The 57,671-nt window shown below is 39.2% G+C and carries 49 protein-coding genes and 1 tRNA gene (2 of these 50 running past the window's edge); 31 read left to right on the top strand and 19 right to left on the bottom strand.

The window, feature by feature from the left end; all coding sequences use genetic code 11:
• The 6 genes from QZZ41_RS01585 to QZZ41_RS01560 all read left to right on the top strand — a co-directional run.
• Nucleotides 1-665: the 3' portion of a serine hydrolase gene (locus QZZ41_RS01585; protein ID WP_295067158.1), read on the top strand. The gene continues 325 nt to the left of window position 1, outside the view; the window shows 665 of its 990 coding nt (coding positions 326-990); the start codon falls outside the window, past its left edge; its stop codon occupies nt 663-665.
• An 11-nt stretch (nt 666-676) separates the two neighbouring features.
• On the top strand, nt 677-1,258 hold the full coding sequence (locus QZZ41_RS01580) for a DJ-1/PfpI family protein (protein WP_295067156.1): 582 nt from the start codon (nt 677-679) through the stop codon (nt 1,256-1,258).
• A 29-nt stretch (nt 1,259-1,287) separates the two neighbouring features.
• Nucleotides 1,288-1,833, top strand: a complete 546-nt coding sequence (locus QZZ41_RS01575) for a prolyl-tRNA synthetase associated domain-containing protein (protein WP_295067153.1) — start codon at nt 1,288-1,290, stop codon at nt 1,831-1,833.
• Nucleotides 1,834-2,323: 490 nt separating this feature from the next.
• On the top strand, nt 2,324-3,289 hold the full coding sequence (locus tag QZZ41_RS01570; protein ID WP_295067150.1) for a hypothetical protein: 966 nt from the start codon (nt 2,324-2,326) through the stop codon (nt 3,287-3,289).
• A gap of 256 nt (nt 3,290-3,545) precedes the next feature.
• Nucleotides 3,546-8,762 (top strand): leucine-rich repeat protein, encoded by a 5,217-nt coding sequence (locus tag QZZ41_RS01565; RefSeq protein WP_295067147.1) that lies wholly within the window; start codon nt 3,546-3,548, stop codon nt 8,760-8,762.
• Nucleotides 8,763-9,160: 398 nt separating this feature from the next.
• The gene (locus QZZ41_RS01560; protein WP_295067144.1) at nt 9,161-13,384 is read left to right on the top strand and encodes a lectin-like protein; all 4,224 of its coding nucleotides are present in this window, start codon (nt 9,161-9,163) and stop codon (nt 13,382-13,384) included.
• A 497-nt stretch (nt 13,385-13,881) separates the two neighbouring features.
• Here QZZ41_RS01560 and QZZ41_RS01555 read toward each other — a convergent pair whose 3' ends face one another.
• Nucleotides 13,882-17,535, bottom strand: coding sequence for an MMPL family transporter (locus QZZ41_RS01555; protein WP_295067142.1), 3,654 nt, complete (start codon nt 17,533-17,535; stop codon nt 13,882-13,884).
• Nucleotides 17,536-17,699: 164 nt separating this feature from the next.
• Here QZZ41_RS01555 and QZZ41_RS01550 point away from each other — a divergent pair, with 164 nt between their 5' ends.
• The 6 genes from QZZ41_RS01550 (at nt 17,700) to QZZ41_RS01525 (ending at nt 23,031) form a co-directional block, all read left to right on the top strand.
• Complete coding sequence (locus QZZ41_RS01550) at nt 17,700-18,224, top strand: TetR/AcrR family transcriptional regulator (protein WP_295067139.1); 525 nt, start codon at nt 17,700-17,702, stop codon at nt 18,222-18,224.
• A 509-nt stretch (nt 18,225-18,733) separates the two neighbouring features.
• A complete protein-coding gene (locus QZZ41_RS01545) occupies nt 18,734-19,090 on the top strand; it encodes a hypothetical protein (RefSeq protein WP_295067136.1) in 357 nt (118 codons plus the stop codon).
• A gap of 297 nt (nt 19,091-19,387) precedes the next feature.
• Nucleotides 19,388-20,704 (top strand): D-glycero-beta-D-manno-heptose 1,7-bisphosphate 7-phosphatase, encoded by a 1,317-nt coding sequence (gene gmhB, locus QZZ41_RS01540; RefSeq protein WP_295067133.1) that lies wholly within the window; start codon nt 19,388-19,390, stop codon nt 20,702-20,704.
• 14 nt (nt 20,705-20,718) lie between these two features.
• Nucleotides 20,719-21,381 (top strand): SIS domain-containing protein, encoded by a 663-nt coding sequence (locus QZZ41_RS01535; protein ID WP_295067130.1) that lies wholly within the window; start codon nt 20,719-20,721, stop codon nt 21,379-21,381.
• Nucleotides 21,382-21,401: 20 nt separating this feature from the next.
• Nucleotides 21,402-22,409 (top strand): kinase, encoded by a 1,008-nt coding sequence (locus tag QZZ41_RS01530; protein WP_295067126.1) that lies wholly within the window; start codon nt 21,402-21,404, stop codon nt 22,407-22,409.
• Nucleotides 22,410-22,704: 295 nt separating this feature from the next.
• Nucleotides 22,705-23,031 carry an IS66 family insertion sequence element accessory protein TnpB gene (locus QZZ41_RS01525; protein WP_295067122.1) on the top strand — a complete coding sequence of 109 codons (327 nt, stop codon included), beginning with the start codon at nt 22,705-22,707 and terminating at the stop codon, nt 23,029-23,031.
• Between the two features lie 104 nt (nt 23,032-23,135).
• Here the strand turns inward: QZZ41_RS01525 and QZZ41_RS01520 are convergent, their stop codons facing one another.
• The 3 genes from QZZ41_RS01520 to QZZ41_RS01510 form a co-directional block, all read right to left on the bottom strand.
• Nucleotides 23,136-23,327 (bottom strand): hypothetical protein, encoded by a 192-nt coding sequence (locus tag QZZ41_RS01520; RefSeq protein WP_295067118.1) that lies wholly within the window; start codon nt 23,325-23,327, stop codon nt 23,136-23,138.
• 15 nt (nt 23,328-23,342) lie between these two features.
• Nucleotides 23,343-24,107, bottom strand: a complete 765-nt coding sequence (locus tag QZZ41_RS01515; protein ID WP_295067116.1) for a hypothetical protein — start codon at nt 24,105-24,107, stop codon at nt 23,343-23,345.
• 198 nt (nt 24,108-24,305) lie between these two features.
• Nucleotides 24,306-24,494, bottom strand: coding sequence for a hypothetical protein (locus QZZ41_RS01510; RefSeq protein ID WP_295067113.1), 189 nt, complete (start codon nt 24,492-24,494; stop codon nt 24,306-24,308).
• Between the two features lie 335 nt (nt 24,495-24,829).
• Here QZZ41_RS01510 and QZZ41_RS01505 point away from each other — a divergent pair, with 335 nt between their 5' ends.
• Nucleotides 24,830-25,195: a hypothetical protein gene (locus tag QZZ41_RS01505; protein WP_295067110.1), complete on the top strand. Its 366-nt coding sequence runs from the start codon at nt 24,830-24,832 to the stop codon at nt 25,193-25,195.
• Nucleotides 25,192-25,884: a DUF6198 family protein gene (locus QZZ41_RS01500; RefSeq protein WP_295067107.1), complete on the top strand. Its 693-nt coding sequence runs from the start codon at nt 25,192-25,194 to the stop codon at nt 25,882-25,884. Before QZZ41_RS01505 ends, QZZ41_RS01500 begins: the two co-directional genes overlap by 4 nt.
• 41 nt (nt 25,885-25,925) lie before the next feature.
• Here the strand turns inward: QZZ41_RS01500 and QZZ41_RS01495 are convergent, their stop codons facing one another.
• From QZZ41_RS01495 to QZZ41_RS01475, 5 genes are all read right to left on the bottom strand, one after another.
• Nucleotides 25,926-26,837, bottom strand: coding sequence for a hypothetical protein (locus QZZ41_RS01495; RefSeq protein ID WP_295067104.1), 912 nt, complete (start codon nt 26,835-26,837; stop codon nt 25,926-25,928).
• Nucleotides 26,838-27,963: 1,126 nt separating this feature from the next.
• The gene (locus QZZ41_RS01490) at nt 27,964-29,142 is read right to left on the bottom strand and encodes a hypothetical protein (RefSeq protein ID WP_295067101.1); all 1,179 of its coding nucleotides are present in this window, start codon (nt 29,140-29,142) and stop codon (nt 27,964-27,966) included.
• 3 nt (nt 29,143-29,145) lie between these two features.
• On the bottom strand, nt 29,146-29,718 hold the full coding sequence (locus QZZ41_RS01485; protein ID WP_295067098.1) for a sigma-70 family RNA polymerase sigma factor: 573 nt from the start codon (nt 29,716-29,718) through the stop codon (nt 29,146-29,148).
• Between the two features lie 219 nt (nt 29,719-29,937).
• Entirely contained in the window at nt 29,938-32,232 is a 2,295-nt protein-coding gene (locus QZZ41_RS01480) for a DUF434 domain-containing protein (RefSeq protein WP_295067094.1), read from the bottom strand.
• An 8-nt stretch (nt 32,233-32,240) separates the two neighbouring features.
• Complete coding sequence (locus tag QZZ41_RS01475) at nt 32,241-33,257, bottom strand: SDR family oxidoreductase (RefSeq protein WP_295067090.1); 1,017 nt, start codon at nt 33,255-33,257, stop codon at nt 32,241-32,243.
• 112 nt (nt 33,258-33,369) lie between these two features.
• Between QZZ41_RS01475 and QZZ41_RS01470 the strand changes: the two genes are divergently transcribed.
• From QZZ41_RS01470 to QZZ41_RS01455, 4 genes are all read left to right on the top strand, one after another.
• Nucleotides 33,370-33,444: transfer RNA gene (locus QZZ41_RS01470), tRNA-Ser, on the top strand.
• A gap of 421 nt (nt 33,445-33,865) precedes the next feature.
• Nucleotides 33,866-35,782: a glycoside hydrolase family 11 protein gene (locus tag QZZ41_RS01465; protein ID WP_295067088.1), complete on the top strand. Its 1,917-nt coding sequence runs from the start codon at nt 33,866-33,868 to the stop codon at nt 35,780-35,782.
• A 247-nt stretch (nt 35,783-36,029) separates the two neighbouring features.
• Complete coding sequence (locus QZZ41_RS01460) at nt 36,030-36,698, top strand: response regulator transcription factor (RefSeq protein WP_295067085.1); 669 nt, start codon at nt 36,030-36,032, stop codon at nt 36,696-36,698.
• Nucleotides 36,699-36,711: 13 nt separating this feature from the next.
• Complete coding sequence (locus tag QZZ41_RS01455) at nt 36,712-38,427, top strand: cell wall metabolism sensor histidine kinase WalK (protein ID WP_295067082.1); 1,716 nt, start codon at nt 36,712-36,714, stop codon at nt 38,425-38,427.
• A gap of 134 nt (nt 38,428-38,561) precedes the next feature.
• On the opposite strand, the gene QZZ41_RS01450 is transcribed toward QZZ41_RS01455, so the two are convergent.
• The 8 genes from QZZ41_RS01450 to QZZ41_RS01415 all read right to left on the bottom strand — a co-directional run bounded on the left by QZZ41_RS01450 (nt 38,562) and on the right by QZZ41_RS01415 (nt 44,668).
• Nucleotides 38,562-39,737, bottom strand: coding sequence for a hypothetical protein (locus QZZ41_RS01450; protein ID WP_295067079.1), 1,176 nt, complete (start codon nt 39,735-39,737; stop codon nt 38,562-38,564).
• Between the two features lie 15 nt (nt 39,738-39,752).
• Nucleotides 39,753-40,304 (bottom strand): sigma-70 family RNA polymerase sigma factor, encoded by a 552-nt coding sequence (locus QZZ41_RS01445; RefSeq protein ID WP_295067076.1) that lies wholly within the window; start codon nt 40,302-40,304, stop codon nt 39,753-39,755.
• A gap of 420 nt (nt 40,305-40,724) precedes the next feature.
• Nucleotides 40,725-41,153: a hypothetical protein gene (locus QZZ41_RS01440; RefSeq protein ID WP_295067073.1), complete on the bottom strand. Its 429-nt coding sequence runs from the start codon at nt 41,151-41,153 to the stop codon at nt 40,725-40,727.
• Nucleotides 41,150-41,608 (bottom strand): LytTR family DNA-binding domain-containing protein, encoded by a 459-nt coding sequence (locus QZZ41_RS01435; RefSeq protein ID WP_295067070.1) that lies wholly within the window; start codon nt 41,606-41,608, stop codon nt 41,150-41,152. Before QZZ41_RS01435 ends, QZZ41_RS01440 begins: the two co-directional genes overlap by 4 nt.
• Before the next feature lie 13 nt (nt 41,609-41,621).
• A complete protein-coding gene (locus QZZ41_RS01430) occupies nt 41,622-42,320 on the bottom strand; it encodes a hypothetical protein (protein ID WP_295067067.1) in 699 nt (232 codons plus the stop codon).
• A 125-nt stretch (nt 42,321-42,445) separates the two neighbouring features.
• Nucleotides 42,446-43,174, bottom strand: coding sequence for a histidine phosphatase family protein (locus QZZ41_RS01425; protein WP_295067064.1), 729 nt, complete (start codon nt 43,172-43,174; stop codon nt 42,446-42,448).
• Nucleotides 43,175-43,193: 19 nt separating this feature from the next.
• Complete coding sequence (locus tag QZZ41_RS01420; RefSeq protein WP_295067061.1) at nt 43,194-44,036, bottom strand: DUF89 domain-containing protein; 843 nt, start codon at nt 44,034-44,036, stop codon at nt 43,194-43,196.
• A gap of 161 nt (nt 44,037-44,197) precedes the next feature.
• The gene (locus QZZ41_RS01415; protein ID WP_295067059.1) at nt 44,198-44,668 is read right to left on the bottom strand and encodes a hypothetical protein; all 471 of its coding nucleotides are present in this window, start codon (nt 44,666-44,668) and stop codon (nt 44,198-44,200) included.
• Between the two features lie 176 nt (nt 44,669-44,844).
• On the opposite strand from QZZ41_RS01415, the gene QZZ41_RS01410 reads away from it, so the two are divergent.
• The 5 genes from QZZ41_RS01410 (at nt 44,845) to QZZ41_RS01390 (ending at nt 49,691) form a co-directional block, all read left to right on the top strand.
• Nucleotides 44,845-45,804, top strand: coding sequence for a phosphatase PAP2 family protein (locus tag QZZ41_RS01410; RefSeq protein ID WP_295067056.1), 960 nt, complete (start codon nt 44,845-44,847; stop codon nt 45,802-45,804).
• A gap of 122 nt (nt 45,805-45,926) precedes the next feature.
• A complete protein-coding gene (locus tag QZZ41_RS01405) occupies nt 45,927-46,484 on the top strand; it encodes a hypothetical protein (RefSeq protein ID WP_295067053.1) in 558 nt (185 codons plus the stop codon).
• A gap of 169 nt (nt 46,485-46,653) precedes the next feature.
• Nucleotides 46,654-47,736 (top strand): DUF4178 domain-containing protein, encoded by a 1,083-nt coding sequence (locus QZZ41_RS01400; RefSeq protein WP_295067050.1) that lies wholly within the window; start codon nt 46,654-46,656, stop codon nt 47,734-47,736.
• 11 nt (nt 47,737-47,747) lie between these two features.
• Complete coding sequence (locus tag QZZ41_RS01395; RefSeq protein WP_074715494.1) at nt 47,748-48,179, top strand: DUF350 domain-containing protein; 432 nt, start codon at nt 47,748-47,750, stop codon at nt 48,177-48,179.
• A gap of 9 nt (nt 48,180-48,188) precedes the next feature.
• Nucleotides 48,189-49,691, top strand: coding sequence for a polyamine aminopropyltransferase (locus tag QZZ41_RS01390; protein ID WP_295067044.1), 1,503 nt, complete (start codon nt 48,189-48,191; stop codon nt 49,689-49,691).
• Here QZZ41_RS01390 and QZZ41_RS01385 read toward each other — a convergent pair.
• A complete protein-coding gene (locus tag QZZ41_RS01385; protein ID WP_295067041.1) occupies nt 49,636-50,334 on the bottom strand; it encodes a hypothetical protein in 699 nt (232 codons plus the stop codon). The two genes, QZZ41_RS01390 and QZZ41_RS01385, sit on opposite strands and share 56 nt — an antisense overlap.
• Nucleotides 50,335-50,708: 374 nt before the next feature.
• On the bottom strand, nt 50,709-50,900 hold the full coding sequence (locus tag QZZ41_RS15395; RefSeq protein ID WP_367267425.1) for a transposase: 192 nt from the start codon (nt 50,898-50,900) through the stop codon (nt 50,709-50,711).
• A gap of 274 nt (nt 50,901-51,174) precedes the next feature.
• Here QZZ41_RS15395 and pseB point away from each other — a divergent pair, with 274 nt between their 5' ends.
• The 8 genes in view from pseB to pseI are tightly spaced (at most 37 nt apart) and all read left to right on the top strand, a layout consistent with a single transcriptional unit that may run on beyond the window.
• On the top strand, nt 51,175-52,170 hold the full coding sequence (gene pseB / locus QZZ41_RS01380) for a UDP-N-acetylglucosamine 4,6-dehydratase (inverting) (RefSeq protein ID WP_295067038.1): 996 nt from the start codon (nt 51,175-51,177) through the stop codon (nt 52,168-52,170).
• 37 nt (nt 52,171-52,207) lie between these two features.
• Nucleotides 52,208-53,401: a UDP-4-amino-4,6-dideoxy-N-acetyl-beta-L-altrosamine transaminase gene (gene pseC / locus QZZ41_RS01375; RefSeq protein WP_295067035.1), complete on the top strand. Its 1,194-nt coding sequence runs from the start codon at nt 52,208-52,210 to the stop codon at nt 53,399-53,401.
• 9 nt (nt 53,402-53,410) lie between these two features.
• Nucleotides 53,411-54,103: a pseudaminic acid cytidylyltransferase gene (pseF, locus tag QZZ41_RS01370; protein WP_295067032.1), complete on the top strand. Its 693-nt coding sequence runs from the start codon at nt 53,411-53,413 to the stop codon at nt 54,101-54,103.
• Between the two features lie 10 nt (nt 54,104-54,113).
• Entirely contained in the window at nt 54,114-55,727 is a 1,614-nt protein-coding gene (locus QZZ41_RS01365) for an HAD family hydrolase (RefSeq protein WP_295067029.1), read from the top strand.
• Nucleotides 55,728-55,743: 16 nt separating this feature from the next.
• Nucleotides 55,744-55,965 (top strand): acyl carrier protein, encoded by a 222-nt coding sequence (locus tag QZZ41_RS01360; RefSeq protein ID WP_295067026.1) that lies wholly within the window; start codon nt 55,744-55,746, stop codon nt 55,963-55,965.
• 23 nt (nt 55,966-55,988) lie between these two features.
• Nucleotides 55,989-56,534: a UDP-4-amino-4,6-dideoxy-N-acetyl-beta-L-altrosamine N-acetyltransferase gene (pseH, locus tag QZZ41_RS01355; RefSeq protein WP_295067024.1), complete on the top strand. Its 546-nt coding sequence runs from the start codon at nt 55,989-55,991 to the stop codon at nt 56,532-56,534.
• Nucleotides 56,535-56,545: 11 nt separating this feature from the next.
• Nucleotides 56,546-56,962, top strand: a complete 417-nt coding sequence (locus QZZ41_RS01350) for a VOC family protein (protein ID WP_295067022.1) — start codon at nt 56,546-56,548, stop codon at nt 56,960-56,962.
• A gap of 4 nt (nt 56,963-56,966) precedes the next feature.
• Nucleotides 56,967-57,671 carry the 5' portion of a pseudaminic acid synthase gene (gene pseI / locus QZZ41_RS01345; RefSeq protein WP_295067019.1) on the top strand. The gene runs 333 nt beyond the window's last position, so 705 of the gene's 1,038 nt are visible here — the first part of the coding sequence; its start codon is at nt 56,967-56,969; the stop codon falls past the right edge of the window.

Below are 57,671 nucleotides of genomic sequence, written 5' to 3'. Positions count from 1 at the left end.
GCAAGGGTGATCCGTGGTCAAAGGTATGTTCAAGCGATAACTGGACTTACGCTTCTCTTGACTTCCTCGGCGGAAAGAACGGGCTGACAGACGAATTCAACTATAAGACGGTATGCCTGCATATCCTTACAGGGATACTCTATAAGGCAACAAAAATGAAAACTGTTGATTACGCAAACAAATATCTTTTCGGACCGCTGGATATCAGACCGTACTCTATCTACATAGCAAAATCAGCCGAAGAACACAAGCGGTTTACCATAGAGAAAACTCCTAAAGAGAATGTATGGTTCTGCGATAAAGAAGACTTGGGAACTCCTGGATACGGACTTTGTATGTCGGCGGAAGATATGGCAAAGATAGGTCTTTTATGCCTAAATAAAGGCGTTTATAACGGAAAGCGTATCGTTTCTTCAAGCTGGATAGAAGAAATGACAAGTCCCAGAAGTATTGAAAATCAGAACTGGCAGGGCATGGAATACGGCTATCTGTGGTGGATATTAGACCGCGAAAAGAATATATACGCAGCTCTCGGAAACAGCGGAAACGTCATTTATATCAATCCTGAAAAGAATATCGTTATTGCTGTAACAGCCTATTTCAAGCCCACTGTACTTGACAGAGCAGATTTCATAAGAAAGTATATCGAACCGATCATAATGTAAATGAGGTATTTATGAAAGTATTATTATTTCTTGCAAAAGGATTTGAAACAATAGAAGCAAGTGCGTTTATTGACATAGTGGGCTGGGCGAGAAATGACTATCACCATGAAGTTGATGTAGTCACCTGCGGCTTCAATAAAACGGTCGTCAGCACTTTCGGTGTACCTGTTTTAGTTGATAAGCTGGTAGGCGACATAGATACTGATGATTATGATGCTTTAGCAATTCCAGGTGGTTTTGAAGAATTCGGCTTCTATGAAGAAGCATTTTCTTCCGAGCTGTCAGATATCATAAAGCAATTCGATCAACAGAATAAGCCCATAGCCACTGTATGTGTAGCTGCTTTGGCTCTCGGATACAGCGGAATACTAAAAGACAAAGAGGCAACGACTTATCACCTGAATGGCGGAATAAGGCAAAAGCAGCTTGCACAGTACGGTGCATTGATCGTTAATAAGCCTGTTGTAAAGACAGGAAATATTATAACTTCCTATTGTCCGCAAACAGCACCTGATGTGGCATTTACTATGCTTGAAATGCTTATCGGAACTAAAAACACGGACGTTGTTAAGACTGCTATGGGGTATATGTAAGATAATCAGAAAACAAAAGGAGTAATATAATGAATATAGATAACAATCTTTACAGTGGACGTCCGACAGATGAACGATCAGAAGTGGAAATGACCATATATGACAAGCTCGACTCTCTTGGTATCGAGTACAAAAGAGCCGACCACGAACACGCTGATACAATGGAGGATTGCCTGCTGATAGAATCTGTCCTTGGAGCTAAGATATGCAAGAACCTGTTTCTATGCAATCGTCAGAAAACAAGCTTTTTTATGCTTCTAATGCCCGGAGATAAGCCTTTTAAGACAAAACATCTGACCTCACAGCTGAACTGTGCCCGACTTTCATTTGCAGAAGCCGATAAAATGCAGGAGTACCTACACACTGTTCCGGGCTCGGTTTCAGCCCTTGAACTGATATTTGATACAGATAACAATATAAGGCTCGTTATTGATAATGACCTTATGAAAGATGAATATATCTGCGGACATCCTGGTATCAATACATCAACAGTACGCCTGCTCCGCGATGATATGATCAAATATGTTCGTGCTGCAAAGCATGAACCGACATATATTGATCTGCCGACTGAATAATGAAAACAACTTTTATGGTTCCTTATTGATATGATATAAGTAAATAATTCCAATTACAAAGGCTTCTCCTTACAACGGAGGAGCCTTTTGCTGCAAATACCTATTTTTACAGCTTAATGAAAATAGGCATTGATTTTATGAGCAAATTCATCTATTCTGTAACTTACCATCTTTAAAACGCAACTTACCTTCATAATTTTACAGCTTACCAATAATCTGTTGACCTCTGATGTATAAAAAAATATAATATGGATATGGTATTGAATTGATAAGACATCATTGCAAATATGTATAGATCACTTCAGAAATATAAGCTCGTCAGCAGGAGTGCACACTGCTTTTCAGCTTATTTGAAAATGATACTTTGACAGAATAATAGTATCCCTTATTTTTGATTTGAATTATACATAAGCCTTATCCGACCGTTTATAACAGTTCCACACCTGAAACATTCTATTTGCAAACAAAAATTATTTTTGGAGGTATGAAAATGAAAAGATCTTTCCGCATATTTACAGCGACTACAGCAGCAGTTATCACTATGCTTTCTACAGTCAGCATTACTGCATCAGCTTATGATGTGACTCACCGCAATTATACCAAACTGACAAACAATTATAACGGAGCAGGTAAAGGTTACTGTTGGGGAACAGATGAACAGCAGAATGCGCTTCCGAGATTCACAAAAAATTTCCTGAATTCAGCAACGGCTGTTATAGCCGGTTTCAATAAAGGACAGTTCTGTGTCACACATATGCTTTGTACTCTCGATGAAAACATTATCTCAAGAGATTCATTGAAGAATCCTGAAAAGGCTCTGTATGCACGCAAACAGATCGACAAGTTATACGTTAAAAGACAAGACGGAGAACCATTTGGTCTCAAGCTGGAATATGAGCCGCACGGCAAAAATAACGGCCTCAGCAGTTTTGGTCTAAGACTTATGGACTCATACAACCTGGATTATTACTTATATGACAGGATGTACGTAGAAACTGATTATGATCATGCATTCAGAGATGAAAACACATTGTATTTAGATGATGTTACAGGTGAATACTCAGGCAGGCTGTATTTTGATGATATTTATATAGCAGGAATGCGTGTCAGCTGTTCTGATCCATTTACTAAATTCGGAGATCCAGTTATAACATGGGAGCGCGGCGGACCGAGAGTGTACGTTCCGTTCAGCGGAAGGATACCCACCCCTGATAATCCGATTTTTGAGGGAGTTTACGACAAGTTCATGACAAGAGAAGAGTTCGATCTCTATTTCAATTTCCTTCGTCCGCGCCATGAACCTTATTATGGATATGTAGGTGGTTCTGCTGAGATACTGACAGATCTGACAGTCACATACAACTACGGCAGCTACGTTGAAAGTAAAAAGAGGAGCTATACTACAAACGATCTTGTGAAGACATTGATAGCTCCTGAGATCGTTAGCTGTGATTGATATTGTATAGTTCATTCTGCATGATATAACTTATACTATATTCTGAACACATATATAAGAACCGTCCTGTATAAAAAGGTACAGGACGGTTTTTCTGATATATGCTTTAGCTTAAATAGAAAGGCCGTAAATAGGAGTTCAATTTGAATAATAAAATATTGCATAGGTGAAGTTGACAAGAGGCATTATTATATCATATAATATATACATATTTGACACGTAATGTCAAAAATTAATATTAAGGAGGAATATAAAAATGCTAAAACGACTCGTAGCAGGAGCATTGAGTGCGCTTATCTGCACCTCAGCGATCCTGTCAAGTGGCAACAAATTTATCACAAGTATCGCTCCTGACGGCAAAAATGATTCAATGATCGACCACGCAAGTAATCTGGACTTTGAATCCTCCAATTCACTGGGTAACTTTATTACCCATGCAGCTGAAGAAGATCAGACTGTGAAAAAACTCGCCAATTCAGATGTTGGCGAAGGCGAATACCTGATAACAGGTCTGGATTTTGATCCTGACACAGGTAAGCTTGCTGTTACTTCAACCCAAGCCAAGGACAGCAAATTTGTGATCACATTCGTTAATGATGAGGACGATCAGCTTTTCGCTTCCGTCGAGGGCAATGTCAGTGCAGGACGGCTGAAACGTACCGAAGCTTCTGTTGACACTTCAAAGTTGGGAGAGTACTTCATTATCAGAGTACAGCTCTTCGACCTTTTCAATCGTCCTGTAGGTGATACTTTCGTAATCAAGAAGTACACCAGAGAAGTTGCAGAGATACGTTCTAAAACAACTAAGGATTTCGCACAGGACAGGGTCGTAAACTTAGATGAGGACGAAACGAACAATTTCGTAGTTCTCAGCGATGACACAATTATCGCCGAAAGCGCAGACGGTAAGAACGATCTCGTTTCGTCTGACTTTGACAATAATGTTTTCGTTTTTGAAAATGCGGACGATACTGTAAAGAATCTTGAAAAGGGCGAATTCTTCTACATTCAGCCAAGTCCTGAATCTATCGTTTCTATCGCTGTTGAAGACGTAAAGGTAGACGGCGATACAGTATGCGTAGCAGGCAATGATAACATCGACGATATGCTCGCATTTGTCAAAATCGAGTCTCATTCTGACCCGAGAGATGCTGTTCTCGATATGGAAACAGCTGATGAGGGCATTGTTCGTACTGATACTGATTTTGAAGAGACAGGTGTCATGACATTTGAGATGCCACAGTATATGATCTTAGATACGGATAGCAGATCGCAGACTTTTGATGGGAAAATACCTCTTGGTGACTCAGGTATTATGCTCGGTGCAGGATTAACCCTTTCAACTACTCAGTCCTTTGATTTCTATAAAGAATGGGGGTATTTATACTCTTATTATGAATTAAAATCTGAGCTTTCAGTAAGTACATCATTAGATGTTGGTAGTGATGATTTTAATGATCTTCGCAATGATAAAGAAGGCGGCTTCAATTGCAATATTGGAACCATAATAATTCCTATTTGTTTTGGAGTAGATGCCAAAATATCTGCTGACTTTGTATTAGAGCTTGAAGCTTCACTAAAGATAGCCTATACTTCTTCTGTTACATATGGTTTCCAATATGACTCTGATGAGGGAATGGAACATATCGATAAGACCGTTGTTAAATCTGACGATGTAACTGTAATGCTTGAGGGAAGCGCTTTTATAGGTATTAAGATATCTGTATCAGTTGAAGTCTGGGGCATTTTAGAGGTTTCACTCTATTGCGAAGTAGGTCTTTCCGCAACGGGTTCACTTGGTTTATCTTACGCAAATTCAAACAACTCCAAATCCTTCTCAAACACAGCCTTTGTATGCTTTGATACGTCAGGTGATACAAAACACGCCTGCGATACCTGTCTGAAAGGCGATGTAAACTTTGTTATAAGAGGCGGTGTTGAACTTGATAGATTATTATCAAAAAAGAAGCTGGAGTGGACGTGGGATTTAGCAAATTTAAAACTTTTTGACTGGTATCTCAGCCTTGATAATCTTGGACTTTTAGCAGGTGTAGCCAGTCTTCCTGGTTCATGGATCAATAAAGCAGATAATTCAAGATTTGGAATAGGTACTTGTCCTAATGTTGCATATAAAACTACTTTTAATATAACTGCTGTAAAACCTGACGAAAAAACATATACTCCGAATGTGGAACTGATCGTTGACGACAAAGTATCAACAGGAGTTGTCAATGGAAAAGGAGTAGTTGTTTATTGCAGAAACGGCAGTCATAAAGTTGATGTTATTGTAAATGGTGAAGTAGTTAAGAGTGCAGAATTCCATATCAATAACAGAACAAAAACGTTAAATTATAGTTATAATGCCCCTGCTGATGAAGAAGATAATGATACAGAAGGCACAACAGCAGCAACCACACTGCTGGATGAAGATATAGACGGAGATGAAATTGTTACTACAACAGCCACAGTAAATGATGTAAAGTGTAACGTTACAACTGCAAAAGCTCCTAATCCTGATCATTACTGCCTCGAAGCAGGCTCACTTGGCGATCATATATCATATATGCTCTATCCATCAGGATATATGTATATTTTCGGTTACGGTGATATGTATGATTTTGATTCTTCACCTTTCAGAGATCCTTCTATTGTAAAAAATGTAGTTATTGAAAACTCAGGAAATGAAAAAGACGGTGAGATTATCACAAGCATCGGCAATAACGTTTTTGTCAACTGTGGAAATATGGAATCCATGAATCTGCCGCAGACAATAAAGCGGATAGGCAAGTATGCTTTTAAGAACTGTTCTTCATTCTCCAAAGTATCCTACGATGAATATGATTATGAAAAAAATAAGTTAATAGAAGTTAAGTTCCCTGAAGGACATCTCGAAATACCTAAGGCTGTCACAACAATTGAAACTGGAGCTTTCAGCGGTTGTGCTTCATTCACTGAGATCAATATTCCTGAAACAGTTATCGGAATTGGTTCATATGCATTTTCAGGTTGTACAGGCATAACATCTATTGAAGTTCCTGGCACAGTAAAGGAAATCGGTGAATTTGTATTTAGCAGTTGTACTTCACTTGAAAAGGCTATTATAAGGGGGGGAGAAGAAGGTATAGGCGGTCATATTTTTAATGAATGTGTTTCTCTTACAGAACTAACTCTTCCATTTGCAGGATTCAGTAAGGAATCAGTTGACGATCCCGAAGTATCCAGCGAACTCTCGTTTTACTTCAATAGTGGCTATTGCTACGATGACCGTTTTTACAAATTTTATAATAAATCCAATACAAAATATGACTATATGTCCGTTCCTAAAACACTTAAAAAGATAACGATTCTTGGCGGTACAAGAATTCCAAGCTATGCATTCTATCGCTTAAGCAGTGTTGAAACGATCATTATTCCAGATAATATTACTGAGATAGGTGACGCTGCATTTTATGAATGTTCTTCAATGATAAATGTACCTATTCCAAGTAAAGTAGTGAGCATCGGTAACAATGCATTTAGTAGTTGTACTAATGCCGAATTCAAAGATATGGTTCTTCCAAACACACTTAAATATATAGGCGATGGTGCTTTCTCAGGCTGTACAGGTTTAACATCTGTTGAAGTTCCTGATAGTGTAACAAAGATAGGTAAATCAGTATTTAGTAACTGCTCATTACTTGAAAAGGCTATTATAAAAGGTGGAGCAGACGGCATAGGCAGTTGTATTTTTTATGATTGTATTTCCCTTGAAGATATAACACTTCCTTTTGCAGGATTCAGCAAGGAATCAGCTGATGATCCTGAAGTAACCAGCGAACTCTCCTTTTACTTCGATTGCGGCTATCGCTATGATGAACATTTTTATCAGTTCAAGAACACATATAATGACTATATGTCGATTCCTAAAACACTTAAAAAGATAACTATTCTTGGCGGCAAAAGAATTTCAAATTATGCTTTTTATCGTCTCAGCAGCGTAGAAACGATAATTATTCCTGACAGTATTATTGAGATAGGCGACGCTGCATTTTATGAATGCTCGGCTATGAAGAATGTGCCTATTCCAAGCAAAGTAGTCAACATTGGCAACAATGCATACAGTAGTTGTACTAATGCCGGATTTAAAAGCACCATCCTTCCCAATACACTTAAGTCTATAGGCAATAGTGCTTTTTCGGGCTGCAACGAGCTCACAAGTATTACAGTTCCAGAAAACGTGAAAAAAATTGGCGAATATGCGTTCAGCTACTGTTACTCGCTTGAAAAAGCAGTTATAAAGGGTGGCGAAGAAGGCATAGGTGGTTGTATTTTTTATGATTGTATTTCCCTTGAAGATATAACACTTCCTTTTGCAGGATTCAGCAAGGAATCAGCCGACGATCCGGAAGCAACCAGCGAGCTCTCGTTTTACTTCGATTGTGGTTATCGCTACGATGATCGTTTTTATAAATTTTGGAATACATCCAATGACTATATGTCTGTGCCCAATACACTTAAAAGGATAACTATTCTTAACGGTACAAGAATTCCGAATTATGCATTCTTCAAATTGTCCAGTGTAAAAGATGTATATCTTCCTAAAACAGTAACAACTATTGCTGATAATGCCTTTAGCGGCTGCAGCGGTATAGAAAACGTTTACTATCCAAGCACAAAAGCTGATTGGGAGAAAAATGTTACCGTAGGTGCTAATAATTCTGAAATCGAAGGTAAAGTAAGATTTCTTAATGATGACGGAGTTTACGATACGACTACTACAACTTCAACATCTACTTCAACAACGTCGAAGGCAACCACTACAAGTAAGACTACTACATCAGCTGCTTCGACAACGTCGAAGGCAACCACTACAAGTAAGACTACTACATCAGCTGCTTCGACAACGTCGAAGATAACCACTACAAGCAGGACTACTACATCAGCTGCTTCAACAACGTCGAAGGCAACTACAACAAGCCAAACTACTACATCTACAACTTCAAGCACATCAAATAAAAGTACAAATACTGAAATAACTACCACATCGACTACTACTGAACTCACGGAGAATTCTAAGACAACTTCCACAACCTCTGAGGCAACAGAAACAGCTACTGCATCTACAACTTCAGAGACAACTACTACGACAACTTTCACATCATCAACTTCTACCACAACTACAACAAGCACGACTACAACTACGATTACAACAATCACTAACACCGATGACGAACCTGATATTGAATTAGGTGATGCTTCAGGTGATGGCAAGGTTGACGCAGTTGATGCAGGCATTATCCTTATGATATATGCAAAGAATTCAACTTCAAATCCGATTATATTGACTGTGAAACAAAAAGAAGCATATGACGTAAACGAGGACGGTAAGGTAAATTCACTTGACGCTTCTTACATTCTCTGTTTCTATGCTTATATTTCTGCTGCGAAAGATGAACCGATAACGTTGAAGATCTTTATGCTAGACAGAAAATAACCATAAATAATGTGATTCACTGGAAAGCTCCTCAATAAAGAGGAGCTTTCCGCTTATTCTGCCATACAGAGAACTATGAAGCGTACAAAGCCGATTTTTTGACAGAGACAAAATTAAGATGTATTGTTACATATTTAGATTTAGTCAGGTCTGAAAGCAGTCTGATAGGTATAAATCAACAAAATAATATTACAATAGTTCAATTTCATTGACTTCTAAACAGGGCATTGTTATAATAATTGTGTCTATAATACCCGTCATATGGCGGATATTGCCGTGAATGCAGTTCAAGGCACGCAAATTCTTTTCGATGTAAGAGAATTTGTACAGACATTAAGTATATCAGACAGAATTATAATACGCATAAAATTAATAATAATCACGAGGAGGTTTTTGAAATGTGGAAACAAAAACACAAGAAAATCAGGACAAGAGTTTTGTCTGTGCTTGCTGCTTCTGCTGTAGCAGGCAGTCAGATACTTGCAGCAGTCCCGTTTAATGCGATTGCCGCGGAATCCAATGCATCAAAGATGACCGACGTGTCACCAAACAACGTAAAGTGGTGGGAAAATTATATTGCAGAGCCAAAGTGCGGTGATGCTAATAACGACAAAAAAATCGACGCTGTTGACGCAAGTATTATCGAAAAGTATGTGACCAAAGGCGATGATACTTCTATCGACCTTACCACAGCAGACGCTGACGCTGACGGAAATATAACGCTCCGTGACGCTGAGATCATACTCAAATATTATGAACAGGTGTCAACAGGCGCGAATACGATGAGTCTGCCTTATAAGGGCGATGTGGAGTGGAGCTATTATCCCGATCCTGCTAATTACGAGATAATCAACGATGGTATGACATGGCAGGAGGCTGAGACTTATTGCGAGAGCAAGGGGGGTCACCTTGCTGTTATCACCTCTGAACAGGAGCAGGCTCAGGTTGAGGCTCTTATTCGCGGTCAGTCAAATATCAAGAACAATTACTGGATTGGTCTGAAAAAGAACGATAAGGAAGAATTCTGCTGGGTAACAGGCGAAAAACTCGATTACACCAACTGGAACCCAAATACGCCTAACAATTCTTTCGGAAATCAGAATACCGTCCTTATTTACGGACAAGAGTTTACTTCATTCGGCGGACAGATTGGAAAATGGGACGACATAAACGAAAGTGCCGAAAGCCCCGGAGATACTTTCTTTGGCACCGGAAACTTTGGCTTTGTTCTGGAAAAAGACGGCAAAGCTATTGCGGAATATCCCCTCTGGACTGATGAAACAAGCTTCCCGACATCTGGCTTTTATAAGCTTGGCTGCGATATCAAGGCTGCGGGTGTCAATGTAAATCAGTTCCTCGATATTGATCTCAACGGACATACAGTTGATATCGAATGTATCAACTGTTACGGTAACGTGATCATCAGAGACAGCGATCCTGAAAAGAAGGGTACTATCAATGATACAAGCGGCGGTTCGGTTCTTGATGTTTACGGTAAGCTCACTGTATACGGCGGCACTATCAACGGAAATGAACAAGGCTATGATTCAGGTACGATAGGCGTAAATGGCAGCGGCTGCTTTGACATCTACGGCGGTACAGTTACATCTTATTACAGCAATCCGCTTTCACTCAGATCAAGCAGCGGTACTGCAAATCTTGCAGGCGGTGTACTTAAAAATACCAGCAAGCATACAAACTCCAGCCCTGGTGTGACAGCTGCTGTTTATACAACAGGTTCATATTCAGGTACGATGAATATTACTGGTTCGGAGATATACTCAGATCTTGGTCCCGGTATCTATTCAACTTCAAACAACGGTACCATAAATATCAGCGGCGGTAAGATCAACAGCGATAAAAGCTACGGTATTTATTGCACAGCAGGTATTCCCATAAATCTCAAGGGAAGCATCTCCGTCAACGGCAAGAACGGCGGTATATACATCCCGGCCGGCAAAAAGATAAATCTCACCGATAAGATATCAAGTGCAAATCTGACCGTATATGCCGAGGAGTCAGGCGTTATTACCAGCGGTCTTGCTAAGTTGGGCTACGGAAGCTCTATCACTCCGTATCTGAAAAATGTAGGCGTAAACGGCAAGGTCTCACTTGATGAGAGCGGCGAGCTCCGCATTGACATTGAAAATGTTGTTACAGAGACCACAACAGCTACTCAACCAGCACCTGCCACTACAACTACTACAACCACCACTACCACAACTTCAGTTGTAATCGCAGATCCTACAACTGTTACAGAGCCTGTTCCGCCTGCGCCCCATAAGCTCGATATTGACGGAGAAATGACTGTAACGGAGATGAAAATTGATGATATAAAGAAAGCAGGCATTGATCTCGAAGATCCTGATAACTATCATGTCTTCAAGTATGAGGTAAAAATGACATTTGAGGCAGAGGCTATCATCATAAACAAGTACGAAGTAAAGCCTGTCTCAGGAAAAAGCGAACCAGTAACTATAGCTCCGACTATTAAAGTTAACAATGAGACTGCAAAGGTAATCGGATATTATGAGACAGAACATGAAGAGATGTACATGGTCATCAAGGGCGAGTGCAAGTGGCTCAAGGAATTCTATGATGTACAGCTCATCATGATCAACAAGGACAGTTCGAGTACTGCCCTCACAAACTGTACTGCAACATTGAATTCTCCCAAGGGACTTACATTGATGAACTGCGAAAGAGTTCAGGAAATTGATGATCTTGAATTCGGCAAACCATGTATTGTACACTGGTATCTCCGCGGAGACGAAGCAGGTGACTATGACCTGACAGCAGATCTCAAGGGCTGGAGCAATGGTGAGGAATACACATATAACTTCAAGTCAAAGAATACGCTCCATGTATATGCAGGAGATGCACTGAAAATGAAGATAACCCTTCCAAGGTTTTCATTCTATAATGAGGATTATCCTGTGAAAATAAGCTTTATCAATGTTTCCGACAAGCCTATTTATAATATTGAGCATACTGTTTTCGGCTTCACTCAGGATTCAAAGCTTACTGTAAAAAAATTCCGCGACGGAAAACTTATAGGAACAAAAATACAATACACAAATCTTCAGGATGTGTCATTAAATAAGAGCTACTTACTTGATGAGCTTGATCCGGGTGATGAGCTTGTAGCTGAGATAACTATCCATGATATCTGGAAATCGATACTGGAACAGGAACTCAACGATCAGAAAATTGCGGCTGACATTTTAACACTGATGACCTGCTGTTCAAGATCAGAGGAAGGAATCGCTGTCAATTTCGCAGCAACTGTATATAAGTCGATACTTAACAGTATCGTTGTTGCGCACGTTCTAAGGTGTGTGGACGTTGCAACTCTTGAGGACTCTACCACAACTATCCCCCACGAGGTCGAGATAACTGATATTTCACCTGAGCTTGCAGAAAAATACGAACAGGATCTGCTGCAAAATCTGTCAAGAGATATGGTAGGCTGGGCACTCGGTCAGGTAGACGAAGCTGATGATCTGAATACTATCTATAACATAGGAGTATTTATAGAAAACGTTAATTCTGCAACATCAATCAGTGATTTGATCAACGCATATAATCATTTCGTATTATCAGTTTGTGACAAAACAGGAATATTAGATAACGTTTATACATTAGGTGAGGACATCTACTGGAAGATCAATACACCTAAAGGCGGCGGAAGAGTTAGGTTCTATGTTGTCAGAGCCGACGGCACTATACAGTATGCACCTTCTGCAAATGTAAATGCACAGAGCGAAACGTTAAGTGATGATTTCGATATAGAAGTCATCAACGGAGACTATACAGTCGGCGAAGACGGAGTCATCACACTGAATAGTGATGCAGTCGTTAAGGTAACACCTAAAAAGGCTGGCGTAAGAGCAACTATCTGTGCTGTTGCTGAAAACGGTGAAACCGAAAAGCGTGTACCTGTTGCCATTGTAGACAAGCATGAGTGCAAGGGCGAAAACTTCATTCTTGAAGTTCCGGGAGAAGATCACGGTGCTGTCAGGGCTTCGTTCTGCGAGACCTGCCACGGACTTCTCGACTGTACTCAGCTTTCAAAGAATGTCAAGGCAATGTTCAGTAATGGTGAATGTTACGATGATATCAGAGGTGCGATCGCTGACGCTGCAAGCTATGGCAAGGATATGAAGCTTTACATTTTCGGAAACATAAACATCGTTGAGGACGTAACAGTTCCCGATGATCTTGAGCTTATAATAACTCCTGATACGAAAATTACCGTAAACAGCGGCTGCAAGCTTATTGCAAAGGGTACTGTCAAGGACTTTAGCGGATATAATTATGATCTCAGCGGAAACGGTCCTATAACTGCAACAACGACCTCAACTTCGACAACTACTACAACGACAACAACAACTACTACAACGACAACTACGACGACATCTACAACCACCACAACAACATCTACCACATCTACAACAACTTCCGCAGCTGCAACTACTACAACAGAAAACGGCACAGTCGGCGATACTACCATGCCTGCAACAGGCTATCCGATCTCATTCAGACTTGTTGCGGTTCTTGCTTCTCTTATGACAGCTGCCGGTGTAACATTAGTTATCAGAAATAAAAAGGAAAAAGAATAATTGATGAAAGAGTATTGAGAAAAAGCATAGGCTTAGAGTGTTCTTGCTTATTTCTTGCTAAAAATCCACATTTCTGATTTGTGCCAATATGCTCTAAAACTACTATGTTACAGCTTATGGTTTCGAAGACCACTTAGCATAATAAATCAACGTATAACATGATGACCGCCCATTCACACAATGGGCGGTCATTCGTTTTGTATTAAGCGTTTCCAAGCAGCCAGTCAACTGCATTTACAACTTCGATATACAGTTTTACTTATCAATATAAAATGCCGATTTCAGAATTTTAGCTTAAACCCCCAAAAAGTTATCCGAACAGTTTTTTCTGATTTATATTGAATGATATAGCAAGTTTTGATCTATATTTCCAACAGAACACGATATAATATGCCTTATGCTATGACAAATCAGCCGAAAAAGCCTCGCAGTTATGCGAGGCCTTTGGGGGGATTACATATGCTTGTATTATCAGCATACCAGAATATGATCCTGTTTTATTTCAGTCTTTTTCGTCCAGCTGTAAATCTGTCAAGGCAGGCAAGAATTCCGGGAAGAATAAATACTATCAGCAGAATTGCACTTGCGGCACCTATTGACAGCGTCTGGCATATCTGTTCGACTGTAGGTTCTCCATAGCATTGTCCGAATATTGCGGTTACGATCACCATTATAAGTCCCGAGGTCAGGATAGTATGCATTGAGCCTGCATAAGCCTGTTTCAGTGCTTCCGCACGTTTGCTGGTCCTTCGAGCTTCGCGGTAATAATTGCTGAATAGAATACCATAGTCTATCGTTGAGCCCATAAGTATGCACTGAACTATCAGAAGCGCAAGATAATTGATGCTATATCCCTGAAAACCTACGACTGTAATCGTTATGAATACACCGCACTGTACAAGAAGAACAAGTATTGCCGGCACGCCTACAGAACGGAAAGTAATAAGAACTACCAGGAATATAGCTGCTGCAGTAAGCAGAGTTATCAGCAGAAGCTCTTTATCAAATGTTTGACCCATCTCATAGTTCATTGCAGAAGAGCCGATCAAATGATAATCACCATTAAGATCATTACATTTGCTATTTATCAGTTTATAAAAAGCATTTGTTTCTTCGCCCTCTTCCGGGATAGTTACCGAAAGAATAAGTCTTGAATAGTTATCGCCTTTAAGCTGTCTGATACCGTCATTCAGATCTGCAGCGGACTGCTTGATATCGGCGATCATTTCATCATCAAGTACAGCCTTGAACGTGTCATCATATATCAGTGTATCGCTAAGATAGTTCATAAGCTGTTCAACGGACAAAGTCTTTGTATTGTCAGAATTTGCATTCGCATCATGATAAAGATACATGAGCGACATTTTATCCTCGTCCATATCATCTGTCATGTCACCGAATAAAGCTGACATTTCCTTGCTTGTATAAGGTTTATCGTTTGTAACTGCGGTGATTATCTTTGAAAAGCTCACAAGCTGTTTTTTATCTTCATCGCCAAAATTCTGTGCCATTGTTTCATCGGCAAGTAATGCGTTAGTAAGGAATTCCACAAATCCCTTTGCTGACATCTTGTATTCACTGTCGGTTCTGATTATATCATAAAGCATCAGGAGCTGATGTGCCTTATCAGGCTCAAATCCTATTAATGCTGCAATGCTGTTTTCATCGAATTCTGTCCCTGCTGCAGAAGCATCCATAATGCTTTTCAGCATATCAATTTTAGTCAGCATTTCTGCATCAGCCATTGAGGAAAGTTCATTTTTACCAGCACTGAGGAAAGTTACCATATCATGCATCGAGATCTCCAGCTTATCCGCATTGGCTTCATTCATGATGTAAAGCTGTTTCATTGCAGCTTCTTCCATACCGAACATTTTTGCCGCATCAGCATACGGAAGAGCTGTTCCGCTTATTGTCATGTCCATGATGCTTTTGAGAGTTCCCAGTTTCTGTAAGGCTGCTGCGTCGAACTGTGATGCTGCCTCGGTATTCTGCATTACATCGGTAAGAATGTAATCAACAAAGTCATATACAGATATCGTTTCTGCTGCTTCTTCGCCGTTTCTCATAACAATTAACTGCTTTACAGAGTTTTCGTCCATTCCGAGCATTTTTCCGAGACTTGTTGCATCCTGCTCCTTAGTAATACTCTCTCTGTCGGTAAACACTGCAAGCTGCTCGGTCTGTGCTTTTGTTTCGGGAGTAAAATATGCCGAAAGGCTTTCGTCCTTAGAAGCCTCATTGATGAATGAAACAAGTGCTTTTATATTAATTGAATCAGGCTCATATCCGTCCTGCTTTGTGTAATAATATGTAATGAGCTGCTTTACGGTGTTTTCTTCTATGCCAAGCACCTCAGCAAGTTCAGCAGCTGTTTTTATCTGCTTTGCTTTATCCTGATCTGTTATGTCCTGCAATATCTTCATCTGAGAGAGAGTCTCTTCAGTAAACATTTCTGCATATGTCTGATCCTTTGCAATATCATAAATAATGAAATCAACGAATTCATTTATAGTTATCGGACGTGTTTTAGCTTCGGGAGACTGCATAAAGTAGTACATGAAAAGCTTATCAGTCTGCTCTGAATCCATACTAAGCAGATCTGCAAGTTCTGCTGATGTCAAAGGTTTCTCAAGATTATCCTTGCTTGAAAGATTCTTGATAATATCTGCATTACTGCTCATATCATCATCTAAATATGCACTAAAAGATTTATTTGTTATGACATCATCAGCAATAAAGCGCATGAACTCACTTGCTGTCATCTTTCCGATCTCACCGTCAAAGTACTTGTAGTAGAGCATATTGAACATACTCTCGTCGGTTTCAATATCACGCTTTTTGCCGCCGCCCATAATACCTGACAGATCATCTATAGCATCTACCATTTCTGCAGCTGTATGCTGTTTTGCAAGCATATTTGAGTAATTTGCCGCACTCTTTACATTATCCAGTTTCTCAAGTTCTTCTGCTATGGCTGTGACTTTATCATCGTCCTGATTTTCGTACACCATTACAACTGTGCTTTTTGTCGGGAATATATCAGCTATCGGATCAGCTGTTGGCATTGAGTATGAGATCAATGTTTGCTTCTGGAGTATATATGCACCGGCAAAAAGAGCAATAAAGCATAAAGTAAGAGGAAGTCTTACTTTATTGCAAAGCTTTGCAAGACCACCTGTTTGGATATTCGGTGAACGTTTGGCGGTTTTCTCAATAGCCTTTGAGAAAAGCAAAATAAGTCCCGGAAGAACAAGAAACGCACACACAACGCTGAGAAATACACCTTTTGCAAGTACAACGCCCATGTCGAAGCCTATCTTGAAGCTCATGAACACAAGTGCAAGCAATCCTACAACAGTTGTTATCGAACTGCTTGAAATCGAAGAAAATGCTCCTGTTATAGCCGCTTTCATGGCAAACTTCTTATTACTGTTCTTTTTAAGCTCCTGACGGTAACGGCTTATAAGAATAATGGAATAATCCATAGAAAGTACAAGCTGTAATATAGAAGCTACTGAGAAAGTCTTATCTGATATCTCACCTAAGAATATATTCGTGCCCATATTTATTACAACAGCAATGCCAATAGTGAACAGAAACAGGAATGGTTCTACCCATGAACCGCTCATGACAATAAGGATCAGCATGATCAGGGCTACTGCGGTGATAACTACCCATAGAGGCATATTAGGATTATCTAAACTGTCGTTCTTATATTTCATGCCGTTTTGAGTAAAATCAGACTCAAGAGTATGTTCTATGTCTGCTTCTTCAGCAGTTCCGTAATCATAGTCGGTATGGAGCACATATTTTGTGTACTCGCCTTTGTTATAGTCTTCGTCGCCTTCTTTGTAATCTACATTCGAAACATATTTTATCTGAGACAGCCTATCAGGCATCTCAGCTTTCTGTTCATCAGTAAGCCGTCTGAACATTACACGGATAGTGTGATCCTCTTCGGCAACAGGGAACTCCTTGTCCATAATGTCCATGCCTATCTTCATTGATGAATCATCGGGAAGATATTTGGTCATGTCAGTATTGATATCCACCTTTGGAATCAAGATACCACACATTCCTGCAATAAGCAGCACGACTACCAAAATAATTATCTTTTTCTCAACAATAAAATCAGCGATTTTTTTCAATTAAAGCACCTCTTGACAATGAATAATCTTTATGATATAATTCTAACACATAACGGATGCAAAGTCAACCGACTGTTTATTTCGATGATGGTGTGTAGCGTACAGAACTGTATGTATCAGTTGTAAAGTCAACACTTTTTCTGATATTTGTTGAGGTGATCAATATGGAGAATCAGCGTATAAGATTAACAAAAAAACTTCTGAAAGAAGCTTTAGTCAGGCTTTTAGAGCATGAACCGATAGAAAAGATAACTGTTTATCAGCTTTGCAATGAAGCTGAGATAAACCGTACTACTTTTTATAAATACTACGGAAGTCCATATGATCTTATGAACGATATGCAGGCAGAGTTCATCAATGAACTTGAAAAAAGTCTGCTTGAAAAAGACTGCCCTGTAAGTTTGCAGATGATATTGACATACATCGACACTCACCGCGAATCATGTAAAGCCCTTCTAAAATACGCGTTCGATAATGGTTTCTTTGAAAGAGTGATTTCTCTTTCGCTTATAACACAGAAACTTGATGAACAGATCTCGCCTGAATATTCTGGCTACAGAAAAGAATACGTCAAGGAGTTCGTTATTTTTGGCACATATTCTATCATACGTAAATGGCTTACTTCAGAAAAATATGAAACATCTGAAGAAATTGCCAATATCATACAGAATCTGATTGAAAAGATATAAAAACAAAAATTTGAGACGTTAATTCTATCCTGCTCCATTTTGTGTATACACCACAAAATAGAGCAGGATACTTTTATCAGGACTTGATTTTTATTTTTTTTTAGTGTATAATAAAATGGTATTTTTAATATAAAAGAAGAAAAATGATTAGGAGTATTTGTGTGGAAGAAATAAAAAAGCGAGTATCCAGTGTTCTTGAAAGAATCACTTCTGAATGATTCTTTTACTACTTCATAATAGCTGTAATGCTTGCTCTCCCTATCACGGAGAGCTTTGATGAATTCTATTCCCATGCTTTTGTCAGTCAGCCCATAATTGTTGAAATGGCAGGATATTTGGGTATATTTGCATTTATCACACATTTTTTGAGGCATCAGAATATAAAATACTATTTGTCCGATCTGCTTTATTTCCTGTTGTTTACATTCGCGCTTTTATCAGCCGTTTTTTCTATAAACAAACAGGCAACATGGCATGGTTTCGATTATGACGAATGGTTTTTTAATTTTGTGGGATATTTCAGTCTTATGCTTGCAGGCACTATGATACAGAGCAAACAGCTGAGGAAAAGTATTCTCAGTGTATTTGTCATAGTTACTATTATTCAATCAACTGTGGCGGCTTTGCAGACAGGTGAAATTTATATTATTGAAGCTTATCTGGATACTACTCATACTATGGAGAATAAAATATCATATGGTCTTATTCAGCATTTTAACTGGTATGCAGGTCTGAGCGTTATTCTTTTTGCTTGTACTTCGGGCGTGTTCTTATACACAAATAGTAAGGCTGTAAGAAATATAACTTATGCTGTATCGCTGCTGAGTTTTTATACATTGTTATCGGCAGAAGCAAGACTTGGCTAGGTAGGTGCTGCAGCGTATATGCTTTTCCTGTTCGTTTCGATAGTTGTCATGAAGTTTAAGGGGCTTGAAAAGGAAAAGTTTAACAGTATAATAAAAAGATTATGATTATGACTATATGGAAGATATAAACTGGATTAAAGCAAGTTTAGATATTGACAGAAAAAAAGATTGAACTAGGAAATTCGCTTAAAACAAATGCACTTTATTTTCAATGCAAAAAAAGCATATAAAAGTAATAGCTTCTGTTGAACACAGAGGCTGTTTATTGTTAGAGTGAATAGTATTGGAGTTGATAATTTGAAAACAGTAATCATGGCGGGAGGTAAGGGAACAAGAATTTCCGAGTTGTTCCCGGATATACCAAAGCCGCTGATTCCGATCAAGGCTGCTGATGGTACAGAAAAGCCTGTGCTTGAATGGGAAATAGAGAGTTTGAGAGATCAGGGCTTTACTGAGATAATGCTTACAGTTTCGTATATGGCAGACAAAATCATGGATCACTTCGGTGACGGCAGTAAGTTCGGTGTAAAAATCGAATACTTTGTGGAAGAAACTCCTCTTGGAAATGCCGGTGCTCTGTTCAAACTGAGAGATTGGCTTGGCGAAGAGGACTTCCTGCTTTTGAACGCTGATGCTGTTTTTGATGTTGACTTCAACCGCATGGTTGATTATCATCGCTCCCACGATGCGATTGTAACTCTTTTCACACATCCGAATTCACATCCTTATGACAGCGGTCTGATAATTGCTGATGAAAATCATTTTGTGAACGCTTGGCTTACTAAAGAGGACAATCGCCCAATATACTATAAAAACCGTGTCAATGCAGGACTTCATGTGATTAATCCGAAAGCATTGGACATGAGTGGAATAGAAACCGCAACCGTTGGTACTGAGGTGAACGGAAAGATTGTAAAGGTTGATCTCGATCGTCAGATTTTGAAACCGCTGTGTGGAACAGGAAAAATGGTTGCTTATGACAGCCCTGAGTATGTCAAAGACATGGGAACACCTGAAAGGTATCACTCTGTATCTCGTGACTTCCAGAATGGTGTAGTCAAGACAAAGAACCTTTCTCATCCGCAGAAGGCTATCTTCTTGGATCGTGATGGTACGATCAATAAGTATGTTGGCTTTCTCAGAGACATTAATGAGTTTGAGTTGATAGATGGCGTTGCAGAGGCAATCAAGCGTATTAATGAATCTGGTTACCTTTGTATCGTTGTGACCAATCAACCAGTTATCGCAAGAGGAGAAGTTAAAGTCGACGAACTTGACTTGATTCACAATAAAATGGAGACCTTGCTCGGAAAGCAGGGCGCTTATATTGATGGATTATATTATTGTCCGCATCATCCGCACAAAGGCTACGAAGGTGAGATTCCAGAGTTAAAGTTCGACTGTGATTGTCGAAAGCCGAAACCTGGAATGTTAATCCAGGCAGCGAAGGACTTTAATATTGATTTAGGTCTATCCTGGATGATAGGTGATGGCGAAAATGATGTGAAAGCCGGAATTAATGCCGGTTGTCATACAGCTTTGATTGGGACAGATAGTTTCGGACAAGAAAAAACAGCCGAAAGCCTGCTGATTATAATTGAAGAAATTTTATAAGGATAGGAATTGTTATGAGAATATTAGAAAAGCGTCTTGAAAAACACATTGATTTATTGATTGAAAGATACCCCGTGTTATCTGAATGCAGGGAAGATCTTATCAATGCTTACCTGATAATGGAAGAATCCTACGAGAATGGCGGAAAGCTGCTTGTTGCCGGAAATGGTGGCTCGGCAGCAGATTCTGAGCATATTGTAGGTGAATTGATGAAAGGATTCAAGATGCAGCGACACCTTTCAGCAGAGATGTGTGAAAAGTTAAAATCTGTTGATTCGGAGATGGGTGAAACTCTCGGTAAGAATCTGCAAGGTGCTTTGCCTGCTATTGCTTTGGACGGACATCCTGCTTTGACGACTGCTTATATGAATGATGTTGAGCCGCTTCTCTGTTTTGCACAGCAGGTCAATGGCTTCGGTAATGCAGGAGATGTATTCTTGGGCATTTCCACATCGGGCAACAGCAAGAATGTTCTCTATGCTGCTACAATAGCAAAAGCTAAAGGTTTGAAAGTTATCGGTTTAACTGGACATAAAGAGAACAAGTTGGAAGTATTTGCTGATGTAACTGTTAAAGTTCCGGAAACAGAGACTTACATGATTCAGGAATTGCATCTGCCGGTTTATCATTGCTGGTGCTTAATGCTTGAAGACAAGTTCTTTGGAAACGCTGAATAAAGAAATGGAGAAGTAAACACATGATTATTACAAAAACACCTTTTAGAATGTCTTTTTTTGGCGGTGGCACAGACATGGAATCCTTTTTCAGAGAGTATGGTGGAGCTGTACTCTCTACGACTTTTGATAAGTATTGTTATGTAAATGTTCGTCACTTGCCGAGATTCTTTGATTATAGTACTGAGCTTTCATACGCCAAAACTGAGCGCGTTACTTCTGTTGATGATATTCAGCATCCTGCTATTCGAAATGCTATGAAGTTTCTTGATATGCATCAGATTCGTCTCACTTATGAAGCAGATCTTCCTGCTCGTTCAGGTCTTGGTACGAGTAGCTCATTTGCGGTTGGTATGTTGAATGCCTTTTATTGCTTGAAAGGGAAGTACGCTGATAAGAAAAAACTTGCAGATGAAGCCATTTATTTAGAGCGTGAAATGTGTCAGGAAGCAGGAGGCTGGCAAGATCAGATTGCCGCTGCTTTTGGTGGCATGAATCGTATTGAATTTAATAAAGACGGTACATACGATGTTAGACCTATCATAATTCATCCTGATCGTAAGAAGCAGCTTAATGATAACCTGTTGATGTTCTTTACTGGGTTTACTAGGTTTAGTTCTGATATGCAAAAAGCAAATGCTATAGGCTATGCTGAGAAGATTAAACAACTTCAGCAGATGTATGCTCTTGTTGATGATGCAGAAGCTATTCTTGAGGATAAGTATTCTGATCTTGATGATTTTGGAAGATTGCTTGACATTACGTGGAAACTGAAACGACAGACAGGCGGAGCGATAACTACTAATAGTATAGATGCGATATACGAGAGAGGAATTGTTGCTGGTGCACTTGGAGGCAAACTTCTTGGTGCTGGCGGCGGCGGTTTCCTTGTATTTTATGTAACACCTGATAAGAAAGAATCGGTCATGGAGGCTATGAAAGATTTGCTTCATGTTCCATTCAAATTTGAAGATGGTGGAACAAAAGTGATTCATTATAGTCCTGAAAGCTATGAACCGAAGGAAGAATAATAACTATAAATAAACATACTGTCTTATTTATTATGCCTCGACTACCTTTTCCTCAATCATCAGGTAGGAAAACATCATTATTTCATTACTGTAGAATAATTCATAATGAATTAAATTGCCGACTTGTTGTCGCAGCATTTCTTGAAAGTGGAGATAATCCATCAAGTATTCTAAGTTTTATAGACAGATTGGTAGTTTTAAAACGTAACCGCCTAAAAAGAAACCACCCTATCCAATGAAGTCCAAATAGACTAAACAAGAAATAACTAATAAGGTCTAACTGGAGTTGATTGGAATGAATGAGATAGCAAAGGTAAAAAAAGAAATAAAGCTAGCACAATGGGCAGAAATGGTGAAGAGCAGAAACGAAAGCGGACTCACTGTAACTGACAGGTGTAAGGAAAACGGTATTAATCTCAAGACATACTATTATCGATTGAAACGAATGCGTCAGGCGGTATGTAATGAAATCGAACAGCATGACATAGTACCTGTTGAAACGACAGCAGGTACAAAAACTACAGCAGAGAAAATAGAACTATCCGTAGGAGATGTAAAGATATCACTCCCTGATAATTTCAATGAAGATACATTCAGGCGCCTACTCGGAGTATTGAAATGATCTGAGATGTCAGTCGTGCAGAGCATATCTATATAGTGTGCGGATATACAGATATGCGTAAAGCAATATGAGTAATCCCCGAGCACTGTTCGGGGATCTTTCATTTATGGGCGGTTTGTTATTAGGCGGTTACAATAATTCTTTATACCATTTATTTCAGAATAATTGATATCTTCTGCTATACAAGTCGCAACATCTATTCCAGCCGCAACCGCAATTTCAGCAAGCAGCCTGCACCGCGAGAATGGTCCTGATGTTTCAGCCATAGCTGCCATTGGCACTATAAGTAGTCTCATAATTTTACTCTTTCTTCACTTATGTTCTTTTCCGATAAGCTTTATTATCTCAGCTTTATCTGCATCAGGATATAGCTTCTGTACTCGCTCCACTATACGTTTCCAGGACTCATGAGGTGATTCATTGTATGCTGAAGTAACCGCATCATATCCCCATACAGCTTCGGGAGGCAGCAAAACCGATACAGCCATTCCGTACTCTAAGCCTTTCTTGTTTCTGCGCCTGTGGAAGTCCGCTGTAACGAGATATGTTTTCATCATAAGGTCTGTCGTGATACCTTGAAAGTTCTTCTCGCCACCTTTTCCGAAGCCTGCCAGCTGTTTAAGCTCAGTTGACAGTATCTGCTTATCTGTCCAGATAATATCGCCGTCGCTGTATGTCTCTGTAAGAACGTCCATTATAAGCTTCTCACGGCGATTGACCTTACTATCCTCCCATGCGGAGTCAAAGTCATAGCCGTCACGCCTGTAATTTGCAAAATACGGCAGCCATTCCAGACTAATAAAACCTGCCTTCTTATCAAAAAATTTGCCATAAGCCACTTCATGTCCTGCCGCTATTATCTCACGCCATTCCCACGGATCCTGCTCCCTGTCACCAGTCCACCAGTAGTCAGGTGAAACGTGCTCCTCTACAGAGAAACCTTTGACTCCATTTCCGAAAAGCGGCAGAAATCCCACTTCATTTATCCAATTTACCAACTCTTTCGGACTGCGTATCCTGTATGGATCGTCCCACGCAAGTCCGTGTATTATCCATTCATCATTCTCTACTAACATAACCTGCTCCTGTTTTTCCTTCATTATAACACACACAAACAGTATTTACAATAATCATTATACACAAAACGAAAAGCAGCCCCAATAGGCTGCCGCTTCATTTTCTGTACAGTTTAAGTATATGGTCAGGGAATATTGAACTGAGATACTCTGTAAATCGTTCAAATTCTTCTTTATCAATAATAGTTTCGGAGCAGGCTATGGTGAATTCCGTATCATCGTAAAAGCTGTACCAGCCTGTTTCATAGAAGCCATGGACTGTTCAACATAATCATTCCAAACAGGATCATTCAAAACTGAGTCTACATCCGCAGCATTAGCTTTAAATGGTATTAAAACTCCTATTGTCAATACTGTCATAATTATCATTGTTAAAAACTTTTTCATAGTCCCCACCCTAATAAATAATATGTACTTATTATACACCTTACAAGTTTCAAAATCAACCACAGGCAACGCTATTATGAGATACCAATTCTCCCTGAGATTGATTTTTAACTATGCTTATGATATAATAGAGAAAATAAGAATACGATATTGCTAAAAATGATGTTGCACTATGAGCAGAAGCTGAATCTGACTGGGCACATGAAGAATTACTTATAAAAAATGGTATGGTACATGATAGAAACAACATCAGGTGGCATCGTATCTACAGGACAAAAGAACGCTTCATGAACTACTGGGCAAAATGTGCAAAACGGAAATAGAGGATATTATAAATGGACAATTTTTATGAAAAGATAAATGAAGAATGCGGTATCAGATTGCCGTTTTCAAATGAACAAGACTGGGAAATCTGTGCAGGTGACTATAAAAATACAGCTGATTACATTGATTTTTATAACAGATATTCCGATGATATGGATATCTGGCAGAAATATCTTGCTGTAAACCTTATCATTCAAGGAATCGAAGACCTTATGGAAAAGAACGAGGATCAGAATATAACAAATGAACTATGGTCCGAAACTGAAAAAATACTGATCAAAGATAATCATAGACATACTATATTTTCATGGTCCTGTGTCGGACAGAAACTCGATGACTGCTGGCTTATAACACCCAAAATGAGAGAATTATTATGACAGAGAGTAATATTCAAGGCGGTAAAAATACATCATCCGCTCATAATATGCCTGATATGATAAAGCGGTATTCTCTGTTCCTGGTAGGACTGTTCATCGCTTCAATGGGTGTTGCTTTCTCGGCAAAAGCAGGTCTCGGAACATCGCCTGTTGCGTCCGTGCCATATTCGGTATCACTTGTAAGTTCGCTATTGTCATTTGGCGGCTGGCTGAATCTGCTTAGTGTGATACAGATATCGATACAAGTCATCATACTGAAAGGCAAATGCAATTATATAGAGATAGCAATTCAGACCGTACTTGCCTTCGTATACGGTTACCTTACAAATTTCTCTGTATGGCTGATAAAGGATATAACAGTCACAGCTTATCCTATGCAGTTCTTATTCATGATTCTCGGCTGCGTTATACTTGCACTTGGCATATGGATACAGCTGAAAGGCGCAGTGGCAATGCTCCCGGGTGAAGCAATGAACCGCGCTATCAGCAAGGTATTCAGTCTCAGATATGAGAATGTTAAGATATTCTTTGATATTCTGTACATAGCTATTGCGGCTGTGATATGCCTTATCTTCCTCGGCAAGTTCAAAGGAGTCCGCGAGGGTAGTATTATTGCAGCAATACTTGTCGGAAATATAATCAAGGCTTATAATTTCATTTTCAATAAGCTAACAAGTAAACAACAGTAAAGGAAAAGCAGCCTTTCTGATAGGCTGCTTTTTAGTTTTTTTCAGAAAAGATCCAGCATACTGTCGAGATAGACCTCTTCACGGACTATAAGCTGGTATTTAGGCTTTATGAGATAATAAAGCCAAAATTCAAGATTGACAGCACTTCCGAGTCCTCTGCCTTCTATTTTGAAATTTGAAAAACCGAGGGGCAGATAGGTGCTGATAATGTCATCAATACTGATAAATCCGGGATTTTTCATTGCCTTTGAAAAACGGTATCCGTTCCCGGCATCCGGTGCTGTGCAGATGTGGTCGGTGCAGTTTTCTCCGAGATTTTTCCAACTTACATTTTCATAGCACTCTTTTCTGTCTTTACAGTAAAACGAGCAGCATTCATTGCATAGAAATTCGACTTTATCTTTCTGAACCTGCGAGAGTGTATCAAGTTTATCGTACAGCTTATTCAGCCTGAAATCAGGAACAACATATTTAAAATCATTCCGTTCTGTTTCCTTTGCAAACTGCTCAAAATCAGTCTGAACCTTTGTAGTCGAGGAGACGAAATAAAGACTGGGATAATTATTTTTAATATGTTCAAGCAGAAGATCCGAGTGTATGATAACGCCGTTCTGTACGCCTTTGCTATCGGCAAAAAGCTCACACAGGGCATTGCATTTCCTGTCTAAGAGATGTTCAGGTTTTAAAAGCGAATTGCTGAAAGTGAGCCTTGAAGAAATACCGTATTCATTCATAAGTGCGAGTACATCTTCAGCTTCACATTCTCCGAATCCGACGCGTCCGCCGCCCCAGATACAGTCGGACGGCGCACCATATACAGATGCTATTTCGCACCAATCGTAGAAATATTCCCGGTGCTCACGGTACAGCGGCAGAAACACACTGTACAGGTCATAGAACTCGAACAGACCAGGAAGATGAAAATAAGCTTTATTTTGTGCCTTGTTTTCCATATGTGATCATACCATTCTCTTTAATTTTAGGAATCTGAAGTATTGTTCACGCTTGTAATATGATGTATCGCAATAATCTGTTTGTGTTTCCACCCATTTTAACGTAACGGCTATTTCCTTGTATCTATCATAGTGATTGATGATGTTTTTCAAATGTACCATATTTTCTTCTCTCATATGATTCATACTCCAAATCCTAAATACAGATTTACAGCAGGAGGCCTATGTTTAATCTACGCACAAATTATAGCAAAAAACGCAGAAAAAGTCAATGTAATTACTTCGTAAATATGTAAATAGAAAGAGCAGTCCCGTGATATAATCCCAATAGAGTAGACACACAGAAAAGTATGAAAACTCTAAAGAGGTTATATCATAGCGGCTGCCCATTGCTTTTTATGTAGCTGTAAAAAAGTTCTCTCCACCATAACTAAGAAGTAGCTTAATGTATAATAAATATGTATTTATCGAGGGTAAACCAGTCTTAAACAGTCAGGATAAATTACTCGCCTCTTATCCCTGTGAATATCAAGCAAGTTGACGTATAGAGTAATATTGATGAAAAAAGTCTCCCTTTGTAGTCTTTAGCTGCACGGAAAATACAGTAAAGAGAAAACAGGATTCCAGGAATTCCTGCGGATAATCCGATACATTTGAACCATGCTTCCTCAGAAAAACACTCGGATGCTATAGGATATGTCCCGATCTGAATGAAATGTCCGCCCCAATTGATAAGAAAAGTAAACAGGAATATTCAGATAGTCTGGCTTTGTCAATCTTTGTATATGATATTCTATGTTTTCAATAAAATGGCAATAGTTTTCAGAACGGTAATGTGTAGATTGAATACTATCTACTCTGGAAGTTAGGGGATAGGATAAAAAGCACCACAGGGTGCTTTCTGTTATCAGTCTTCCGTATAGAGAACAAATCAAATGTTTTTTAACTTAGATCAGGCGCCGCAAAACATACTAAAATATAATACTGATATACAGAGCGGCAGCCGTGGCTGCCGCTTGATTATCTGTTTATTTTTGGTATATGATCTGATATTATTGGCGAATGTACAAATGAACAATACACCGCAGCAATTGAGTGTCAACGTTTCTCATGCACCATACGCAGATCAATATGCTTCACTATTCTTTTCAAATAACATAATATCGGCACTATGCTCGTTGAGATCGTTCCAGAAAAGATGATTGCCCTCTAATGTGAACTCAGCCGCCCCATCTGTATATTTTACAGTTTCGGTAGGCTTTGTCTCTCCATCCTTGAACTCAACTAAAGTCATTTTACCATTGCCGTTGCATATAAGCTTACCTTTATCAAGTGTCAACGGATAATCCCAAATTGTATGAGCAGTTGCACTTGAACTCCATGATACCTTAGCCTCGAACATATCTTCACCCTTATAAGAGATCTCGATTATAGCTCTTCCACAGATCCATGAGCCTGGGTATGCTTCCTCAGCTTCTCTTCCGTCATCACCTATTCCGCCTTCACCATAGAGTTTAACATAATGAGATGGATCGCCGCTTTCAAAATTTATATCCGACTTTTCACCGTCATCTGCGAATCTCTTATACAGTTCGCCTGTATCAAGATACATACAATAAAAATAGCTGTTGGTTTTGGTATCAAGCTCTCTCCTTATATATCCGGTATAATACATGATCGCTCCATAGTGGTTATTGTACTCTTTGAATCTGCCATCTTTTGTAATATGGAAGAAGGCTGCTATCGGATCGCCGTTTTCGTACCAGTATCCCGACAGTGCGTCGTAATCCACAGCATTATCAGTATTTGCAATTATTGTATCCTTATCTGCTGTGATCTCTGATTTGTCTGTGACAGTTGTTCGTGAAGTTGATGTTGAACTTGAAATTGTTTTGTTTGTTGAAGCTGTAGTATAAGATGTTGTAATAACTGTGGTTCCAACAGATGTAGTATTTGTCACAGTAACTTGATTATTCTCTGATGTTGCTGAGAATGGTTCCTTTGGATAATTATTATCTATGGTATCATTACTGTTTTTGAAAATAAACAATGAACTTAACGCTATAACACCAACCGCAGCAACTGAAGCGGAAACATTAAGGACTCTTCTAAATACTGGCTTTCTGTACCTCTCTATACTCGAAACGCTATCATTATATTCGCCTGCGTTCTGTCGAGAAGCTATCTTTCCTTTTATTCGCGAATAAATTCTTTCTCTGAGTTCGTCGGAAAAAACAATATCATTATTAACGTTATCTTCTGATAACTCAGAAAAACTATCTTTAATTAAATCTATGATTTTCATTTTTTACCACTCCGCATCCACACCTGCTTTAAAAAGCAGATTTTTTTTTTTTTTTCTTGCACGCTGAATCCTTTTTTGTACTGAGTATGCAGTCATATTATGTTCTGATGCAATCTCTCCTGATGATCTGCCATAATAATAATGATCAATTATTATAGATGAATCAGGCTCTCCCAACTTATTCACACAGTCTATGAGTATACCTTTAACTTCCTTACGCTCAGAAGTACTCTCAAGATTGTTTTCAGAGGGTTCATAGTTCGGTGCAAGTTCATCAATTGGGACTGTTCTTTTGTTTTTCAAAGAAAGTCGCCTGAAAAGATCAATTGAGTTTCTTTTTGCAATAGTAGAAATAATAAATTTTAGATTATCGTTATAAGCTTTTCCAGATTGAACTGTACAGAATATGTCGATGAATATATCCGCCACACATTCTTCTATATCTTCGGCAGTTCCGCAGTGCCTTAGATTGTTAGCGGCTATGGTATATACATATTTACAATATTCATCGTATAATGCACGCTGCCATACATCTGAAGGACCATCCATAAGCTTAATAATCTGATTATCTGTCATTTTTTCACCACCTTTAAGCGTCTTCGTTATTCATAATCGCTCTTTCATATGCTAAGTGGACATATTTTTTTAAATTTATCTACTTCAAAATTGATTATTATAAAACTGATTTTACTGCAAGAGCAGTGATAAGCAAGCATAAATAACATAAACAGGTGCTCCTATTAAGAAGCACCTGCTCTTTGTTTATTCTTCTTTGGTGATACCGTTAACGCCTCTTTACTCAAAAGAGGGAACTATATCCACATAAGGGTAGCTGCCAATATAGGTATCCACAATGTATCTGTTGAGATTGAACCACTTGCTGCATTCATCAAGGATTATAGCGTCAGCAGAAGCTATGATCGGTTTTGTTTTTAGTATCGAATCAACAGCGTCCTCTGTCAGAACTTCAAGCTCAAATGGTATATCCTCCGCAAGCTCATATATACGCTGCTTCAGCCTGCCTGAATTTGAAACAGGCTTATCAAGGTAGATGACAGCTTTTGAGACTCTCAACTCGCTGAGTGCCTTGATTAGCATTTTGATACCCTCGTCTGTCTGAGGTATAAGGCGATATGTGCCATGCAGACCTGCAAGGTCTCGGACAGTGCCGTCCATACATTTAAACAGCATCGACTGCGAACAAGCTATTTCAAGTCCTATGATAACATTGAAACCATCAATATATATTGTCTCTCCACTTATGTCAGTGACCTGACGGCTTTTTCGTTCAACGATACTTGCAAGCGGTGAGATCGTTCTTGCAAGAGCGAGTCTCTGGCGCTCAGAAAGCTGATAATGGTCGCCTACAAATCTTGTTGCATTCGTCATCATATAGCCCCTGTTTTGCAGAAACAGCACCTCCTCCGCGGCTCTTCGCAGAACAGGGAGACTATTATCGCTGAAATCCCTTTCGTCGGTCGGCATAAAACCTCGTCTTGCATTTGCCATTTGCTCCACCCCATAGTATTTAATAAGGAAATCCGAATATTCATCAGGCAGCTTATCACAGATCAACAGTGCATATCGTTTGTGTGTTCTCAGGTACTTTTCATACATATCACGATTTTCAAAAAGAGTCGGTGAACTCATCATAACAGCGGCAGCTATGGTGATAAGTTCCTTTTGACTGAGCCTTTTATAAGCTTTTACTCCGCTCCAGACTTTTGGCGATTCGGTAAAAATCCTGTCATATATACTGCTGTCAAAGTATCTGCACGGTCTACTATAGCCTTTATCACGGAAAGCCTTCAACAGATTACCGTGAACTCTATGGCTTACAGTGGGGATATACACGGTATATTGACCAATTGTGACCTTCCCGAGAATATAACAGCAGCCTGAGAAAAGTTCGCCTTTACCGTAAAGATTGTCTTTTATAGTTACACTTCTGAGAGAAGTGCATGAGAACGCATTTGTTTCATATTCCAGCCAATTTGTTCCGCAGTCTATCATAATATTACCGATTTTGTGTTCCTTGAATTCACGATCAGTAAAGCAATATTCGTGCAGATTGTTTTTCCTCGGCTTCATCACTACAAGATCACCGTCTATCCGCACATCCGTAAACCAGCTCCTATGCGGATATGCACTGCCGCCAGGGTAATATGCATCGACGTAATGCGGAACGAATTCCCTTGACGCGCAAGGCATGATGACCTTCGCCATAGTGTATGAATTGACAATGCCCCACATGTTACGGTTGCATGGAAATGCCCCGTATTCAAAATTCACGCTGCTGCATTCCGAAAGATTAAGCGTACATTCATTATGAACAGACTTCTCCATAAAAGTAACTGTCGAGCCTTTTTGAAAACGCACTGCCTTCCCCGCTCCAACAAGAAGTACTCTGTAATTGTACATACTATCTTTGATAGGTGCAATTATCAACGAATAATTCTTGTGAAGAGGAGTATCAATGAATATGCTTCCATTAAATCGTATCGCCGAATCCCTTGCCATAGAAAAGCCTTCAAGTCCGCTGGCACGGAAGATCTCATCGCCTAAGGTAATCATTCGTTGTGTAATATCGAAGAAGCGCAGCTTCTCGCAGTACATGAACGCTCTGTTTCCTATACTGCAAAGCCATTCGGAAAACCTGACGCTTTCAAGATTTCTGCATGAATAAAAGCACTTTTCAGGAAGTTCTCTGACACTTTCAGGAAGGACAGCACGTCTGATACTGCTGTTTGAAAAGCAGCCTTCTCCTATCTCTTTTACGCTGTCAGGCAGAAAAATTATATCGGCATTAACATTCGCAAAAGCTTCCTTTCCGATCTCGTTAGTGACATGGCCACCAATACTATGCGGAGCAACGACCTCGCGTTCTGTGCCAGTATAATGTGTTATTCTCAGTTTACCGCCTGACTTTATCTTGTAATGCCAGCCCTGAGCCTTTGACTCTTCAAAAGAAATATCAAAATGAGGAACATAATAGCCGATGTTCTTCGTTTTTTTAACAGGCTCGCACGGAGCGTAGACCTCAGATGCCTTCAAGAAATCCCTGCCTTTGGCAAGTTCACGTTCGTCCATATTTCACCTCAGTATTGAATAGTTTTGTAATCCTTGAAAAACAGTCCATTGTCCTTTATTTTTTCGTCAGTAAGGTGCAGGGTCACAGGATAAAGCACTCTCGCAGCACCGTCATCGTAAGAGAGATACGGCTCGAATTCCTGACTTATCTCATACCCCGGCGGAAACTGATTAGACACCCAGCCAGGATCGCATGAATACACGAATATCCTGTCACCTGCAAAATCAGAAGCAATAGAGTGTGTCATCATATTCAGCGAAGCCTTTGCCATATTTGTGTGAACGTGACGGGCAAGCTTCTGCTTGGTGTTGAACCTGCCCTCCACGGAGCTTACGTTTATCACGAAGCGGTTATGAGACTCTCCGTTTGCAAGGCAGTGCCGCAGACAGTTAGTCAGCATAAACGGTGCTGTAACATTAATGAGCTGGACCTCTAACAGTTCCTGCGGTGATATGTCCTCGGGCTTCCGCACCCATGAGTTATCATGTTCAGTCTCGCCGTAGTCCACAGCTTTTATGCTCGGCATTATCGAGAATGAGCTGTCGGGGAGCGTTAGCGGATAAAGGCTGTCTCCCTCTATCATAATGGAATTTTCATGTGCAGTTAACGCGGTGTAATACTCATTTGACTTCTTGACCGTCTGAGCGGCATTGTTCACCAATATATCGAGTTTTCCGCCGCAGAGCTCCTCCACCTTGGCAATGAGCTCGTGTATACGGTCAACACGCATAAGATCAAAGCCTATTATAGTGAGCCTGTCCTTGAACATCTCATAATCAGGCTCCTGCATATAGCTTTCGAGTGCAGATTTTGGATAACGTGTTATGGCAATAACATTCGCTCCCTGCCTAAGAAGACGCAGGCATACAGCGTATCCTATCTTGATGCGTCCGCCTGTAACAAGTGCGTTCATTCCCTTGAGATCACGGTATACCCGACGCATATCTTCATTGAACGCCTGACAATCCGCACATATCCCATAGTGGTCGATATTCCTTTTTCTGCATATCAAACATATCCGCACTTCGTTACCTCCTCCTGCTTGACAAAATATATATATCATGTTAAAATATAATCGCCGATAGCTTAGAAAGCGCCTTCACCTCATGAAGGAGATGCGGTCTTACCGTTCGGCAAGCCTGTATAGTTCAAAGTGAGAGCTTCCGCCCTGCTAAGGCGGAAAACGGCGGTTAAACTCCGCCAACAGGCTTAAATATGTTTATCAGGCGTACAATGTGTACGCCTTTTTTGAATTTTGTTTCGCTATTCAGAACAAAACAAGCTTTATGCTAAATAGTTTATTCTTAATAATTATAGCACATTGAATGTAAGTTTACAATACCATTTTCCCTGTTTTGCCTTTAGACATGCAAGCGTTATGATATGCGAAAAAGTGATCTTATGCAATAAAAAACACATCTACCCACTTATAGACAGCAGACGAATATAAATGGCTTTGCCTAAAGCGACTAAGAACTTAGTCTCTTTTATTTTGCATCATTTATGATCGTTATTATATTAATTGGCAAAAAACGGCTTGCCTTTTCAAAAAAAATATATATAATAAAAGCATAGGTCTAACATTTCAGTTGAAATGATTTTTCAAATGTATTTTAAGAGGAAGTGATTTGATTGAGATCAAGCTGTATCAAAAAGGTAATTGGCATTGCTGTTTCTTCAGCAATAATCGTCTCATCTGTACCGTTTGTATCTTCTGCAGCAGATAAACAAATACGCGGAAATATAGACGGCTACGAATACGAGATGTGGAATCAGAACAATACTGGTGACGTAAGTTACGAATATGAAGCAGGCTCTTTTTCCTGTTCATGGGAAAATATAGAAAATCTTATAGCCCTTATGGGAAAGTCTTACGACGATCAAAGAAAAAATTACAAAGCTTTTGATGATGTATCATTCAGCTACGACATCGAATTCACACCTCATGGAAATGCTTTTTACGGTGCATATGGCTGGACACGAAATCCGCTTGTGGAATACTACATCGTAGACGGTTGGGGCAGCTGGAGACCTTGTGCTTCTTCAAACAGCGAATTACTGGGTACAACTATCGTTAACGGAAATGAATATGAAGTATTCAAAACACAGCGTTATAATCAGCCATGTCTTGATGGTCCCAATTCATTTCCACAGTATTGGAGCGTTCGCACGAAAAGTGATTCTAAAAATAATATGACCAATCACGTAAACGGCTGCATAGACGTTGCAAAACATTTTGACTCATGGGCGGAAATCGGACTTGATACAACAGGTACTCTGTATGAAGCGGTGTTTACCGTTGAGGCGTACAGATCAAGCGGCAGTGTCAAACTTAACAGCATAAAAATAGGTGAAGGAAAAGATAACACCCCTCTTACAGTATACTCCAATAAATACTATAATCATGAACAATCAATGTATACCGATGCAGGCTATTTCTTTATGTATAATTTTGATTACTATTTAGATGACTGGTCTCCGCGTGACAATGAGTTACTGAAAAGAAGCCTCTTTAGCTATGAAGGACCAAATGCTATGCTTGTAACAAATCGATCTGCGGCATGGCAGGGACCGAGTATTTACCTCGGCTCAGATAAATACGAGCCCGGTGAAACATACAGCTTTGGTGCTTTTGTAATGCAGGATTCAACGGAATCTGCCAATTTTGAACTTGTGCTTCAATATTTGAACTCAGACGGAAAGTTCCAATATGACACGATCGCAGAAATAAAAGCCGAGAAAGGACAATGGAACGAACTGTCAAATTACTTCTATACTATCCCCGAGGGTGCAAAGCAGCTTTCACTGTATATTGATACTCCTGATTACACAGATGATTTCTATGTTGATAACGCTTATGCTGGAAAAAAGGATACTCTTCCATTTTATAAAGCTGATATCGAAGGCTCTCACCATCAGCGCGGTGATGTGAACCGCGACGGTATCGTTGATGTTTATGACCTTATACTGCTCAGGAAAACGATTATCCAGTTATCATCCACAAGCGATTTCCCTCCTATGAATTCCGATGTAAACGGTGACGGCTCAGTTAATATCGCAGATGTTGTAAGCTTACAAAAATTTCTCCTCGGAGATGAAAAGTCTGATGATCAGGAAATCACAACTACCACCACAACTACGACTACTTTGACTACTACCTCATCAACTTATACGACTTCTTCAACCACAACCATCGAGAATAGCAGTCCGATCACTACATCACAGACTTCAGGAGCAGGCTATGAACATATAACACAGGAAAAAGCCATGGAAATGATGAAGGCTGACGATGGCCATGTTATTGTCGATGTGCGACGGCAGGATGAGTACGACAGCGGTCATATTCCAGATGCGATACTGATACCGAATGAGTCTATCGATACTGAGCAGCCGAAAGAATTGCCGGACCTCGATCAGATCATTCTTGTATACTGTCGAAGCGGCCGCCGCAGTATAGAAGCGGCGCAAAAGCTTGCGGATATGGGATATACTCATATCTATGAATTCGGCGGTATAATCGACTGGACGGGTGAGGTCGTCACAAATTGATAATAAAAAAGTGCATAGAACTAAGAGTTTCGTGACAGACAATAGTTCTCAGCATAATAAGAAAAAATGTTATGATAAAACGTCTGAACGGTTCGATTATCGTTCAGGCGTTTTTGCGTTTGCTTAAAAGATTGACAAGCTTACTGCTGTATAGTACAATTGGATTACAGAAATAAACGGGAAATGATATACAAATGACACATCTATATGATACAATATGGCTAAAGGGAAAAGGAGTGGCTTGATAATGAGGATATTGCTTATAGAGGACGATCTTCAGATATGTGAGGTAACGAGAAAATACTTTACAAGCAAAGGTGCTGAGATAACTATAATAAACAACGGCAGTGAAGCTGTGAGTATCACTAAAAATGAACTCGAAGGCTATTCTATCGTACTTCTTGACATTATGCTTCCCGGGGCTGACGGATTTACGATCTGCCGAAACCTAAGACGTTTCAGCGATATCCCGATAATATTCATTACTGCAAGAGGCCATGAAGAAGATATACTTCACGGCTATGATCTCGGCTGTGATGATTATATAGTAAAGCCGTTTCTTCTTTCTGCCCTTTTCGCAAAATGCTCCGCCATGGTAAAACGAAATGAAGGCTGCTCGGACAGCGTTATATCATGCGGTGCAATAAAGCTTGATACCCGTAAGCTTACCTGTTATGTTGACAATGAAGAGATCGAGCTTACTCCAAAAGAGTTTTCTATTCTTAGCTACCTTATGGAACATCAGGGCTGGATAGTAAATCGTGACACTCTTCTCGATAAGGTGTGGGGAGATGATTTCTTCGGTATCGACCGCGTTGTGGACAATACTATCAAGCGCATCAGAAAAAAGCTTGGAAACGCAGGCAGTCAGATACACACTGTCATAGGACGGGGGTACAAGCTGACAGAAACATAAAGGAGTTGATCCTATGAAAAAGAAATACAAAAAGAAAAAACGCGAAACTCTGCCTAAGATACTAATTAAGTCTTTCTCTGTAGCTATCGCATTATGCCTGATTTTTGCTTACGGATTCTGGGAATATCAGGATCAAGAAGCCTTAAATCAAGCTTCAAACAGTATCGAAGATAACGTTTCGTGTGTGCAGAGCTGGGTAAACCGAACCGAAGCAAAAAACAGCAGCAGAGATACGATGTCCGAACTAAGCAGCTACCTTACAAAGTATGTGTATTTTGATATAATGTTTGAAGATGAGTTTTCCAAAAACGGAGGACCACAGATAGTATCAAGGTATTCTGAGGACAATCACGCTGTTGCAGCTATAGTTGACAAGGACAATAATATCGTCGCATCTAATCTCCTTACATTACAGGTATTTATAAGTTTCGGTAAAGATGCTCCTGATAACGGAACCTATATTTGTCCCGAAAAAGATAATATCCCCGAAGTACAGCAGCTGTATAACGATCATCGTGAACTTGCCAAAGAAGAGACATTTAATTCATGGGTTGAAATGAAGCTTGAAAGTGCTTATGTAAACAAAAAAGACCACACTTTCATACCTCATAAGGGAAGTATGAAACTTAAAAAATATGATTATGACAATGTCCCCGAAAACAGCGAGCCCGGATATGAAATACTGAGAACAAAAGAAATAGATATAACTATAGATGATGATAATTATGAGCTTTTAGAGCTTGACAGCCTTTCATCAAAGAATTATCCCGTATGTACAATGTTCAACTTATGGGGTGAGGAGCAGGACGTACTGGAAAGATTTTACAATGATTGTAAGTATTCGGAAGACGGCGGTTCATTCGGCGGATATAGTGGTGACGGAGAGGAAGGTTGGTGCGTTGAACGCTCTTTCCCAATATATATCAATAAGGAACAGTATTGTGTATTCCTGCGTTATACCGTAAAACATACCACACCTGAGTTCATGAAGTTCTACTGGAAATACGTCATTCTTTTCAGCATTGCCGTATTATCTATAGCTGCACTTTACTGCTGGAGAAAGAATGTAGTAAATAAGGCTAAATACGCTATGGACGACTATCAGCGCGATCTTACCAACCACCTCGCCCACGACATAAAAACTCCGCTTATGGCAATAGGCGGCTATGCTGAAAATATAATGGAAGTTGAACTGACAGAAGATGAGAAAAAGCAGTATCTCAGTGCTATACTTGATAACATAAAGTTTACGGATTCCATTATCAACAAAACACTGTTCCTTAACAGTCTCGAAGGCGGTTCTGAGATAAAATACGAAAAGATAAGCGTTGAAACTGTCGTTAAGGATGCGATAAAGAAGTATGAGCCCATACTTGAAGAGAAAGGTATAAAATTCACCGTTGAAGGCAATACAGAGATAAAAGCTGATAAAACTTCATTTGAAAACATCATCGAAAACCTTATCTCCAATGCGGTAAAATATACCGCCGAAAACGGTTCTATAAAGGCTTCCTGCGAGCGCAAAAAGCTTATCATAACAAATACTGTCAAGGAAAAGGTCGATGTAAAAGACCTGAAGAAGCCTTTCGGGCGAGGTGAAAAATCAAGGAGCAATCTAGGCGGAAGCGGACTCGGTCTGTCAATAGCCGAACGTGCTGCTGCGTTAAACGGATTTAAGCTGAATATCTCATGTACAAATACAGAATTCAGTGCTGAGATAAGATACTGAACATTATCAGAAAAATGATATCATAAACAGAACACCAGGAAATATCCGACAAAAAAATCCCGAAACTCACTTACATGTGTAAGTTTCGGGATTTTGTTTATTGATTATGTGATGCCGGTTTTATACTTTTATGCTTACTCAAGAAAGGCAAGATCAGATTCATTAACTGCTTCGAATGTACAGTTCTGTCCGTTTTCGTCACATACACGTTTAACACAGTCATTAAGTGCCAGCTGTTTGAATTCATCTTTTGACATAGGTGGCTTTGCGTCATCTTCAAAAGCTATATCTGTAATTGTAACTGTATAATGCTCTAAATCATAATTTGTGTGTTTTATGTCACTCTTCATCCATATACCTGTTTCATAATCGATCAAAATTGTAAATTCACATGTGCATATATCAAAGCTTTCTTCTTCATCATCATCAGGTGAACTCTCATATTGAATCTTAATATCTGATGTTCCGCTTATAACAGCACATTTTCTGCCAAGATATTCTTCAAAACCTGTAATATTCCAGTTATCAAAATTTTCAAGCAGATTCTTTCCATCCGACGATGCATCATTGATCAGATAATTTAAATCATCGTTTTCAAGAGTGAAGAATTCTTTTTTGTTGCCGCCTATCTCATTGCTCTCAGATTCACCAATTCCAGCTACAGTGTTATGATAGAAATATTGGGTATAATTAGTATCATGCACAATACTTCCATCGTCACGATAATATCCGCCAATTGATGTTCGTGTTGCTGTATTCTGAGTATTATCGACGCTGATTTCGGTGTTTTCTTCATCATGATAACCTGTATCATAATCAGATCGGCTTTTATAAGAATATGATATTTTGTCAAAATTCTTTGTCATGCCGTTTTCACATATTGCAAATATCAAATCCTTAGTGACATCAGACTGATCAATTTTCTGTTCAGCATTTGTTCCATCGATTACACTATTCACTGTAGTTTCAACGTCATTCAGTGTAGTTGTTTCTTCAGCTATTTCAGTCGACGGCATTGTGCGGCTGTTGTTTTTCAGCATAATTACACCACCGCCAATAGCTCCCCCTACAAGAGCAATACTCATCACAGCTGCAGGGATCCTTTTCCACAGATGACGACGTGTATACTTTTCGACGCCTCTGACTTCATCAGTGAATGCATTGTCATTGCTGTTCATACGTTCTTTAACTTTTTCATACATTTTATTCTTGTGATTGGGTTCTGCCTGAGGGTATTCTGAAGACAGTTTTTCTAAAGTTTTTTCATCTGGATTTCTTAGCATATTTATTATTCTCCTTTTGCTTTTCATACTTATCACTCCTTATCAACAAAAGTCTGCGAGATTATTTTTCAGTTTTTTCATTGCCCGGCTTATTCTGGCACGGACCGCAGTTGGCGAAAGCCCCACTATTTTTCCAATCTCTGACGACTTTCTGTCGTAGAAGTATTTTTGTATTATGATTATGGAGTCTGGTTCGCCAAGTGCTTTTATTGCATTTATAATTGCTTCGGAAACAAACGTGTTTTCAGCAGCCTGTTCTATATCCGTGTCGGAAACTATCTCACCGAAATCATCACTGTCAATAGAGATATTATTATATGCTTTTCCCTTAGCTTTTCTTAGCATATTTATTGAATTTCTTTTTGCAACAGTTCCAATGTATGCTTTTAGTGAGCCGCTTATGTCGGGATCATAGTTCAGCATGACATTTGCAAATATGTCAATGACACATTCTTCAATATCATTTATTGAGAGCGTTCCGCGAAGAATACGCAATGCAATCGCATATACGTAGTTGTAGTATTGATCAAATAAAGCACGTTGGCCATCATCTGGCGAATGCTTCAGCTTGTAATTTATTTCGCTGTCACTCATCCGTTGGCTCCTTTCATAATTTTTTGAGTCTGTTCAGTACAACTGTATTGAATATACTGACATTCTCTAAACAGATCTGCTTTCACTTAATACATACATTTCAAGTAATGAAAATGTTACACAAATTCCAAAAAATTTTTTTGAACTGAGATAATTAAGCAGATCAGTGCTTTTTGAGCCTATATAATCTGCTAAGAAGTCTTTGAAACTAATTTACATATTTCTGCAATGCAAGTTCATATGCTTTTTTATTCTTCGCATCCAATGACAAAAATGCTCTTTCCCTTGAATTTCAGGCGTATGTAATATTCAAATTATATCACATACAGTCCCTTTTTTCAATGAAAAGAGCACTTTTAAAATGAGAACAAACTTCCTCTTTTATTCATATATCTTATGTGTAACACTCAGCAGATATTATTAATTAATAGAGCTTTGATTGATCTCGGCAATAATATCATTTGCTTTTTTTATCTGTTTAAAGAACGTAATGTAGTAAACTGCTGCACTTATTATAAATGGGATAGTGACGGATAGGATCATTTGCCACATGGCATTTGTATCAGTATCAGCTATAACGTCGGCAAGCTTTACAAATCCAACGGTTGCGCCTGCTACTATGGCGTACTGAGCTATCAATACGGGTATAAGCGGAAAACGCTGGAGATAGAAGTGAAGTGCCAGTACAGCAGTAATGATTATCGAAAATCCAAGACAGGTGAAGATGTTTTCAGTGTAGTGTTTGTCGGTAAATCCCATGACTTTTTCAAGAAGAAGTTTTCCGCATACTACCAGCGTGAAGCTGATACAGACTATTGATATAAAGTTCTTTTTGTTTATCAGCTTCATTTTCTGTTTCTCTCCTTTATTCGTTCAAGCTCAGTCATGAATTCTTTTTTGTATCCTCTGTTCATTATGAGCTTTTCACCATTTTTCAGAAAAATGGTCGTTCTCATATTAATATCGCCTTGCAGATGATCTATCTTATATACGTTAACTACTGCTGATTTACTTATTCTGATAAGACCTGCATCTGAAAAGTTATCGAGTACATTTCTCAGTGTTATCCTCATTTCGATACACATTTTATCCGTGTATGCAAATGTTTTTCTGTCCACTGTGTCAAAATACAGCACTTCTGTAACAGGTACGGAAACGTGTTTTTCATCACAGGTTCCTTCCACATTTGAAAGCGTAGTATCGAGACGGGAGATAAGTTCTTTTGTCTCATCGTTTATCTCATCATAATGCAGTTCGAGATAGTTTTCTTTAAGTCCTCTTTCTTTTGTCTTTATCAGTTTCATTCAAAAAAATCCTTTATAATATAAACATTACACAGAGCAGAGCGTATGAAAGCTTTGCATTTCTGTTTGTAAGAAGGTATACGCTTCCGAGTGCAAGTCCGCAAACTGCTGTAAAAATACCTGCTGCAAACGAACCCTTTGACCACCAGTGACCGAGTCCCCATGTCAGTGCAGCGATAATGCCGCCATAAGGTATATTCTCCTTGCCGAACCATATCTCGCAGGCTTTCTGTCCACAGACAATGATGAGCATAACGAGAAATACTTCAATAAAATAGTATATGTACTGGAATACGAAGAGGAGCGGACCTTTGTGCTCAAGCTCTGTGATGACTTTGCTGCCGTTCCAGTCTATCCATGTGGATATAAGGCAAGCTGCAACGCCTATCGCTATGCAAGCCCACTGCCACGGACGTATCTTCTTGTCAGTCTTTGGGAAAAGATCGTAACCCTTTTTCTTTGTGCTGCGGAGTATATATATTGCAAATGCTCCCCAGATGATGTATGTGAGTACCCAGTGCAGTATGCTCTGCCAAGTATTGAATTCTTTAATGGTGCAGTTATATATCTTCTGCTCGATACAGAATGCGAGTATGCCTTCACAGCCTAATGCAAGAAAAGCAGCAAGTGCGTATGTAAGAATATCAAATCCCTTGAGAAATCTGCCATTTGTCTTTCTGTTGATATCAGTTGATGTTAATGTGTTATTCATGATGAATACTTCCTTTCGTGTGGTATGTCTGAATTATACCCGAAAGGAAGCCTATGGTCAATAGATCTGTGCGTGACCTGCACTGAGAGATGTATGACCTGCAATTTTTGAGCATACATTGATCATCAATCATGCCGTTGGTCGTTATTACTGAACACTTCACAGAATCGTCCTGCAAAAGCAGGCGGTTCGTTATTATTGTTCAAATGGGAAATATCACCGAAAGCTGTGACTCTGAAATAAGCTATCCCCTTGCGCCGTTCTTCTGTGCAGACAGTGGTCACTGATGTGGGAGCAGCCATAAAACCGTGCCATAGCAGCATAGGTGAGATACCGAGAAGATGTCCGAGCATTACGCATTCAACTCCGAAATGGCAGAACAGCGCGATAGTATCTTCGTTCGGACGTACAGCGTTATAGTAATTACCGTTTCGTTCATAGCCGTGTTCGGCAAGCAGATCGTCAAAGCCTTTCTGTACATAAGCGATACCGTTTCTCATATCCGCTTCCGACATAACGGGAACATCTGTCCACTTGTCTTTATCATAGTATTCGGGGATTTTTGTCCAGTCCTGCGGAAGCATATCCCATGCGATACGACGCTGACCGTCAGGTCCGATAATAAGGTTCCTGTCGAATTCACGCAGCCAGTCCAGAGTTTTTGCAGTGCGTCCGCATTTCTTCAAGGTGTATCCAGCGGTGTCCTGCGCTCTGCCAAGCGGTGAAACGTAATAGTCAGCGATATCCATAGGAGCGATACGCTCAGCAAGAAGTTCAGCTTCTCTGCGTCCCTTTTCAGTAAGAGAGTCTATAGTATAGTCAGGATCGCCATGCCTGATAAATAGCAATTTCATATTGTTTGCCTTTCTTAATTTACTTTTCTTCGATGAACATTCCTGTCAGCTTCGGAACATTGAAACGAGTCATGAACAGATCACATTTACACAGGAATTCGTAGAATACGTGCCTGCCTTGTCCTGACATTGATTCATAATTGCCCTGACCTTTAGCGAGTATTACGTCTGAATTATCAAGGACTGTTTTTGCTTCATCGGGAAGCATTTCGTATATAGTACCAGCTATCGCTTCGCCATTGGATATTATCCGTGCTACAGTATCCAGTCCGACATAATGTGCGTCTTTAGCAGTTGCATCGTTCAGAACATCTCCGCCGCGAACCATCGCCGTGACGATGAGCTGCGGAAATCTCTTTTTAAGCTGTTCAAGCATAAGCTTGTCGAGAACTATTTCTCCGCAGTTATCACATATAAGAAGAAATGTTCTGGCTTTTTCGCACTCACTGAGAAAAGCTTCATATGTGCCTGCATCGTCTTTACGCATATCAGTATTGCGGAACAGTGCAAGGAACTCGTCACTGTCAATGCTGTTCATAGCTCCGAAGTCTATATAATTGCCTATACGGGACATTATCAGTGCCTTTGCAAGCGGATCATCGGAGGAGTTTATCTCACGGCGAAGTCGGTCCTCCATAGAAAGTACAAGATCATTGTATTGCTTCTTTATCGCACTGTAATCCGCACTTTCGCCGAAATATTCAAGATGTGCTTTGTTGAAAAGATAGACCATATACGGGCTTGTGTCCGTTTCTTTTCGGTTATCGAGAAGCCTTTTTATCTCAGCAAGATATCCGGCGTTATTGGTTTTGTTCTTCTGACGCTCATACAAACATTCAGCGCAGCTTTGTGAAATTCGCATTATATACCTCTTTTTATTTTATGTGATATGGTTTCATCTGTCAGATAATTTTCTCAAGTATAAGCTTTATATGGGTATGCTCAATTAATTCAAACCCAAAATCTTTTCGTATCTGCCATGAAGTATAGGAAAGTGTGAATGTATCTCTGTCCTGGACTTTTTCACGGCTTTCCCATGCCTTTTCCGAATGCTGTCAGATAACCTGTAATATAGGCAACACTTATCATTCCGCACATACAGCATGATGTCAGAATGATCTGTGGTATATTGTCTTTAAATGAAATACTGCAAATAATTACAGCCACTATGCTAAGTATAAAGGCAGCGATCCCGACCACTTTTGACGGAAGATATACGTATGTATTACTTTTGCTGTCTGCCCAGAATAAAAAGACTGCCGCGGCAGCTGCCATGCAGCAAAGCACGGCAACAATTATTGCCAGGATATTGTATCCCTTATTAAAGAACCATAGTCCTGAAACTGCTATCAACTCAGGGATCGCTGCATAAAACGCTGAGATAAGACAGCTTACAGGTTCAAGATCATGTATGTCGATCACAATATAAGCGATACCTGCAAGCGCAAGTGAAAGCAGATAAAGCAGCCGTAGATGTGAGATAAGATAAGCCATATTATACACCTACCTTTGCTTGTTTCATTCATTATATCATAACCATGCAGATAAATCAATCTCAAGGGGCGCATTAGCCGGATATAAAATCATGTCCTTTTGTTGATTTTCAGTCATACGTGATGTATAATTGATATGAAAATGATCATAAAGCTATCAAAAAAGGAGCAATATAAATGGATATTGATTACCTGTTATTTTTACAGCGTTTCAGAGAAAGAATAAATGATGCACTTACACCTTTTATGGAACTGGTATCACTATTTGCTATATCATTCCTGATCACGATACCTGCTTTCATTTATTGGTGTAAAGATAAACGTATCGGGCTGTATGCACTGTCAACATATGCTTTGAGTTCGGTGCTTACTGTTGTCGTAAAACTGACTGCCTGCGTCTACCGACCGTGGATAAGGGACAGCCGTATCATTCCGGCAGGTAATGCTGTCATGTTTTCTACAGGATATTCATTCCCAAGCGGTCATACTGCCAATGCAGCGTCCATTTACGGGTGTCTTGCACTTAGAACACCGAAAAAACGAAGGTGGATATCGTTCGTTTGTGTATTTATGATACTGCTCACCGCTTTCTCACGAAATTATCTGGGAGTACATACTCCACAGGACGTTATCACAGCTATACTGCTCGGAACGATCGCTGTACTATTTATGTCAAAGCTGTTTGCATACCTGTCAGAGCATACAGAAAAAGAAGATATAGTTCTGGCGGCAGGGATAGTTTTCTGTATAGCGGCACTGGTATATATATCCGTAAAGCCGTACCCGAGGGATATAGTGAACGGTAAACTTCTCGTTGATCCCAAAGCGATGATGAAAGACGGCTTCGGCTGCATAGGCAGACTTACAGCCCTTTGCGTTGCAAGATACGCTGAGAGAAAATGGGTAAGATACACCCCGTCCCTATCGCCTAAAACCATTATGCTCGGGATAGCAGGTTCTTTTATCACAGTGCTGATAATAACTTTCGGCATTTTTCCGCTGAGATCCTTATTCGGTCTGCACTGGGGAGCTTTTGCCAAGAACTTCATTATGATGACATTCATTATATTGATATGGCCTGCCGTTATGAAACAGAGTACCAAAGATAAAAAACGTTTTTCCAATGATATATCATAGAAGGTCTTAATATAAAGCACAGAAAGGATTTCTGTACAAGAAAGGTATTGACATAAATATCTAAATGATATAAAATAATTATCAGCAGCATATTGCTGTAAAAATGATATTGGAAGAAAAATATGAAGAAAAAAGTTTGTGCATTGATGTTTTGTACATCTGTGATCGTATGCGGCATTACAGGCTGTGCCAAAGACTATGAAACTATGAAAGCACCTGAAGGAGGATGGACCATGGAGGAACTTCTCAATGTTACATACCTATGCGGTAAACAGCTTTCATATCCGCTAACAGTGGATGACCTGGGGAAGGATTTTACAGTTGATACAGATGTGCAAAAGATAGACAACAGGTATGTTACTAATATCAATTATAAAGGAGAATACTTTGCTCCATGTATATTTGGTGCTGATAATAATACCGATAGTGATTTGAAGTATTTCAGCAGTTTTGCTGTTGATATGCCGCAAAATACCAAGGGATTTGATTTCAGTCTGAACGGTGTCGGTTTCGATAATACGAAAGATGAAATACTTAAAGCATTAGGAACTCCTGATTATCAAAGCGACAACACTAATATTATACATTACAAAGACAGACAAGATTCTCCTCGCAAACTGATCATTATTTTTAACAATAATGATCTGAACGAAGTTTCCTTTGTATTCGGAAAGAATTGACAAGCAGAAAAGAACATTAAAAAAGGCGGTTTTAACCGCCTTTTCTCTGTTGGATTAGCATACTAAAAAAATGATGTGCAACCATTGATTATTAAGTTTCTTGACAAAATATGCTTTATAGTATATAATAACTAAATATGATATGAAACCCAAAGGGGGAGATAATTCATTGGTTTTTAAAATAGGTGATGTATTAAATGTTGATGGTACTGAATATCTTATCATCGGCAAAATAACATACAAAAACACAAAAGACAAAATGCGCTGGGATGAATACCGAATGAAGCCTGTTAATGGCGGAAGCGAAAAATGGCTCAGCATAGATGATGTTTATCATGAATACTCCATCAGCCAAGTAAAATACGGCATTAGTGAATGGGGATATGATCTTGTAGACAGTGGAACAGAAGTGGTCGTTAGCCGAAGCGGCAGTGTTGATGTACATTTTGGTGATCGTGCTCAATTTTATGAATATGAAGATTCGACAGAGGAAAAGATCATCTCAAAGGAAATATGGAGCGATGAAGTTGAGATGAGCGAAGGATATTATCTCGATGAGGACGAGATAACTTTTGTTCGCCATGATAAAAAGGAAGCATTTAAAACAAGATATCTGGGCTCTGTGATAACATTAACCTTTATAGGGATACTTTGTTTGATCATGTTCGGACCATATCTGGCTTCATTTTTTCATAAAGTGCCGACTATTCAAAAGGTGTTAGATGATGATTATCACTTAAGTTACGTTACTTCGATAACAGGTAATGAAGATCTGAAGGCAAAGGTATATAAAACAGACTCGATTTTTGGAATAGATAAAGTAACCAAGTGGATAATTGATGCCATTGAAGGCGAGATCGAACAAATCCAGCCGGATACCACAGAAGGAAGCGAAGCTGTAGGCATACTTACAAAAAAAGAATACTGTCTGGTATACATAGCTGAAAGCGGTGATGTGTATGTACAGGTGTCCGGTCGAAAATATGCATTTAAAAATGATACCGCACCATACTGCAGTACAAGTAAAGTACATGATTATTACAAGCTCTTTTATTATTCGGCAGGCTATGATAAAGACAAAGATACCTACAATAATTCATCATCGCCATATGATTCATACTATGGCGAGCCCATTGTATTTTCATCTAATACGTATAAGGTTTACTCAGAAACTGTCAGACAAAACAGCATAAGACAAAGCAGCGTCAGGACGAGACGCTCATCGGGCGGCGGTCTGAGCAGCGGCAAATAACGGAGGTTTTTATGGATTTTTATAAAGATATACTTGAAATGGCAATATATTCCTTCCTCGGAGTGATATTAATGGTTGCAGCCAATTTTTTCATAGATCTGGTGATACCATGTTCGTTTCCGGAGGAGATAAAAAAAGATAATAAAGCTGTAGGTTTTGTTTCGGCAGGAATAAATATAGGTGTAGGAATATTGCTTCGTGCTGCGATATACTCTCCCTCAGAAAGCGGTCAGACAGAGAGTCTGATGAACGGTATCCTGAGCAGCGTTCTGTATTTTGTTGCAGGTGTTGTTTTCTTTATGCTTGCCTACCTTGCGATCAAGTTTATAAACCGCAAGTACGAGCTCAACACCGAGATCGGTAAAGGCAATACTTCTGCCGGTATCATGGTAGCAGGTATTTTCATCGGAATTGCTATCCTTATCAGCGGTGTTATAATGTAAGGTGAACAAATGAAAAATTATCGCATACTTATGCTGACAACACTTATTATCTCAGGCTGTTCTATGGTCTATGAGCTGATAATAAGTGCTGTCAGCTCTTATCTTCTGGGAGATTCCACATTTCAGTATTCTGTAACTATAGGACTATATATGTTTGCACTGGGAATAGGATCCTTTCTTTCTAAATATATAAAGAAAGATCTGTTCAACAGTTTTGCCATGGTCGAGATATGTATAGGCTTGATCGGCGGAACAAGTTCGCTTGTACTGTTCCTTGCCAATCTGTATATCGAATCATACGCCTGTGTAATGTATATCGAGATAATCCTTATCGGTACTCTTGCAGGACTTGAAATACCTCTTCTGACACGTATTATTGAAGAGGACAGAAACGAACTCAGGCTGACACTCTCCTCGATTTTTTCATTTGATTATATAGGTGGTCTGATAGGCGCGATCGTCTTTCCTATGCTTTTGCTGCCTCATCTTGGCTACTTTGCAACAGCTTTTCTTGCCGGTGCTTTTAATCTTATATGTGCAACCGTGATTATTTTTTCATTCAAAAACCGATTGAAAAAAAGCTTTTTATTCCGTATCGCATCTGTCGTTCTTCTTGTCATTATGGCAATAGGCATGGTATTTTCCGAAAATATCAGCAGGGTAATAGAAAGCGGACTCTATAGAGATAATGTTATACTTATCGAACAGACACAGTATCAGAAAATAGTCGTTACAAAGCATAAGGAAGATGTTCGTCTGTTTATAGACGGCAACTGTCAGTTTTCATCTGCTGACGAATATCGGTATCATGAAAGTCTTGTACATATCCCTATGCTTTATGCTGAAAAGCACGATAAAGTACTTATCCTCGGAGGCGGCGACGGACTGGCAGTCCGTGAATTGCTGAAATACCCTGATATCAAACAGATAACTATGATCGACCTTGATAAGGGTATGACTGATCTATGCCGTTCTGACAAGCAGATCTCAAAAATCAATGAGGGATCATTAAACAGTGATAAGCTGACTATAATCAATATGGATGCTTATCAATACCTTAAAGAAACAGACGGGCTTTTTGATGTTATAATCGTTGATCTTCCCGATCCGAATAATGAGGCTCTGAATAAACTTTACAGCAACATATTCTATCGCTTATGCGGCAATCACCTTACCGACAACGGTATAATAAATGTACAGTCTACCAGTCCTTATTATGCTCCTAAAGCTTTCTGGTGCATCAACAGAACTATCGAAAGCGAAGGATTTGAAGTTAAGCCTTATCATTTGCAGGTGCCTTCTTTCGGAGATTGGGGATTCAATATGGCAAGCCGTGCTGTACTTGAAAAGAAGCATAAACTTGCAGTTGATACTCGTTATCTTTCCGAAGATAATATAGAGTCTCTTTTCTCTTTCGCAAAGGACGAAGTTGATACAAATACAGATATCAATCAGCTTACAAAACCCATTTTGATCCAATACTATAATGAAGCTGTAAAAGATTGGGAATAAAGCTTCTTTTGTCTGACTTTTCCTGCAATGTAAAAGGAGTACCTGCATTTGAATCCAAGCAGAACACAACAAAGTTATCCCTGACAGAGACCAAACCGTATTTTTTCAACGTAGTCCTGTACTCGGTCTCACAGTCGGGAAGCCAGTTGTAAATATCTGTTTCTATGGTATTATACCTACCTATTCCTTTAAAAGAATAATGTCCGACAGAATGTGGATGAGCGGTATCTATGCTTGAGTTTATTGATCTGTCGATAAATTCCACTTCAAATTCATCTGCAGGTATTGATGTGATTGCCACAACGACATACACTGTATTATCTTCAAGATCATTCTCATTAAAGTAGTAATTTAATTTCGTTGATCCTCTGACACCATTTGTGGCATTAAATAAATATCTGTTTTCAAAATAATTAACATCAGGATCAGGTGCGTCATATTCAATTTCAAAAACGACACATACAGCTCCGTCCACAATATGTGTAGCTCCATAAGTGTTGCGGAATTCCTGTGCGGACTCAAAAACTGTAGATATCCATTCAAGAAAATTTTCCGCGCACTTTTCAGCTGCGGACTGCTCTGCAGCATGGACAGGCATCAATGTTGCAGTAGCTGTTAACAGTGCGATCGGTCTGGCTTTCATATCAATTTCTACGTTCTGTATTAAATTTTGTAAAAAGCAAGGTCATTGATCTTGCCCCCTTAATATAAGGAAATAATTTATGTTTTATATACTTATTATGCTATTGCTTTTTGCATGAAGTCAATAGAATATCGGTAAGTTGTTTTTTTACCATGGTAAGCTGCATTTTCAATGGGAGGTATGTTGAAGTCTATGTTTACGAACTGCTGTGTTTGATGTTAAAGCAGGCAAAAAGTGAACCTATCAAAGATCTGCATAATATACATAAAAAACTACTAAGGATAATCAATAGGCAGAATAACCAATGTCGAAAGCTATGCATTGTTGAAAATGCCGATATATTGAGAATAAAAAGATACAGCAAATCTCCATAACTATGCTGTAGTAAACACGAAAAACCTTATAGGCGGAGCCTCAATGCCAGCATAAGCAATCAAAGAGTGTTTGTTTCTGAAACGGCGCAAATCCCCTCTCTCAGCTATGATATGCGGTTCAAGAACATCTCCGATACAATTTATATCTCTAACAACAGAATATTCAGGCAAGGTCTTGCAAAGATTCAACATTTATGCTAAAATTGTATTATATGATTCCTTTGTTGAGTAAATAAAATTGATAGCGATCTGTTTTATTTTCGCAGGAAGTTAAAACGATCTGCGATGATTGATAATTTAATTATCATTAATTATGGCTGTATTAATAGATTTGGGAAAATATTATATATTTTAACAATCGTTCGCTGTGTTGATAAACTATTGGTTTATGATTAAATTGATAATATCAATATGGCTGTTTCATATATATAATTGAGCAGTAAATTTTATTTTTGGAGGTAAATCTATGTTATTCGAAAAGACAATTCTGGTAACTGGTGGTACAGGTTCATTCGGTAATACTTTTGTTCCGATGACTCTGGCAAAATATAATCCGAAGAAGATAATCATATATTCAAGAGATGAAATGAAGCAGTGGAACATGGCGAAGAAATTTCAGGGTGATAAGAGAGTTAGATTCTTTATCGGTGATGTAAGAGACAAAGAGAGACTCTATAGAGCATTGAATGGTGTTGACTATGTTGTTCATGCAGCTGCCACCAAGATTGTTCCTACAGCCGAATACAATCCATTTGAATGCATAAAGACAAATGTAAATGGTGCAATGAATCTTATAGATGCCTGCATTGATTCCGGTGTTAAGGGGCTTGTTGCTCTTTCTACTGATAAGGCGAGTTCTCCTGTTAATCTTTATGGTGCAACAAAGCTTTGTTCGGACAAGATTTTTATTGCCGGTAACTCTTATACAGGCGGCAGAACTAAGTTTGCTGTAGTTAGATATGGAAATGTTATGGGCTCTCGTGGTTCTGTTATCCCTTTCTTTATGGAAACAGCAAGTTCTGGAAAACTTACCATTACTGACAAGCGAATGACTCGTTTTATGATTTCTCTTGAACAGGGAGTAGAGCTTGTATGGCACGCATTTAATGATATGGAAGGCGGCGAGATATATGTAAAGAAGATTCCGTCTATGAATATCTGTGACATTGCAACTGCTGTTGATCCCGATGCTGAGCAGGTCGAGATTGGAATTCGCCCTGGTGAAAAGCTACACGAGCAAATGATAGGTGTTGAAGATGCAAACTTTACATATGAATATCCTGAACACTATAAAATTCTCCCTCAGATTTGTGAATGGACTTCTATTGAAACCATGATCAAGGGTGGTGTAAGAGTATCTGAAGGATTCAGTTACACTTCTGACAACAACACTGAATGGATGTCAATTAAACAGCTTCAGCAATGGATCGAAGCTAATAAAGTTAAAATCGGAAAAATCTGATCAAAACTAATTGTACATATTCAGAGGAGTGATTTAAGTGGAAAAGTTAGCTGTTTTTGGCGGCAAACCTGTTTTTGAAAAAAAAATCGGATATGGTCATCAGTATATTGATGACCATGATATTAAAGCAGTTGTTGATGTATTAAAGAGCGATTATCTAACTTGTGGACCGAAAATTACTGAAGCAGAGAATAAACTCTGTGAGATTACAGGTGCGAAATATGCTGTGTTGATTGCAAATGGTACAGCTGCACTTCATGCTTGCATATTTGCAGCAGGTATTGGTGCAGGCGATGAGGTCATAACCACCCCGATCACGTTTGCGGCTTCTGCCAACTGTGCGTTGTATTTAGGCGCAAAACCTGTTTTTGCGGATATAGACCCTTCAACGTATAACATTGATCCGGATAGCATTGAAAAATGTATCACTGATAAGACGAAAGCTGTAGTTGCAGTTGATTACACTGGTCAGGCAGTACAGCTTGATCGCATTCGTGAGATCTGTGACCGTCATGGTCTGATCCTGATCGAAGACGCAGCTCATTCTCTGGGAACAAAATATAAAGGAAAGCCTGTTGGCAGCATAGCGGATATGACAGAATTCAGTTTTCACCCTGTTAAAACGTGTACAGCTGGTGAAGGCGGTGCAATTACAACGAATAATGAGGAATTGTATAAGCGTTTGGTACTATTCCGTACTCATGGTATTACTCGTGCTCAGGATATGATGAACAAGCCTTCAGAAGGCGTCTGGTATTATCAACAAATCGCTCTTGGCTATAATTATAGAATGACAGATATGCAGGCAGCTCTGTTATCAAGTCAACTTGATAAACTTGAATTGTTTGGCAATAGAAGAAAAGAACTTGTAAAGCATTATGATGATGCTTTTACAGAAATGCCGGAAATTACTATTCAGGAGGAAATAGCTGAATCTGATACAGTACGGCACCTTTACGTTATCCAGCTCAATCTTGAAATGCTGAACTGTTCACGAAAAGAGATATTTGACGCTTTGCTGGCAGAGGGCGTTGGTGTAAATGTGCATTATATCCCGTTATACTCGTTCCCGTATTATCAGTCACTTGGATACAAAATGGGAACCTGTCCGAATGCAGAGAAGCTTTATGAGCGTATTATCTCTATTCCGCTTTACTATTCGCTTAGTGATGATGAGCAGAATAAAGTAGTTGCTGCAATTCGTAAGGTGCTTGATTATTATAAAAAGTAAGGTGTAAATATGGCTTCTATAGCAATTATAACAGCACGAGGCGGTTCTAAACGCATTCCTAAAAAGAACATCAAGGAGTTTTGTGGTAAGCCTATCATTGCATACAGCATTGAAGCAGCTCTTAACAGCGGTGTGTTTGATGAGGTAATGGTTTCAACAGATAGTGAAGAAATAGCGTCAATTGCCAAAAAGTATGGTGCTGAAGTCCCATTTATGAGAAGTGAAGCTACCAGCAATGATTTTGCAACGACCTCTGATGTATTGCTTGAGGTTCTTGAAAGGTATGAAGAGTCGGAAAAAAAATACGATATAGGATGTTGCCTTTATCCTACCGCTCCTTTTGTTACATCAGAAACTCTACTGAACGCTTTTGATACCCTAAGCCAAAGCACATCAAAAACTTTGTTGCCCGTAGTGGCGTTTTCTTTCCCACCGCAAAGAGGTGTGTTTATTCGCAAGAATAAGATCGTTTTGGCACAGCCGGAATATCTGAATACAAGATCTCAGGATATCGAAAAGATGTATCACGATTGCGGCTCATTTAGTATGTTCAGGATACCCGAGTTCAAGGCAGAACGAAAACTTATTACAGATGATACTATACCATTTGTTATGGACGAGATAATGGTTCAGGACATTGATAATCTTAGCGATTGGGAAATGGCTGAACTGAAATATAAGATGCTTTTTTATCAGAAATAAGGAGTTTATTGTGAAGGTTGCATTACTGTCAAATGTGAACACAGATTTCATTTTGCGATTATTGGCAAAGAAACTGGACTGTGTTCCTTCAGTGGGTTATGGCGATGTCTGGGGACAATTGCTTAACACTAATTCCACATTAAATCAGGCCGATCCGAATGTAATAGTATTATTCATCGATATAGAACAACTGACGGATGGCTGTACAGATCTGAATCAGGCGAAAGATATTATTAATGAATGGTTTGCTGTTTTGGATTCAAATTTAAAATCGGATAAGGACTATTTTATATCAGATGTGATCTTTAGATCAGGCATACTGGCAGATAATGATTCATTCATGGAGTACTCAGTAACAGGATATTGGATCGATGAGCTTAATAAGCGAGTGGCAACTCACTTGAATGTTCATCCATTAAAACTAACCAGTGTAATTTTCAATGTCGGTAAAGATAGAGTTTTCTCAGATAAAATGTGGTATATGGGAAAAATCCCTTTTACAAACGAAGGCAGTTCAATAGTCGCCTGCGAAATTGAGAGAGCACTGGAAATACTGAACAAAACAACCAAAAAGGTTTTGGCTTTGGATCTTGACAATACTCTGTGGGGAGGGATCCTCGGAGAGCTTGGAGTAGAAGGAATCAAACTGTCCGATAACCACATTGGAGCAATTTACAAGAAGGTTCAGCAGCAGATCAAGGCTATCAAGAACACAGGCACGCTATTGGCGATTGCTTCAAAAAATAATGAAGCAGATGTTATGGAAGTATGGGAGAAGCATCCTTATATGCTGCTTAAACGTGACGATTTTGTTTCAGTAAAGATCAACTGGGCAGATAAGGCAGACAATATCGCTGAGATTGCCAAGGAATTAAATTTGGGGCTTGATTCGTTTGTATTTATTGATGATATGGCTTCAGAGAGGGATAATATCAAGATGCGCCTTCCAATGGTGGAGGTTCCTAACTTCCCCGAAAAGGTTGAGGATTATCCTACATTTATCGAAAATATTTACAATAGATTCTTTAAGAGAATCCGATTGTCTGCTGAGGACAAGGCTAAGACACAGCAGTATGCAGAGAATGCCATGCGTAATGAAGCCTCAAAGGTGATGTCGTATGAGGATTTTCTGCGTTCTTTGAAACTGATAGTAGAGAAAGTAGAACTGGATGACTTTCGTCTTGATCGAATTGCACAGATGCACAGTAAAACGAATCAGTTTAATCTTACCACCATTAGATATACAAGACAGGATATCGACAAGCTACTTCAGAATGGCTATAAAATCTATGCTTATAATGTGAAAGATAGGTATGGCGATTATGGATTGGTTGCAGCAGCAATAATTGATTGTAAGCGGATCGAGATCAATTCTTTCCTAATGAGTTGCCGTGTTATGGGCAAGTATATTGAGAATTATGTGATTGATCAAATTGAAAATGATCTGGAACAGATCGGCTATGAAGTCCTACACGCCAAGTATATAAAAACTGCGAAGAATGCTCCGGTCGAAAAACTGTTTGATGGATTGGGATACGAAGTGATATCGAAGACTGACGAGGAAACCCAATATGTGATCAAACTCAGAAATCGACCGAAAAGGAAATATTACGTGAATGAATGATGGAGGAAGATTATTTATGAAGGAACAGATTATTGAAGTATTAGCGCAGGTTATGGAACAGGATTCAAGCGTATTTTCAGATGAAACAATTATCAGGGAAATTGATGGATTTGACTCTCTGCAATTTGTGATGATGATTTCAGAACTGCAGGAAAAGTATAATATCGAAATTCCTTTGGATAGAGCAATAGAGGTTGAAACATTAGGAGAGCTTATTGCTTGTGCAAAAGCACTCTGAATTTCTTAAAGGAGCAATTGCCCATGAATGTAATAATGACGCGGCTTCAAGAAAGTGATCTTGAAATGGTAATGGACTGGCGTATGAGACCGTATATCACGAAATTCATGAACACAGATCCAATTTTGACACTTGACAAACAGAAAAAATGGTTTGAAAGTATCAAAGATCGGGATAATCAGATCAACTGGATTATTCGATTTGACGACAGACCAATTGGTCTTATTAATGTCTTTGATATTGACAGAATAAATTCAAGGTGCAGTTGGGGATACTATATCGCCGAAAAAGATGCGAGGTCATTGCAACTTGCACTGTACTTGGAGTGGAGTCTTTACGACTATGTTTTTGATGTTTTAAAGCTTCATAAACTCTGTAATGAAACTTTTGCAGATAATAAACAGGTCATAAAGCTTCATATTATGTGTGGTGGAAAAGAAGACGGGCTCATGAGACAGCATATATGCAAGAATGGCATATATCATGATATCTCTGTCGGATCCATCATAGCAGAAGAATGGTTCGTAAAACGTAAAAATACCAAATATGAAAGTTTTCAATTTGAGTAAAGGATTATAACATGAAAGTTGATCATATCGGATATCTGTGCAAGGATATCAAGAAATCCATAGAATTATTCCTTGCTCTCGGGTATGAACAGGAATCGGAGGTTTATGAAGACAATGTATCAGACGGTGATTCTAAACCAAGGAATGTGTATATATGTTTTCTGCGAAATGAAGGAACCAGAATTGAACTTGTTAGCCCAATAGATGAAGCATCAGATGTTTATTCTACACTAAAAAGGCAGGGAGAAGGTCCTTACCATGTTTGCTATCAAGTACAAAACTTGGAAGATAGCATTCAAGAGCTGAAAACGTCGGGATGGATGGTGCTGAAGAGACCTGCCAAAGCGATGGCGTTCAGGTATAGACAAGTGGCGTTCCTGTTTAAGACAGGTGCAGGGACAATCGAACTTGTCGAGATGAAGGGGTAAGCAAATGAAACTATTTGAATACATGAATAATAAGAAAACCTACATTATTGCTGAAATGAGCGGCAATCATGATGGAAAAATCGAAAAGGCACTGGACATAGTTCATGCTGCTGCTGATGCAGGAGCGGATTGTCTGAAGATACAGACATACACAGCAGACACGATCACAATTAATTGCCATACTGAGCCTTTTCTTGTTAAAACCGGGCTTTGGCAGAATGATTATTTGTATGATCTGTATACAAAGGCATACACGCCATGGGAGTGGACGAAAACAATAAAAGAGGAAGCCGAAAAGCTAGGTATGGAATTTCTTTCAACTCCATTTGACTTTACGGCAGTCGATTTTCTTGAAAATATTGGAGTTGGATTTTATAAAATTGCCAGCTTTGAAATTGTAGATATCCCGCTTATCAGAAAGGTCGCTGAAACAGGAAAGCCGATGATTATTTCCTGCGGAATGGCTTCTGAAGATGAAATAAGAGAAGCAGTGGAAACGGTTAAGAAAACGGGCAACGAGAATTTAATCCTTTTGAAATGCTGCAGTGCTTATCCTACCAACTATTCAACAATGAACCTTCGCACCATTATAGATATGAAGGAAAAGTTCGGTGTGCCGGTTGGGCTTTCAGACCATTCTATAGGAACCCTAACAGATATCGCAGCAGTTGCACTTGGTGTTCCTATCATTGAAAAGCATATTTGTTTG

The sequence above is a fragment of the Ruminococcus sp. genome (assembly GCF_016283395.1).
The sequence above is the reverse complement of the archived record's forward strand: the minus strand, read 5'-3'. Positions and strand labels throughout refer to the sequence as shown.

What these genes read in the sequence shown, in the direction of transcription:
- QZZ41_RS01580 (WP_295067156.1), top strand. Translation starts at nt 677, where the DNA reads ATGAAAGTATTATTATTTCTTGCAAAAGGATTTGAAACAATAGAAGCA.
- QZZ41_RS01575 (WP_295067153.1), top strand. Translation starts at nt 1,288, where the DNA reads ATGAATATAGATAACAATCTTTACAGTGGACGTCCGACAGATGAACGA.
- QZZ41_RS01570 (WP_295067150.1), top strand. Translation starts at nt 2,324, where the DNA reads ATGAAAAGATCTTTCCGCATATTTACAGCGACTACAGCAGCAGTTATC.
- QZZ41_RS01565 (WP_295067147.1), top strand. Translation starts at nt 3,546, where the DNA reads ATGCTAAAACGACTCGTAGCAGGAGCATTGAGTGCGCTTATCTGCACC.
- QZZ41_RS01560 (WP_295067144.1), top strand. Translation starts at nt 9,161, where the DNA reads ATGTGGAAACAAAAACACAAGAAAATCAGGACAAGAGTTTTGTCTGTG.
- QZZ41_RS01550 (WP_295067139.1), top strand. Translation starts at nt 17,700, where the DNA reads ATGGAGAATCAGCGTATAAGATTAACAAAAAAACTTCTGAAAGAAGCT.
- QZZ41_RS01535 (WP_295067130.1), top strand. Translation starts at nt 20,719, where the DNA reads ATGAGAATATTAGAAAAGCGTCTTGAAAAACACATTGATTTATTGATT.
- QZZ41_RS01530 (WP_295067126.1), top strand. Translation starts at nt 21,402, where the DNA reads ATGATTATTACAAAAACACCTTTTAGAATGTCTTTTTTTGGCGGTGGC.
- QZZ41_RS01525 (WP_295067122.1), top strand. Translation starts at nt 22,705, where the DNA reads ATGAATGAGATAGCAAAGGTAAAAAAAGAAATAAAGCTAGCACAATGG.
- QZZ41_RS01520 (WP_295067118.1), bottom strand. Translation starts at nt 23,327, where the DNA reads ATGAGACTACTTATAGTGCCAATGGCAGCTATGGCTGAAACATCAGGA.
- QZZ41_RS01515 (WP_295067116.1), bottom strand. Translation starts at nt 24,107, where the DNA reads ATGTTAGTAGAGAATGATGAATGGATAATACACGGACTTGCGTGGGAC.
- QZZ41_RS01510 (WP_295067113.1), bottom strand. Translation starts at nt 24,494, where the DNA reads ATGAAAAAGTTTTTAACAATGATAATTATGACAGTATTGACAATAGGA.
- QZZ41_RS01505 (WP_295067110.1), top strand. Translation starts at nt 24,830, where the DNA reads ATGGACAATTTTTATGAAAAGATAAATGAAGAATGCGGTATCAGATTG.
- QZZ41_RS01500 (WP_295067107.1), top strand. Translation starts at nt 25,192, where the DNA reads ATGACAGAGAGTAATATTCAAGGCGGTAAAAATACATCATCCGCTCAT.
- QZZ41_RS01495 (WP_295067104.1), bottom strand. Translation starts at nt 26,837, where the DNA reads ATGGAAAACAAGGCACAAAATAAAGCTTATTTTCATCTTCCTGGTCTG.
- QZZ41_RS01490 (WP_295067101.1), bottom strand. Translation starts at nt 29,142, where the DNA reads ATGAAAATCATAGATTTAATTAAAGATAGTTTTTCTGAGTTATCAGAA.
- QZZ41_RS01485 (WP_295067098.1), bottom strand. Translation starts at nt 29,718, where the DNA reads ATGACAGATAATCAGATTATTAAGCTTATGGATGGTCCTTCAGATGTA.
- QZZ41_RS01480 (WP_295067094.1), bottom strand. Translation starts at nt 32,232, where the DNA reads ATGGACGAACGTGAACTTGCCAAAGGCAGGGATTTCTTGAAGGCATCT.
- QZZ41_RS01460 (WP_295067085.1), top strand. Translation starts at nt 36,030, where the DNA reads ATGAGGATATTGCTTATAGAGGACGATCTTCAGATATGTGAGGTAACG.
- QZZ41_RS01455 (WP_295067082.1), top strand. Translation starts at nt 36,712, where the DNA reads ATGAAAAAGAAATACAAAAAGAAAAAACGCGAAACTCTGCCTAAGATA.
- QZZ41_RS01450 (WP_295067079.1), bottom strand. Translation starts at nt 39,737, where the DNA reads ATGAAAAGCAAAAGGAGAATAATAAATATGCTAAGAAATCCAGATGAA.
- QZZ41_RS01445 (WP_295067076.1), bottom strand. Translation starts at nt 40,304, where the DNA reads ATGAGTGACAGCGAAATAAATTACAAGCTGAAGCATTCGCCAGATGAT.
- QZZ41_RS01440 (WP_295067073.1), bottom strand. Translation starts at nt 41,153, where the DNA reads ATGAAGCTGATAAACAAAAAGAACTTTATATCAATAGTCTGTATCAGC.
- QZZ41_RS01435 (WP_295067070.1), bottom strand. Translation starts at nt 41,608, where the DNA reads ATGAAACTGATAAAGACAAAAGAAAGAGGACTTAAAGAAAACTATCTC.
- QZZ41_RS01430 (WP_295067067.1), bottom strand. Translation starts at nt 42,320, where the DNA reads ATGAATAACACATTAACATCAACTGATATCAACAGAAAGACAAATGGC.
- QZZ41_RS01425 (WP_295067064.1), bottom strand. Translation starts at nt 43,174, where the DNA reads ATGAAATTGCTATTTATCAGGCATGGCGATCCTGACTATACTATAGAC.
- QZZ41_RS01420 (WP_295067061.1), bottom strand. Translation starts at nt 44,036, where the DNA reads ATGCGAATTTCACAAAGCTGCGCTGAATGTTTGTATGAGCGTCAGAAG.
- QZZ41_RS01415 (WP_295067059.1), bottom strand. Translation starts at nt 44,668, where the DNA reads ATGGCTTATCTTATCTCACATCTACGGCTGCTTTATCTGCTTTCACTT.
- QZZ41_RS01410 (WP_295067056.1), top strand. Translation starts at nt 44,845, where the DNA reads ATGGATATTGATTACCTGTTATTTTTACAGCGTTTCAGAGAAAGAATA.
- QZZ41_RS01405 (WP_295067053.1), top strand. Translation starts at nt 45,927, where the DNA reads ATGAAGAAAAAAGTTTGTGCATTGATGTTTTGTACATCTGTGATCGTA.
- QZZ41_RS01395 (WP_074715494.1), top strand. Translation starts at nt 47,748, where the DNA reads ATGGATTTTTATAAAGATATACTTGAAATGGCAATATATTCCTTCCTC.
- QZZ41_RS01390 (WP_295067044.1), top strand. Translation starts at nt 48,189, where the DNA reads ATGAAAAATTATCGCATACTTATGCTGACAACACTTATTATCTCAGGC.
- QZZ41_RS01385 (WP_295067041.1), bottom strand. Translation starts at nt 50,334, where the DNA reads ATGAAAGCCAGACCGATCGCACTGTTAACAGCTACTGCAACATTGATG.
- QZZ41_RS15395 (WP_367267425.1), bottom strand. Translation starts at nt 50,900, where the DNA reads ATGTTGAATCTTTGCAAGACCTTGCCTGAATATTCTGTTGTTAGAGAT.
- pseB (WP_295067038.1), top strand. Translation starts at nt 51,175, where the DNA reads ATGTTATTCGAAAAGACAATTCTGGTAACTGGTGGTACAGGTTCATTC.
- pseF (WP_295067032.1), top strand. Translation starts at nt 53,411, where the DNA reads ATGGCTTCTATAGCAATTATAACAGCACGAGGCGGTTCTAAACGCATT.
- QZZ41_RS01360 (WP_295067026.1), top strand. Translation starts at nt 55,744, where the DNA reads ATGAAGGAACAGATTATTGAAGTATTAGCGCAGGTTATGGAACAGGAT.
- pseH (WP_295067024.1), top strand. Translation starts at nt 55,989, where the DNA reads ATGAATGTAATAATGACGCGGCTTCAAGAAAGTGATCTTGAAATGGTA.
- QZZ41_RS01350 (WP_295067022.1), top strand. Translation starts at nt 56,546, where the DNA reads ATGAAAGTTGATCATATCGGATATCTGTGCAAGGATATCAAGAAATCC.